The sequence below is a fragment of the Embleya sp. NPDC050493 genome, from assembly GCF_044458105.1.
Classification (GTDB): Bacteria; Actinomycetota; Actinomycetes; order Streptomycetales; family Streptomycetaceae; genus Embleya.
On sequence record NZ_JBITHP010000002.1, the window covers coordinates 1 to 50,985 of the forward strand.

A 50,985-nucleotide genomic window follows, 5' to 3' on the forward strand; every position below is an offset into this window, starting at 1 on the left:
CGGACGCCACACCCGCCGGCGGGTGTGTTTGGCCTCTTGCGCCGGCCGGGCTGAGTGGCCTCATGCGCCGGCCGGGCTGGGTTCGCCTCAAGCGCCGGCGGGGCTGAGTGGCCTCAAACGCCGGCCGGGCTACTTGGCCTCAAACGCCGGCGGGGCTGAGTGGCCTCATGCGCCGGCCGGGCTGGTTCACCTCAAGCGCCGGCGAGGCTGAGTGGCCTCAAGCGCCGGCCGGGCTGGGAGGGGCCGGCCGGCGTTTGGGTTGGGTTGGGCTGAGGGGGTGGGTCAGGGGTGGGGGGTTGGGGGGAGGAGGGAGTGTAGGTGGGGGGTGTCTACCGTCAGGCCCGCTTCTTGTGCTGCTTCGAGGGTGAGGTCCGGGGGGAAGCCGTGTGAGTCGTAGAGGGTGAAGACGGTTTCTGCGGGCAGGTCGGGGTGGCCGCCTTCCAGGCGGCGGCGGATTGCCTTGTCGAGGAGGCGGGTGCCTCGGCGGAGGGTGCGGTCGAAGGATTCCTCCTCGCGGGTGGTCAGGTCCTCGATCAGGGACGCGCCGCGGGTGAGTTCCGGCCATGCGGTGCCCAGGTTCGCGACCACGCTCGCGGTGACCGGCGGCAGGATCGGGCCCTCGATGCCGAGCCGGCGGCCGTGCCGGATCGCCCTTCGGATCAGGCGGCGCAGCACGTACTCGGTGCCGTCCTTGCCCGGTCGGATGCCGTCCGCGAGCAGGAACGCGATCGCCCGCGCGTGGTCGGTGAGGACCTCGAAGGACACCCGATCGGGGTCCTCGCGGTCGACGGGGGAGTAGTTCCGGCCCGCCATTTCCTCGACCGTCGCCAGCGTGGGCCGCAGCAGGTCGGTCGATACGACGCTGTCCACGTCCTGGAGCACGGTCGCGAGCCGGTCCAGGCCCAGGCCCGTGTCGATGCCGGTGCGCGGCAGGTCGCCGAGTACCGGGAAGCCGCCGCCGGGCTCGGTCTCGCCGCGCACGCTGCGCATGAAGACCAGGCTCCACAACTCGACGAAGCGCTCGGAGTCGACCGAGGGTCCGCCGTCGCGTCCGTACGCCGGGCCCCGGTCGTAGGTGACGTCCGAGCACGGGCCGCACGGCCCCGGCACGCCCATGGACCAGAAGTTGTCCGCCGCGCCGAGGCGTTGGATCCGCTCCGAGGGCACGCCGACCGAGCGCCAGATGCGCGCAGTCTCGTCGTCGTCCTCGTAGACGGTGATCCACAACCGGTCGGGGGAGAGGTCGAAGTGCCCGGTGAGCAATTCGTACGCGAACCCGATCGCCTCCGCCTTGAAGTAGTCGCCGAAGGAGAAGTTGCCGAGCATCTCGAAGAAGGTCGAGTGCCGGCGGGTGCGTCCGATGTTGTCGATGTCCACGGTGCGCACGCACTTTTGTACCGAGGTCGCGCGTGGGAAGTCGGGCTCGACGTCGCCCAGGAACCAGGGCTTGAACTGGTTCATGCCCGCGTTGGACACGAGCAGGCTCGGATCGGGTGGCAGCAGCGACCCGGACGGCACGAGGCGGTGTCCGCGCGCGGTGAAGAAGTCGAGGAACGTGGAACGGATCTGTGGCGAGAGCATGGCGAATCGGCCTTTGCGAGAGCAACGGGCGGTGGGAGTACACACACGCCGAGCCGGGCCGAGCGGTCTATCGCGCTCGGTTCGCCGGCCCGACGCCGGTAGCTCGCTGCCCGTTGATCCACATATCTCGACGATAACCGAAGGTCCGCCGGAGGCGAGGCGAATATTGCGCCGCGAACCGGCGCCGCCCGGCTGCCGGCATGGCCTACGGTGACGGTCATGAGCGACCAGCCGAGCAGTGAGGCGTCGTACGGCCGGGGTGCCGATCTGCGGCCGGACATGGCCGATCGGCTGCGCTCCTATTGGGGTTTCTCCGCGCAGCGCGAACGCCAGGCCGCGATCGGGCGGGCCGCGCCGCGCAAGCGGCGGCACGTCGAGGTGCAGTGCGGCAAGTGCGGCTCGACCAAGGTGAGCACCGACATCGTCGGCGACTACGTCTGCGGTTCGTGTGCCGCGCGCTGGCGACCGCCGACCGCCGCCGACGGTCCCACGTGTCCGGAGTGCGGTTCGGGCAAGGTGTCCTCGATGCCGTACGGGGACCGCAAGTGTCGGGACTGCGATCACCAGTGGCGGCCCAGCTGACCTGCGGTTTCGGCGGGAAGCCCTTGTTTTGTAAGGCTGTTGCGGATACCCACGGACGCAAACGATCAACGTGGGAGGCAACGCCATGGCAGGACCAGGACCGGCAGGACGTCTTCAGGACCACGTCGCGGTGATCACCGGCTCCGGGGCGGGCATCGGGCGGGGTATCGCCCGGCGGTTCGCGGCCGAGGGTTGTCGGATCCTGGTCAACGACATCAGGGCCGAGTCGGCGGATCGGGTCGCCGCCGAGATCTCCGACGCGTTCGGCGTCGACACGCTCGCGGTCGTCGCCGACGTCACGGTCAAGGCGGAGGCGGTCGGCCTGGTCGAGGCCGCGCTGGGCCGGTGGGGCCGGCTGGACACGCTGGTGAACAACGCGTGGGGCGGCGGCCGGATCAATCGCCTGGAGAACAAGACCGACGAGATGTTCCAGCACGGTCTGGACATGGCCCTGTGGGCCGGCTGGTGGACGATGCGCGCCGCCTTCGAGCCGATGCGCGACGCGGGCGGCGGCAGCGTGATCAACATCGCCAGCCTGAACGGCGTCAACGCGCACCGGTTCACCGCCGAGTACAACGTCGGCAAGGAGGCGCTGCGGGCGCTGACCCGCTCGGCCGCGCGCGAGTGGGCACCGCATCAGATCCGGGCCAACGTGATCTGTCCCGGCGCGAAGACCGAGGCGTTCGCCGCCTACGCCAAGGCGAACCCGGAGGCCGCCGCGGCAGCCGAGTCGGCCAACCCGATGGGCCGGATGGGCGACCCGGAGACCGACATCGGCGGAGCCGCGCTGTTCCTGGCCAGTGACGACTCGCGCTATGTCACCGGCAACACACTGTTCGTCGGCGGCGGCACGCACATCAACGGCTCGACGTGGGCGCCGACGCCGGAGGAGGACCGGCTGGGTTAGGTCAGGACTCGGGCCGGGGGCCGAGGCCGGGGGCGGGCCTGGGCTCGGGCCGGGACAGGCCAGGGCCGGGACCGGGACAGGCCAGGGCCCGGGTCGGGGCTCGGGTCCGGGTTGTCCGGCGACCCTGCCGAGGTCCGTCGAGGGCCGCGGAGGTCCGCCGCGGATGTCCACCGAGGCCGGCCGGGCGTCGGGGGCGGATGCCGAGGGTGGGTGAATCGGGGCATAGTCGGGTGAAGTTCCGTGATGTGCGCCACCTTTGCGAGTAATCGTCAAACTGACGAGTAATCGTGTTATGCTGACGACATGGACACCGCAACCACGGCCTTGCTGACGGACCACTACGAGCTGACGATGCTCGAAGCCGCACTGCGCAGCGGTGCGGCGCACCGTCGTTCGGTGTTCGAGGTCTTCGCCCGCCGGCTGCCGGACGGTCGCCGCTACGGCGTGACCGCCGGTACCGGGCGGCTGCTCGATGCCATCGAGAACTTCCGCTTCGACGACGAGACGCTGCGCTTCCTCGACGAGGCCGGCGTGGTCGGTCCGGCGACGCTGGACTGGCTGGCCGGCTACCGCTTCACCGGCAACATCTGGGGCTACGCCGAGGGCGAGTGCTGGTTTCCGGGTTCGCCGCTGATAGTGGTGGAGGGCAGCTTCGCCGAGGCGGTGGTCCTGGAGACGCTGATCCTGTCGATCCTCAACCACGACGCCGCGGTCGCCGCCGCCGCGTCCCGGATGACGTCGGCCGCCGCGGGGCGGCCGTGCATCGAGATGGGCTCGCGCCGTACCCACGAGGAGGCCGCGGTGGCCGCGGCGCGGGCCGCGTACATCTGCGGGTTCGCGAGCACCTCGAACCTGCGCGCCGGGCAGCGGTACGGCATCCCGACCCGGGGCACCAGCGCGCACGCGTTCACCCTGCTGCACGACGACGAGCGCGAGGCGTTCACGGCGCAGGTGGCCGCGCTCGGGGCGGACACCACGCTGCTCGTGGACACCTACGACGTGGCGACCGCGGTGCGTACCGCGGTGGAGGTGGCCGGGCACGAACTCGGCGCGGTCCGGCTCGACTCGGGCGACCTGCTCCTGCTCGCCCACCGGGTGCGGGCCCAGCTCGACGAGCTCGGCGCGGTCAAGACCCGGATCGTGGTCACCAGCGACCTCGACGAGTACGCGATCGCCTCGCTGCGTGCTGCTCCCGTGGACGCGTACGGGGTCGGCACCCAGCTGGTCACCGGCTCGGGGCAGCCGACCGCGTCGCTGGTGTACAAGCTGGTCGCGCGGGCGATGAGCGACGAGCCGGACGCGCCGCTGGTGCCGGTGGCCAAGAAGTCGCCGGGCAAGCCGAGCCACGGCGGGCGCAAGAGCGCGGTGCGGCGCTACGACGCGGACGGGGTGGCCGAGGCCGAGGTGCTGCGCCCGTTTCGGGCCGATGCGGAACCCGTGCCGGGCGAGCGGGAGTTGTTGGTGCCGCTGGTCGTGGACGGGGAGATCGTGGGGCGCGAGCCGCTGTCGGCGGCGCGCACGCGGCACGCGCGTTCGCGTGAGGAGCTGCCGCTTTCGGCTACGCAGCTCTCCCGCGGGGAACCGGTACTTCCGACCATCTACGAGTAGACGCGGAGCGGGTCCGTCGGACTCGACGGGCCGGTCACGAGGAGGCACGAAGCGATGACCCGGGCATTGATCGTGGTCGACGTACAGAACGACTTCTGCGAGGGAGGCAGCCTCGCGGTCGCGGGCGGGGCGGCGGTCGCCGAGGCGATCCGGCACCACGTGGCGGCCAACGCGGCCGAGCAGCCGCCGGACCCGGTGCACGCGGAGACACCGGCGTACGCGCACATCGTGGCCACGCGGGATTACCACGTGGATCCCGGGGCGCACTTCTCGGCGACGCCGGACTACGTGGGGACCTGGCCGGTGCACTGTGTGGCCGGCAGCGAGGGGGCGCGGTTCCACCCGGCGTTCGCGTCGGCGGTCGAGTCGGGGCGGGTCGAGGAGGTCTTCTCCAAGGGAGCGCACGAAGCCGCCTACAGCGGGTTCGAGGGGGCGGCTTCGGACGGGACGTCGTTGGCGGACTGGTTGCGCTCGCGCGGGGTCACCCAGGTGGACGTGGTGGGGATCGCGACGGACCACTGCGTGCGGGCCACTGCGCTCGATGCGGTGCGGGAGGGGTTTTCGACGCGGGTGTTGTTGGGGCTGACTGCGGGGGTGGCGGCGGGGACGACCACCGTTGCGCTCGCCGAGCTTCGGTCGGCGGGGGCGGAATTGGTGGGGGAGCCGGCATTGCCCTGAGGGCGGGCGGGCTGGGCTGCTTGGCCTCATGCGGCGGGCGGGCCGGGCTGCTTGGCCTCATGCGCCGGCCGGGCTGTTTGCCCTCAAGCGCCGGGCGGGCTATTTGGCCTCAAGCGCCGGCCGGGCTGAGTGCCCTCAAGCGCCGGGCGGGCTGCTTGGCCTCAAGCGCCGGCCGGGCTATTTGGCCTCAAGCGCCGGCCGGGCTGTTTGCCCTCATGCGCCGGCCGGGCTGTTTGCCCTCAAGCGCCGGGCGGGCTGCTTGGCCTCAAGCGCCGGCCGGGCTGTTTGCCCTCATGCGCCGGGCGGGCTGCTTGGCCTCAAGCGCCGGCCGGGCTGTTTGCCCTCAAGCGCCGGGCGGGCTGCTTGGCCTCAAGCGCCGGCCGGGCTGTTTGCCCTCAAGCGCCGGGCGGGCTATTTGGCCTCAAGCGCCGGCCGGGCTGTTTGCCCTCATGCGCCGGGCGGGCTATTTGGCCTCAAGCGCCGGCCGGGCTGTTTGCCCTCAAGCGCCGGGCGGGCTATTTGGCCTCAAGCGCCGGCCGGGCTATGTGGCCCATGCGCGGGGCGGGTTGGATTTTTGGCGGCGGTGGGTGATGAGTTGGCTCGGGTGGCCTCAAGCGCCGGCCGGGTTGTTTGGTTTCAACGTCGGCCGGGCTGGAAGTGGTCGGTCGGTGTTTGGAGTTGGGGGTCAGGTGGTTGGGCCTACCGTGAGTCTTGTTGCGGTGCCGGTGCGGGTGGGGCCTTCCACGGTGATTTTGGTGCCGGTGTCAGGGACCTTGACTCCGGTGGTGGGGGCTGTGGCGGACCAGTACCGGGTGTTGTCGGTGAAGGTGGGGACGCCGGGGCGGGAGGGGAAGTTGCCCAGGCTGCCCAGGTTGATCGCCGAGGTTTGTTCGTCGGTCGCGGTCAGTGCGGCGTCGGCGGTCTGGAAGCGGGTGGGCAGGGGTTTGCCCTTCGGGTCCAGGAGCGGGGCCGGGTGGATGTCGACCGGCAGGATCAGGCCCTCGCCCGGGTGCCGGGTCACGTCGTTGTCGGTGAACGCGGTGTCCCACAGCCAGATCAGCACGCCCTCGCCGTACGGGAAATGGTTCGCCACCCGTTTGCCCAAGGCGAGTTGGTACGGGCCGGCCACAAGCGCGGTGTCGGCGCCTACGTATTGCCGGTTCTCCACGAGGTACCAGCGTTTCGCGCTGCTGCCGCGCCGCGGCGGCAGCGGGATCAGCAGGGCCTGCGGGTCGCCGATCGACTGGTTCGGGGCGAGGTGGACCACGGTCTTCCTGGTGCGGTCCACGACGCGTACGTCCAGCCAGCCCAGTTGCAGCTTGTCCCACGCGGACAGGGCGCCCGGCAGCGAACCCGCGCCGTCCTCGTCGCCGAGGTAGCCGCCGAGGGCCATCAGCGACCAGAATCCGGGCGGACCGTCCGTCGAGTCGTCCCGGTCGTACAGATCCGGCAGGCCCAGGTTGTGCCCGAACTCGTGTGCGATCACGCCCAATCCGCCGTTCTCCGGCTGGATCGTGTAGTCGCCGACCCAGATCCCGGAGTCCCCGATCGGCGTACCGCCCGACCGGTTCGTCGCCGGTCCGGTGCGGCCGACCTGGTCGGCGTACGCGTACCACCGGTGCGACCATACCGCGCCGCGCCCCTGTTCGCCGCCGCCCTGGGCCTTGTCCACGCCGGCGTGCACGATCTCCACGTTGTCGAGGTAGCCGTCCGGCTCGTCGAAGTCGCCGTCCCCGTCGAAGTCGTCCCGGTCCCACCGATCGAACGAGGCCAACTGCTCGCGAAGCTGCGCGGCGGTCGCCCCCTTGGCCAGTCGGCCGTCGTACCAGACCTTCATCGCGTCCCGGACCAGGTCCCACACGTCCTCGCACACGTTGCGGCCGCACCGGTCGTTGCCGTAGCGCGCCTCGTTGTACGGCACCCGGACCCAGTCGGTGACCTCGCCGTCGAGCGAGTAGCGGCCCGAGGACTGGTGGCGGTAGTACGAGGCCAGCGACGGCGCGGCCGTACCCGGGCCGAAGAACAGGTCCCGATAGTGGTCGCGTTCGTAGCTCGATCGCCACGTCGTCGTGGTGTCCTTGGTCCGGTCCGGTGCCGGGATCGTGCCGTGCCGAGGACCCGGCCGGGTGCCGTACGCCTGCCCGTTCCGCGGGTCGAGGCGATCACCGAACTCGACCAGGATCACGAACACCCGTGCCTCGGCGGGCGGACGGGTCTCCGCGGCGCCCGCCTCGCCCGCCGGCACGGTGCGCGAGGTGAGTCCGGGGTCCTCGGTCATCGCCCGCACCGCCGCCTCGCGCCGCTGCCTGCGCCGCTCGGTGAACGGATGCGACAGGTCGTCGTCGCGTTCGACGAAGGGTCCGGAGTCGGCGGTGTGCCCGGCCGGGGGATCGGCCGGCCGGCCGGGTGCGGCCGGTGCGGCGGTCAGGACGAGCAGCGCACACAGCGCGGCGACGACGGCAGGGGTGACACGCCTGGGGTTCACGTGGACTCTCCGGGTCTCGGGCGGTCCTGGGCCGAAGATCACCGCTTCGACCGGTCGCGAGAAGGTGCCCGGAGCCGGGACCGATAAATCCCGATCGCAATCGAATGGTTACACGGCGCCGGCCGAGCAGTAGCGTGAGAGCGGGGGGCGTGCACAAAGGGGTGCAGGGGAGGTGGTGCGTCGTGGCAAGAGGAGATTTCTTCCGACTCGGCTACGGCGTATTCGTCACGATCGTCTTGACGGTCTCACTATTGGCAGCCTGGGAGCCGCGCACCGTGGCGGGAGCTGCCGTCGCCATGGGCATCGGCGTCGCGCTGGGCACGACGACGGCAGTGCTCGGCATTCGCGCGCGGCATCACCCGTCCCGGGTCACGACCCGCGGATGACGGTGGTCCGGGCGGCCTTGTCGTGCAGACACTGGTGCCACGGCTGATCCCAGAATTGCCACAGCACGTTGACCAGCCAGAAGAGCGTGCCCAGACAGGGCACGATCAGGGGCAACGTGTACACGCCGGCGCGGGTCCATGCCATCGATCCACTGATGGGCCCGCCGTCGGCCACCCGCACCACCCGGATGCCCAACACCCGCTTGCCGAGCGTGCGGCCGAATCGATCCAGCTGGAAGCCGTCGTAGAGGAAGTACAGCAGCGAGAAGATCAGCCCCGAGGTGAACTGCGCGCCGAACGACACGTCGTTGTAGTCGTTGTCGGTGACCGGCCACGAGATCAGGCCCGCGACCACGCCGACGATGATGCTGTCGATGATCCGGGCGAGCAGTCGCCGCAGCGGACCGCCGAGCGTGGGGCCCGCGCCATATCCGCCGGCGGCGCCACCGGGACCGGCGCCGTGGGACGGGTCCCGGCCGTATGGCTGGTCCTGACCGTAGGGGCCGCCCGGACCGTACGGATACTGCCCGGTCGGGTCCTGCCCGTACGGCGGTTGCCCGGATGGATCCCGACCGTACGGCGGCTGTTGCCCGGACGGATCCTGCCCGTACGGGGGTTGGCCGGGCGGTGGTTGCTGTCCGTATGGGTTGCGACCCGAGGGGTCGTCACCGTACGGGCCGGGCGGCGGGGGCGGTGCATTACCTGTCATAAACCTGAGTAAAGCGGACAAAACCTGACGTCAGCGTGACGTGTCCGGCCAACCTGGGCGTGTCGCGTCTGTACGGGTGATGAGTGATACGCGTCGAGCGACGAGTGCCGAGTGCCGAGCCACGAGCGATGGGGGCAGGTGGGGCGGGTGACGGACGGCCGGTGACGAGTGACAGGTGACGAACGGCGGGCACGCGCCAGGTGGGCGGTGGGCGGGTGCGCTCGGGCTCGGTCGGTGCGCGCCCGCCTGCCGGCCCGATGCCGTCAGTCCCGAGCGACGAACGTGCGCGCCGCCTTGTCGTGCAACCCCTGCCGCCAGGGCCGGTCGAACAGTCCCCACAGGGCGCCGAACACCCCGACCACGAATACGCCCGGGACATAGAGCACCAGCCATCGCCGGACCGACTGCCACAGCGACGGGGTGTCGTGGCTGTCCAGGTCGGCGACGCGCAGGCCGAACAGGGTCTTGCCGAGCGAGCGGCCCCACTTCCAGGTGGGCAGCGCCTCGTACAGCAGTGCGGCCACGAGCACGGTGCCGAGCACCACGGCGAGCGCGGTGCCGGTGGTGCCGTCGATCAGCCAGATGGTGGTGTCGCGGCCCTCGTAGCGAGCCCGGTCGATCTTGTCCCGGATGTGCTCGACCGCGTCCGGGACGAGCGGGATGCCGACCGCGACACCGGCTGCGAGCGGCACCAGCGCGTCGGCGACCCGGGCGAGCAGCCGCCGACCCAGGTGCGCCGGCCGACGCTCGTTGCTGCCGAAGATGTCGGCCTGGACCGGCCGGAACGGCCCCGCCTCGCCGGCCGCGCGCTGCGGCGGTACCCCGCCGGCCGAGGGCGCCGCGTCGCGCGCCGGACCGGTGGGGGCGGTGGGACCCGTCGGGCCGGAGCGCGCCGCGCCCGCGTCCGCCGGGCCGGCGGGGCCGGGCGTGGTCGGCGGCGCGTACATGCCCGTCGAGGACATGTCGTACAACCCGCCGACGCGTGCGGACAGCACCTCTCCCCGGATCACCCGGCCGCCCTGCTCGATCGCCTCGGGGGCGCCGGACTGTGCGGCCTGGCCGGGTTGTTGTTCGGCGGCGGGTCGGCCGGGTTCCTCGGCCGGCCGACTGCTGTCCGGCACCCAGGCACCGCCGTCCCAGTAACGGATGTGGCCGGTGATCTCCGGATCCGGGTACCAACCCGGTGCGGGTGCAGAGGACATGGGCGGAATTTTGCCGTACCGGACGGGTGGCGGGTACGCCCCGGGTCATATCCGGGCCCGATCGCTCTCGTCGAGCCGGTTCGCCCGGGCCCAGCCCGGATGGCAGCATGGGACCCATGAGTGTCGCTCCCATCGAGGTCGAGAAGCAGAAGCCCGAAGAGGACGTCCGGGCGGAGACCCCTTGGGTGTGCATCGTCTGGAACGACCCGATCAACTTGATGTCGTACGTGACCTACGTCTTCCAGTCCTACTTCGGCTATCCGAAGAAGAAGGCGGAGAAGCTCATGCACGACGTGCACAACAAGGGCCGGGCCGTGGTTTCGTCGGGGACGCGCGAGGAGATGGAGCGCGACACCACCGCGATGCACGGGTTCGGCCTGTGGGCCACCATCCAGCACGACTAGTGACACCCGCTCGGTTCGCTCGGCCCGGCCGGCCCCTCCGGTTCCCGCCCCACACTCTCCGGGAGTTGCACAGCCTGTGAACGGCCTCTTCATGCGCGGACGCTCGGGTCGGCCTGAGATCGTCCTGGAGGACATGCACGTGCGGGTGCTGGCCGATCTGTGCGGTCAACTGGTGGAGATGGTCTCGCCCGACGACGACGTGACCGATCCGCTGGCCGCCGAGCTGGGTCTGACCGGGCTCGGCTCGACCGACGTGCCGGTCACCCCGGACGACCCCGCGCTGGCTCGGCTGCTGCCCGACGCCTACGCAGAGGACGCCGAGGCCGCGGCCGAGTTCCGGCGCTACACCGAGACCGACCTGCGGCTGCGCAAGCGGGACAACGCGCGGATCGTGCTGGCCGATTTGGCCGAGTTGATCGACCTGACCGAACCGCCGGACGCCGAGGAGTTGCGCGGGCAGGGCGGTGAACACCGCGTCGTGCTCGACTCACAGGGTGTGCAGGGCTGGCTGGGCACGCTCAACGATCTGCGTCTGGTGATCGGCACCCGGCTCGAAGTCACCGAGGACATGGAGGAGTTCGAGGCCAAACTGGCCGACGACGATCCGCGACGCTGGTTGTTCGCGGTCTTTCACTGGCTGGGCGGGTTGCAGGACTCGTTGCTCGGGGCGCTGTAGCCGGTCGGCGGGCCGGGGCGCGCGGCGCCGCGGCCCGGCGCGGGGTCGCGTGGGGTGCGGGGGCACCGGCCGCTCGGTGTGCACAGGTGATCGCGTGTACCCCCGGAAAAGGGGACACGCAGGGATCGATCGGAATTCGGGTTTCCGTCCGTGTTCGTTGGTAATACGGCCTCCGTACCAACGAACGGGAGCGATCATGACGGACACCGAGGCGCCTTCGAGCGCGAGTGCGACCGAACCGAGTGTCGACGCCGAAGGGTACGAACGGGGACTCCACAGCCGCCAGATCCAGATGATCGCGATCGGCGGCGCGATCGGCACCGGGCTCTTCCTGGGTGCGGGCGGTGCGATCGAGAAGGCCGGACCTTCGCTGGTGGCGGCCTATGCGGTGGCCGGCGTACTGATCTTCTTCGTCATGCGCGCGCTGGGCGAACTGCTGATGTATCGCCCGGTGGCGGGGAGTTTCGCCGAGTATGCCCGGGAGTTCTTCGGGCCGTTCGCCGGCTTCGTGACCGGCTGGACGTACTGGGTGATGTGGGTGGTCACCGGGATGGCCGAGATCACCGCGGCGGGCGTCTACGTGCAGTACTGGTGGTCCTGGATCCCGCAGTGGGTCACCGCGCTGGTGGTGCTGCTGGTGTTGTTCGCCGCCAACCTGATCTCGGTCAAGCTGTTCGGCGAGTTCGAGTTCTGGTTCTCGATGATCAAGGTGACCGCGATCATCGGGATGATCCTGGTCGGCATCGGGGTGCTGCTCTTCGGCTTCGGCGAGGCCGGCGACCAGGCGTCCGTGTCGCATCTGTGGTCGGACGGCGGGTTCGCGCCCAACGGTGTCGGCGAGACGTTGCTGGTGCTACAGATCGTGATGTTCGCCTTCCTGGGCGTCGAACTGGTCGGGGTCACCGCCGGCGAGGCGCAGGACCCGGAGAAGGTGTTGCCGCGTGCGATCAACACCATCCCGTTCCGGATCGGGCTGTTCTACATCGGCGCACTGCTGGTCATCCTGTCGCTCGCGCCGTGGACCGATTTCCATGCCAAGGAGAGCCCGTTCGTGCTGGTCTTCGACCGGGTGGGCATTCCGGCGGCGGCCGCGATCATCAACTTCGTGGTGCTCACCGCCGCGCTGTCCTCGTGCAACTCGGGCCTGTACTCGACCGGCCGGATGTTGCGCACCCTCGCGGTCGAGGGGCAGGCGCCGCCGCAGGTGAGCACGCTGAGTCCGCAGCGGGTGCCGGCGATGGCGATCACCGTGTCGGCGATCGTGATGGGCGTCGGCGTACTGATCAACGCGCTGGTGCCGGACAAGGCGTTCATGTACATCACCTCGGTGGCCACCGTGGGTGCGTTGTGGACGTGGGGCATGATCGTCGCCTGCCAGATGCGCTACCGGCGTGCGGTCGACCGGGGGCGGCTGGAGGGGCACGGGTTCCGGATGCCGGGTGCGCCGTACACGGGCTGGGCGGTGCTGGCCTTCCTGGCGATGGTGGTGGTCCTGCTCGGGTTCTCCGCGGACACCAGGATCGCGTTGTACGTGGTGCCGATCTGGGTGGCTTTCCTGGTCGCGGCGTACATCCCGGCGCGACGCGGGAGGCCGATGAAGGTCTGATCGGCGGATGGGCGGATGGATGGAGCGCCGGTGGGCGGCCGGCGTGCGTCGGGCGGTGGGGGCGAGGTGTCGCGCGGCTCCCGGAGGCGCTCAGTACGCTCGGGGCATGCTCACCATCACCGCAGCCCTGCGCGATCGGATCGTCGCCCACGCCCGTGCCGACCACCCCGACGAGGCGTGCGGCGTCGTTGCCGGGCCCGAGGGCACCGACCGCCCCGAGCGGTTCATCCCGATGCTCAACGCCGCGCGGTCGCCCACGTTCTACGAGTTCGACTCGGCCGACCTGTTCAAGCTCTACCGGGAGATGGACGACCGCGACGAGGAGCCCGTGATCGTCTATCACTCGCACACCGCGACCGAGGCGTACCCGTCGCGCACGGACGTGTCGTACGCGTCCGAGCCCAACGCGCACTACGTGCTGGTGTCGACGCGGGACGAGGAGACGTACGAGTTCCGGTCGTACCGGATCGTCGACGGGGTGATCACCGAGGAGGAGGTCAACGTGGTGGACGCCTATTGATCCGGTGGGTCGATCCGCCCGCCCGGTCCGGTCGGCGGCTTTTGCGGGGTCGGCCGGTTCGGGGTGATGTGACCGATATGGTGGGCGTTCGCGGCTGTCCGCGTCTCACCTGTCGGTATGGGCTGTTCCGGCATGCGAGATCACATCGGAGCGGACCGGGGGAATGGCTAGCATGACCATATGCGTTATGCGGGCGTGAATACGACGGAAGCAGTGCCGGGCGGTGCCCCGGGCGCGCTTCTGGTCGCGCGCCTGCACGTCGATCTGTGCCGACTCTCCAGCGCCCTCTGTCGCGCTGCGCGCGTGGGCTGATCCCGCTTTCGGATCGGCTCACCAGGCACCCCAGGCAGCAGGCAAGTCCCGCAGCACCGGCGCATGCGAACGATCCCCCGCCCCACGGCCTCCACGGTTTCCACCGTCTCCGCTGGAGCGTCGGGGTGCGGCCCGCGTCCGGACTGCGTTCTCTCCGTTCGAGTCAACACCAGAGGAGCGCATCCATGGCCATCGAGGTCCGCATCCCGACCATCCTCCGCACCTACACCGACGGCGCCAAGGCCGTACCCGGCTCCGGCGACACGCTCGCCGACCTGCTGGTCGACTTGGAGGCCCGGCACCCGGGCGTACGCGCTCGCCTGGTGGAGGAGAACGGCGAACTGCGCCGCTTCGTCAACGTCTACCTCAACGACGAGGACGTGCGGTTCACCGGCGGGCTCACCACCAAGCTGGACGATGGCGACACGGTCACCATTCTTCCGGCGGTCGCCGGCGGCTCGATCTGATGCGCTACGAATCGTTGCTCGACTCGGTGGGCCGCACCCCGTTGGTCGGCCTGCCGAACCTGTCGCCCTCGCCGACCGTGCGGGTGTGGGCCAAGCTGGAGGACCGCAACCCGACCGGCTCGATCAAGGACCGCCCGGCCCTGCACATGATCGAGGCGGCCGAGCGGGACGGGCTGCTCACCCCCGGCTGCACGATCCTGGAGCCGACCTCGGGCAACACCGGCATCGCACTGGCGATGGCGGCCAAGCTCAAGGGTTACCGGATCGTCTGTGTGATGCCGGAGAACACCTCCGAGGAACGCCGCGAACTGCTGCGCATGTGGGGCGCACGGATCATCGGGTCCCCGGCGGCGGGCGGCTCCAACACGGCGGTACGGGTGGCCAAGGAGCTCGCGGCCGAGAATCCCGACTGGGTGATGCTGTACCAGTACGGCAACCCGGCCAATCCGGACGCGCACTACGCCACGACCGGTCCCGAGCTGCTGGAGGACCTGCCGACGATCACCCACTTCGTGGCCGGTCTGGGTACCACCGGCACGCTGATGGGCGTCGGCCGCTACCTGCGCGAGAAGGTGCCGGGCGTGACCATCGTGGCGGCCGAGCCGCGCTACGACGACGTCGTGTACGGCCTGCGCAACCTCGACGAGGGCTTCGTGCCGGAGTTGTACGACGCCGAGGTGCTGACCACGCGCTACTCGGTCGGCTCCGCCGACGCGGTTCGGCGTACCCGGGAACTGCTGGAGAAGGAAGGCATCTTCGCGGGCATCTCGACCGGCGCCGTGCTGCACGCGGCCCTCGGGATCGCGCGCAAGGCGGTCAAGGCGGGCGAGTCCGCGGACATCGCGTTCGTGATCGCGGACGCGGGATGGAAGTACCTGTCCACCGGGATCTACACGGCCGAGAGCACCGAGGCTGCGGTCGAGGGTCTACAGGGTCAGTTGTGGGCTTGAGTCTCGTCGGACTCGGCCTGCGCGGCTGAGCCGCGAGCGGGTTCCCTCGGTCGCCTCCGCCCGCCTGTCGCACACCGAGCCTCCATCGCCCCCGAGCGCCGTTCTCCCGGCGCCGGGGGCGATCGGTTTCTGCGGTCCCGTGGCGGTTTCGGGCCCCGCGATGCCGCGCGCTCGCGATTCGGCGGGTGGGCGGGCCGGAGTGCCCTCAGCCGGTGGTGTCCTCGGCCGGTGTGTCCTCGGTCGAAGCGTCCTCGATCGGGGTGTGCAGCAGGGCGCGGGCCAGGGCGTGGAGGGCGGCGGCCAGGCGTGCCGCCTCGCCCTGTTCGAGCAGGAGCAGGATCGACCGACTCTGGAGGCCGGCCAGCAGGATGTGTGCCTGGAGTTCGGCGTCCAGGTCGGGGCGCTCGGCGGCGAGCAGATCGGCGATGTGTCCGTGCCAGAAGCCGTAGACGGGGTGCGCGGTGCGCGGGTCCTCGTCCGACTTCGCGGCGACGGTCGTGTCGGCGTGGCCGAGGGCGGCCAACAGGCCCTTGTTGCGGGCGACCACGTCGACGATCGCGTCGAGGAAGGCGAACAGCCGCTCGGCCGCCGGGGCGCCCGGGCCCAGGGGCGGCGGCCCCGAGGAGACGGCCTCGGTCAGGGCGAGCGCACGTTCCGCCATCAGTGCGTGCATCAGGCCCATCCGGCTGCCGAAGCGGTGGAACACCGTGCCCTTGCCGACGCCCGCCGCCGCGGCGACCTGCTCCATCGAGATCTGCTCGGGCCGGTACCGGGCCAGGAGCTCCTCGGTGGCCAGCAGGATCGCGCGCCGATTGCGGGCCGCGTCGGCGCGCTCGGCGCGTTCGGGGCGGTCTTGCGTCATCGCGTTCCTCGTCGAGTCGATGGACAACTGGACCGGCGGTCCAGTACTTTCGAAGACAACTTGACCGAAGGTCCAGTTCTGCTTCGGTCGAGTGTCCCCATGCTCCCAGTCGCTCAGGAGGATCGGATGCGACGAGTCCGCTATCACGAGTACGGCGATCCCGATGTCCTGACCGTGGAGGAGGTCGACCGCCCCGCACCCGGGCCCGGGCAGGTGCTCGTCCGCGTCGAGGAGATCGGCGCCAACTTCGTGGACACCAGGTTTCGGCTCGGGCCGGCCGCCGGGCCGTTGTTCCGGCGCCCGTTGCCCGGCGTGCTCACGGGCGATGTGGTGGGGGTGATCGAGGCCGTCGGTCCGGAGGTGACGCAGTGGCACGTCGGCCGCCGGGTCGCGGGACTGGCGGAGGACGCGTTCGCCGACTTCGTCGTCGCGGACGCCGAATGGCTCGTCGAGGTGCCCGACGGGCTCGATGCCGGCGCTGCGGGTGCGCTGCCGATGGCTGCACCGGTGGCGCTGCGGGCCCTGCGCACCGGGCGACTCGCCGTCGGGGAAACGGTGTTGGTGCATGCCGCGGCGGGCGGTATCGGTCATCTCGCGGTGCAGCTCGCCACATTGCTGGGTGCCGGGACGGTCATCGGCACGGCCGGTTCGGCGGACAAGCTCGCCTTCGTCAAGGAGTACGGCGCCGACTTCGCGATCGACTACACCGACCCCGATTGGCCGGCGCGGGTGCGCGAGGTGGCGCCACAGGGGGTGGACGTCGTGCTCGACTCGGTGGGCGGCGAGATTCTGCGGCGGAGCTTCGACGTGTTGGCTCCGTTGGGGCGGATCGCGGTATACGGCGCGGCGAGTGGCGAGTTGGTCGCCATTCCGGTCACGGACCTGTTCGCGTTGCGGTCGGTGACCGGCTTTTCGCTGCTCGCCTGGCGGGCGGCGAGTCCGGCGGAGGCGCGTCGGGACATGGTCGAGTCGGCCGACCACCTGGGCTCGGGCCGGTTGCGCGTTGCGGTGCACGCGCGGCTGCCGCTCACCGCGGCGGCGGAGGCCCACCGGGTGTTGGACGCGCGGGGGCAGTCGGGGCGGGTGGTGTTGGTGCCGTAGCCGGGTGGGCCGGGGCGGGTCGGGGCGGGCCGCGCTCGGTCGACGAGTGCGAGCGGTGCTCGGTCGATGGGGCGGCCTCGGTGAGTGCCCCCGCCCACACCCTGGGCCGCCGCCCCAACCTTGCGCACCGGCTCACCCCATTGCCCGACGGCAACGCCCGAACGCCGGGATGCCGGGGCGGCCAACCACCCACGCACACTTGGTCGCCCCGACCGCGACGCCGACTCGGAGAGCGGCGGAGTCGCCGGTTCGCGGGTGGCGCGTTTCACGGAGCGGCCGGAGGCCGGCGGCGAAGGCGCCCCGCGCACAGCGCGGTTATATATGACGTCGGTCACCCCCGTGCCCGTTGTGCGCCGGGACGTACCCCTCCACTGCGTACTCTCGGGGAGTGGCATTCGTATCCAACGACGCGCCGATCGGAATCTTCGACTCCAGCTTTGGTGGCCTCACGGTGGCCAGGGCCGTGCTCGACCAGCTTCCGAACGAGCCGATCCGCTATCTCGGCGACACCGCGCGGCAGCCCTACGGGCCGAGGCCGATCGCGGAGGTTCGCCGGTACGCGCTGGAATGCCTGGATCGGCTCGTGGACGAGGGCGTCAAGATCCTCGTCATAGCCTGCAACAGCGCGTCCGCCGCGATGTTGCGGGACGCGCGCGAGCGGTACGGCGTCCCGGTCGTCGAAGTGATCAAGCCGGCCACCCGGCGGGCCGCGGCGGCCACCCGCAACGGGCGGGTCGGGGTGATCTCGACCCAGGCGACCAAGACCTCGATGGCCTACGAGGACGCGTTCGCCGCGGCGCCGCACATTCGGCTCACCACACAGGCCTGCCCGCGCTTCGTCGAGTTCGTCGAGCGCGGGGTGACCGGGGGCGACGAACTGCTCAAGGTCGCCCGGGGTTACCTCGACCCGGTCGTGTCCGAGGGCGTGGACACGTTGATCCTCGGCTGCACGCACTACCCGTTGCTCACCGGCGTCATCTCCTACGTGATGGGGGAGCAGGTCACGCTCATCTCCAGCGCGGAGGAGACCGCCAAGGACGTCTACCGCGCACTCGCGGCCGGCGGCCTGATGCGCGACGTCGGGCGGGCCGCGCCCGACCACCAATTCCTCACCACGGGCGATCCCGCCCAGTTCCGCGACGTAGGTCGCCGGTTCCTCGGCCCCGAACTCGCGCACGTCGACGCGCTCGGAGCCCTCACGTGAAACTCACCGTCGTCGGCTGCTCCGGCAGCTTCCCCGGGCCGGACAGCCCCTGCTCGTGCTACCTCCTGGAAGCCGACGGGGTCCGGATCCTGATCGATCTCGGCAACGGCGCCCTCGGCGCACTGCAACGGCACACCACACTCGCCTCGGTCGACGCGGTGCTGCTCAGCCACCTGCACGCGGACCACTGCCTCGACCTCACCTGTTACTTCGTGGCCCGCAAGTACTGCCCGGCCGGGGAACTGCCCCGGCTGCCGGTGTACGGACCGGCCGACACGCACGAGCGGATCGCGCGGGCGTACGACGTCGAGGGCGCGATCGACAACGGGCGGATGGCCGACGTGTTCGACTTCCGCACGGTGGTCACCGGCACGTTCGAGGTCGGCCCGTTCCGGATCACCGCGGACCGCATGCCGCATCCCGTCGAGTCGTACGCCTACCGGATCGAGGTCGGCGGCCGATCCCTGGTCTACTCCGGGGACACCGGTGTCAGCGACGACCTGGTCCGGATCTCGCACGGCGCCGATCTGTTGCTGTGCGAGGCGTCCTTCGAGTACGGACGGGAGGACCTGCCGCACGTGCACCTGAACGGTCGGCAGGCCGGCGAACATGCCGAACGAGCGGGCGTGGGAAGGCTGTTGCTCACCCACATCCCGCCGTGGACGAGCCGCGGACGCAATCTCGACGACGCCCGCAAGACCTTCTCCGGCGCCGTCGAGCTGGCCCTGCCGGACGCCTCGCACACGGTCTAGGCGCACCGGGCGGCCGGTCCGAAACCCTGCGTGGCACCGCTTAGGCTGGGGCCATGTCACGAGTAGACGGCCGTACCCCCGACCAGCTCCGTCCGGTCACGTTCCAGCGCAAGTGGCTCGACCACGCCGAGGGCTCGGTCCTCGTCGAGTTCGGCCGCACGCGTGTCCTGGTCGCCGCGAGCGTCACCGAAGGTGTGCCGCGCTGGCGCAAGGGCAGCGGAGAGGGCTGGGTCACCGCCGAGTACTCGATGTTGCCGCGCGCCACCCACACGCGCGGCGACCGCGAGTCGGTCAAGGGCCGGATCGGGGGGCGTACGCACGAGATCTCGCGGCTGATCGGTCGTTCGCTGCGCGCGGTGATCGACACCAAGGCGCTCGGCGAGACCACGATCCACCTCGACTGCGACGTGCTCCAGGCCGACGGCGGCACCCGCACCGCGGCGATCACCGGCGCCTACGTCGCGCTCGCCGACGCGGTGACCTGGGCGCGCGAGCGCAAGCTCACCCGCAAGGGCGCCAACCCGCTGATCGGTTCGGTGGCGGCGGTCAGCGTCGGCATCATCGACGGCGTGCCGATGCTCGATCTCCCGTACGAGGAGGACGTCCGGGCCGAGACCGACATGAACATCGTGTGCACCGGCGACGGGCGCTTCGTCGAGGTGCAGGGCACCGCGGAGAAGGAGCCGTTCGACCGCGTGCTGCTGAACAACCTGCTCGACCTCGGCGCGCAGGGTTGCGAGGAACTCACGGTGCTTCAGCAACTCGCCCTGGAGTCCTGAGCCGCACCGGAGTACCCAGTCCCGGGCGCCGCGCACTCGCGCATTGCACACCGAGCCCCGCGCACTCGCGCACCGACGCGAGACGAGCGGGCGCAGGCACGGAAGCATCGGGAGCGTCACAAGCGGCGGAAGCGGGGAAGCAGGCCCCCGGGCCGCTTTCCGGCATATCGCCGCAAGTGGTGGTCACGTGCCGGTTGCGAGTGTCACGTACGCGCAACCGGCACGCATCGGGTGTGCCACCGCCGGCCCGGCGCGGGGCCGGACACCAGTACGGTCGTGGCACCTGGTCATCCCGATCAGCAGAGCCACGACCGGGCCGATCGGCCCATCCCTGACGAGGAGCTCCATGTTCCGCGCCACGTACCGTTCCCGCCGGGTCCTGCGCACCACGATCGCGGCCACTGTCATGGCGGGCGCGTTGTTCGCCACCGCCGCGTGCGAGCAGGCGCAGCAGGCCATCTCGTGTGCCGAACTGGCCACCAACCTCACCAACGACATCGCCGCCCTGGGCAATGTGCTGAACGACCCGGCCGCCGCCCGCAAGGCGCTCGACGACCTCCAGAAGACCTTGGACGACAAGACCGAGGACCTGGACTCCAAGGACGCGAAGAACGCCGCGAACGGCCTCGGCGACGTGATCACCCAGCTCAGCACCAAGGCCGCCAACGGCGGGAACCTGACTGCGAGCGACGTGCAGCCGCTGATCAACGGCGCGAAGAACCTGACCGTCATCTGTGTGAAGTAGCAGGCCCGCGAGGCGGTCCGGATCGCATCCGGCACCGCCTAGGCTTGCCGCATGAGCCGTCTCGTACTCGCCACACGCAACGCCAACAAGGTCGTCGAGCTTCAGCAGATCCTCAAGGATGTCGGGCTCGACGTGGAACTCGTCGGCATGGACGCCTATCCGGAGGTCCCCGACGTGCCCGAGACGGGCCTCACCTTCGCGGCCAACGCCCTGCTCAAGGCGCACGCCATCGCGCAGGCCACGGGACTTCCGGCGATCGCCGACGACTCCGGCCTGTGCGTGGCCGCGCTCAACGGCATGCCCGGAATCTTCTCCGCGCGTTGGGCCGGCACGCACGGCGACGACGCGGCCAACCTGCGGTTGCTGCTCGCGCAGTTGTCCGACATCGGCGACGAACACCGCGCCGCGTGGTTCGCCTGTGCGGCGGCGCTCGCCCTGCCGGACGGCACCGAGCGGGTGGTCGAGGGCCGGTTCGAGGGCACCCTGACCCGCGAACCGCGCGGCTCCGGCGGCTTCGGCTACGACCCGATCCTCCAGGTCGCCGACGACACCCGTACCGCCGCCGAGCTCAGCGCCGCCGAGAAGAACGCGATCAGCCACCGGGGCAAGGCGTTTCGTGCCCTGGCGCCGATCGTCTCCGAGCTGATCGGCTGACCCCCGACCCGCTTCGCGGCGACTGCACGGCCGCCCGCCCCGCATCCCGAACCGCCCTTGGGCTGCCGCGCAACGTATCCGGTCACGGGACGCGCCGCCAAGCCCGTTCGCTGCCGGAAATCGGCAACGTTGGTAGCGTTTCGGCGTCGAGGTGTTCGGCACCGTGGTGGGGCTTCGGGGGGAGCGCGAGTGGACGGCGGCGACGGCATATCGGTCGAGCTCGCGGGCGGGTGGGCCGAGGTGCTCGGGGAGGTCTCCGGGACCGGACGGCTGCTGCGGCGGGCGGAGTTGCACGCACTGGCGGAGGCGGGCGAGCGGGCGGCGGAGGCCGGCCACGATTGGCGCGCGCTGGTCGGGCTGTACCTGCGCGAGACGCGCCGCGCGTGGGGCACGCTGCCGGGCATCGGACGCGCGGCGAGTGTCGGCGAGGCGGCCCGCGGCGGAGAGGCGGTGTTGGCCGCGCTGGACGCGGCGATCGCCGCCCTCGGTGCGGGACATGAGCACGCGCGGCGGTTGGCCGTTCGTCGGGAGGAGGCCGCCCGTCGCGAGTTCGTCGACGACCTGCTGTACGGCCGCAGCGACCCGGGCCGCTTGGCCGAGCGCGCCGAGCGGTTCGGGCTGCGCCTGGCCCGGGCGCACACGGTCGCGGTGGCCGTGGGCGCGAACGACTACGACGAGGTGCATGCGCTGGTCCGTCGGGTCGAGCGGGAGTTGATCGGCCGGTTCGGCGAGCGTGACGTGTTGCTGACCACCAAGGACGGCCGGCTCGTGTGCATCGCGGCGGACAACGAGCAGTCGGTGCTCACCGCGTTCGCCGAGTACGCGACCCGGACCGGCCCCGGCCACGAGGGTGCGCATCGGGTCGCGCTGGGCCGACCGCACGCCGGCGCGAGCGGTGTGGTGTCGTCCTACGAGGAGGCGCTGGGCGCGCTCGACCTGGCCGTGCGGCTGGATCTGCCGGGCACCGTGCTGGACGCCGGCGACCTGCTGGTGTTCCCGGTGCTGATGCGCGACCGGGCGGCGATGGCCGACCTGGTCCGCACCGCGCTCGGTCCGCTGGTGCAAGCGCGCGGCGGCGCGGGCCCGCTCCTGGAGACGATCACCGCGTGTGCGGCGGCCGGGTACGTCAATGCCGAGGCCGCCCGCCGGTTGCGAATCAGCGTGCGCACGCTCTCCTACCGGCTGGAGCGGATCCGGACGCTGACCGGATACGACCCCGGTGACGCGCTCCAGCGCTACACCCTGGAGACCGCCGCCCTGGGCGCCCGGCTCCTGGGCTGGCCGGCCGCCCCGCTGTAACCGCGCGCCGCTCCGTCGTCGGGCCTCAGGGCCTGCTTCGCGTTCGGCATCGGGCCCGAGGCAAGTCCCACCTCGTCATCGGGCTTGCCCCGGGCCCGGTACCGGACGCCAAGCAGGCGCCAACATTGCCGGCATCCGGCAATGCGCGCGCCCTGCGGCCGGTGCCACGATGTCGGCGCACGGCGGGCCGAGGGGGTGGGACGGTGGGGGATTTCGTGCGGGCGGCACTGGCGTTTCCGGCCGTTCTGTTCAGCTTCGCGCTCGTCGTGGTGGCGGCCTATTGGCTGCTGGTGCTGCTCGGCGGTGTCGCCGTGGGTCACGGGGGCCACGGGGGCCACGGGGATGGACGTCATGGCGGGCCCTGGGCCCACGGGGGCCATGACGGCCACGGTGGTCACCCCGGTCATGGGGACCACGACCCACGCGACACCGCCGGCGTACCGATCACCGTGACCGTCTCGTTCGCGATCGCGGTGACCTGGTTCGTATGCCTGGTCGGGACCGCGCTGACCGACCGTTGGTGGCTGCGCGCCGCGGCGCTCCCCGCGGCGCTCGCACTCGGCCTGTTCGCCGGGCGCCTGGTGCGGGCCCTGGGCCGACGCTTCCTGCCACCCGAACGCCCGCTGCTGCGGGCCGACTTCGTCGGCCGAACCTGTCTGATCCGGACCGGCCGGGTGGACCCGGAATTCGGCCAGGCCGAGGTTCGGGCCGAGGACGGCTCGACCGCGATCCTCCAGGTGCGCACGGACGAGAGCGGGTTGGTCTCCGGCGACACCGCGCTGATCTTCGACTACGACGCGGCCGGCGAGTTCTTCCGGGTGACCCGCTTCGACGGTGCCCTGGACCCGGACCGCATCCCGCGCTGATCGGGCCGGTTCCCGGACACCCCCGGCCCCGGCTCGAAATCCGTGCGGGTCCGGCGACCCGCCGACTCGCGCCCACCCCTTGCCGGATGCCGCGCGAAGCGGCGTCGAAACCGCCCGTTCGCCAACCAACGTCCCGTTCTACCAAGGGATTTCACTGATGGATGCCATCACCGTGGGCATCGGCGTGCTCATCGCCGTCGTCCTGCTCGTCGTGCTCGTCGTGCTCCTGGCCGTGACCCGGCTGTACCGCAAGGTGTCGCAGGGCCAGGCCCTGATCATCTCCAAGGCCGACACGGTCGACGTCACCTTCACCGGCGCCGTGGTGCTGCCCGTGCTGCACCGGGCCGAGATCATGGACATCTCGGTGAAGACCATCGAGATCCGCCGCACCGGCCGCGAGGGCCTGATCTGCCGGGACAACATCCGGGCCGACATCCACATCTACTTCTTCGTCCGGGTCAACAAGACCGTCGAGGACGTGATCAAGGTCGCCCAGGCGATCGGCGCCGACCGGGCCAGCGATCGCGCCGCGATCCAGGACTTCTTCGCCGCCAAGTTCGCCGAGGCGCTCAAGACGGTCGGCAAGCAACTCGACTTCGTCGACCTGTACACCAAGCGCGAGGAGTTCCGGGACCGCATCCTCGCGGTGATCGGCACCGACCTCAACGGCTACCACCTCGACGACGCCGCGATCGACTTCCTCGAACAGACCCCGATGAGCCAACTCGACGGCGCGAACATCCTGGATGCCCAGGGCATTCGCAAGATCACCGAGCTGACCGCGATCGAGCACGTGCGCACCAACGAGTACCAGCGCACCGAGGAGAAGGAGATGACCCGGCAGAACGTCGAGGCCCGGGAGACGGTGCTCGAACTCGAACGCCGGCAGGCCGAGGCGGAGATCAAGCAGCGCCGGGAGATCGAGATCAGTCGGGCCCGGGAGGAGGCCGAGACCGCCCGCGTCCAAGCCGAGGAGCGGCTGCGCGCCCAAAGCGCCCACATGAAGATGGAGGAGGCAATCGGGATTCAGAACGAGAACCGCGAGCGTGAGGTGGCCGTCGCGCAGAAGAACCGCGAGCGGGTGATCGCGGTGGAGAACGAGCGGATCGAGAAGGACCGCCTCCTGGAGGTGATCGCCCGGGAGCGGGAGACCCAACTGCGCCGGATCGCCGGCGACAAGGAGGTCGAGGCGGAGAAGCGCGACATCGCCGAGGTGATCCGCGAGCGGATCGCGGTCGAGCGCACCGTCGCCGCGCAGGAGGAGGAGATCAAGAAGCTGCGGCTGGTCGAGGAGGCCGAGCGCGAGCGCCAGGCGTTGGTCATCCACGCCGAGGCCGAGGCGCAGGAGCGGCTGGTCAAGGACATCAAGGCGGCCGAGGCCGCCGAACAGGCGGCCGGACACCGCGCGGCCGAGCAGCTCACCCTGGCCGAGGCCCGGCGCAAGGCCGCCGAACTGGACACGCAGGCCGCGATCCGCGGCGCCGAGGGCAAGCGCGCCGAGGCGGCGGCGGTCGGCCTGGCCGAGGCCGAGGTGCAGGAGCGGATGGCCGAGGCGGTGGCCAAGCTGGGCCACGCCGAGGCGGAGGTCACCCGCAGGAAGGCGCTCGCGAGCGCCGAGGGGTTGCGTGAGCGGCTCAAGGGTGAGGCCGAGGGCCTGACCGAGAAGGCCGCCGCGATGGCAGCCCTGGACGAGTCCAGCCGGATGCACGAGGAATACCGGCTGCGGCTGGAGGCGGAGAAGGAGATCCGGCTGGCCGGCCTGGAGGTGAACCGGCAGATCGCCGAGGCCCAGGCGACGGTGCTGGCGACCGGCTTGGAGAACGCCAGGATCGACATCGTCGGCGGGGACAGCATGTTCTTCGACCGGATCATGGGCGCGATGGCGGCCGGGAAGAGCGTGGACGCGTTCGTCGACCGGTCCGAGACGGCCCGCACGATGGCCGGCGCCTGGCTGGACCCGAACGGCTCCACCTTCGTCGGCGACCTCGGCGCGATGGTCACCGGCCTGGGCGCGGGCGGCATGCGCGACCTCACCCTGGCCGGCGCGCTCGCCGCGCTGATCGCCGGCGGCGGACCGCAGACCACCGTGCTCGAGGGCCTGCTCGAGTCGGTGCGGGCCGGCGGGCTCGGCGACACCCGACTCGCCGATCTGGTCCCCGCGCAGCTCAACGGCGCCGGCAAGTAGTCGACGGCGTCCCGAACCAGAGGCAACGGCAGAGGAGTTGAGCCGAACGTGAGCAGTCCGGCCCCGGGCGTGGGCGGCCCCGAGACCGAGTCCGGGACGTACGAGGTCCTGCGCGATCGGCTCCTGGCCGCGGCCCGCGAGCTGGGCGCGCGGGCCGCGGCACTGAACGAGCGCCGGGTGCACACCTACGGCGGCGACACGCTCGACCTGACCGACACCCACCGGGTGCACAGCGAACGCGCCGCCTCGGCCCGCGACATCGTCCAGGTCGGCGGGCTGCTCCTGGTCGGATATCAGGGCGGCGGCGCTTCGGGCGAACCGGTCCGCCCCGCCGACGTGTTCGCGCTGCATCGGCGCACCTCCGACGGCTTCGCGCCGGCGCCGACGGACGCGGTGCCGGGGCTGCTCGACGATGCCCGCTTCCGGCAGGACTTCACCGAACTCTTCCGCTACTTCCGCGACACCCGGCTGCTGCAACTGCGCGACACCGGCACACACCTGCTCGCGGTCTTCCGGATCGGCGAACGCCGCACCGACATCCGAGTGTTGCGCTGGCGGCTGGGCCCCGACGGCAGCCCGACCTACCTGGACGCGCAGGGTGAGCGCGAGCACGTCTTCCCGCCGGCGCACGACTTCGCCTGGACCGCGAGCACCCGCGCCGACCACGTGCCGGGCCGGCATCCGCACATCGCGATCGCGGACACGCTGTACGTGAGCACCCTCGACGGCCGGCTCACCGTCAAGCTGGTCGACGACACCGGGACCGCCGAAGGTGTGTATGCCGAACCGGTCGAGGACCCGCTGCAATCACCGGCCGACGCGGACGTCGAGTACGCCCGGGTCGGGCCGCTGCTGCTGGTGCGGGTGCGCCCGTACCACGAGGACGCGTGGCGACACCTGGTGCACAACACCCGCACCGGCGAGGTGGTGCGCCTGGACGGCATCGGGGCCGCCTGCCGGCGACTTCCCGACGAGCAGGGCATCGTCTTCCCCGGCGGCTACTACCTGAGCACGGGGATCGCGCGCACGTTCGACATCGACACCACCGACCTGGAGTTCGAGTCGACGGTGCGCTCGCCCAACGGCGAGGACGTGCTGTACGTGTTCCATGCCCGCGCCGAGGGCCGTACCGTGCTGCTGTCCTACAACGTGATCCGCGAGGAGGCCGCCGCCCCGATCGTCGGACACGGCCGGGCGTTCTTCGCCGACGGCACGATGGCGGTGCTGCGCCCCGCGGGCGACGAGCCCGGCCGGGTGCACCCGCTCCAGATGTGGCGCACGCCGTACGTCTCCGACGCGTACGCGGCGGCCCGACCCGCCGGCACCGGCCCACTGGCCCGGATCGGCAACCCCGAGCTGGTACGCGGCATCGCCGACTGCCTCTCGATTGCCGCGATGGCCGAGGAGATGGCGCCGACCACGGCGGTGTTCGCCGCGATCGCCGCGGCCGCGGCCCGGGTCGAGGACACCCACCACTGGCTCGCCGACCCCGAACTCGGGCGACTCGACGAACCGTTGACCGCCGTGCGAAGTACCGCGGGCGATGTGGTCGAGGAGTTCCGTCGGGTGCTCGACCTGCGCCGGATCGCCGCCGACGCGGTCGAGCAGGCCGCCGCGAGCACCACCACGCTGATCCGGCGCGTACGCGGGGAACACCCGGCCGGCGCCGCGGCATGCGTGCGACAACTCACCGAACTCCGGCGCGCCCAGGGCCGCCTGGCCACCCTGCGGGAGATCCGCTACGCGGACACCGCCGCCCTGGACGACCTCGACGCCACAGTGGTCGAGGAACTCGCCGCGACCGGGCGGCGTGTGGTCGCCTTCCTGGCCGACGACGACGCGTTCGCCGACACCCACCGCACCGTCGACGAACTGGCCGCCGCAGCCGCCGGGGCGAGCACCGTGGCCGAATCGGCGGCGCCGGCCGAGCGGATCGAGGAACAGGCCGACGGGCTGCGGATCGTCACCGAGGTGATCGGCACGCTGGAGGGCACCGACACCGGCGTGCGCACCGCGATCCTGACCCGGATCGGCGAGGTGCTCGGCGGGATCAACCGGGCCCGCGCGACCCTGGCGGCTCGCCGGCGCGAGCTGCTCGAAGCCGAACAACGCGCCGAGTTCGCCGCCGAGATCGCCCTCCTGGAGCAGACCGTGGTCGGCGCGCTGGCCGCGGCCGTCGATCCCGAGGAATGCGACGAACAACTCGGCCGGCTGCTCGCCCGGATCGAGAACCTGGAGGCCCGATTCGGCACCTTCGACGAGCACCTGGCCAGGATCGACACCGAACGCGAGCGCATCCACGACGCGTTCTCCGCGCGCAAGCAGGCCCGATTGGACGAGCGCGCCCGGCACGGTGCCCGGTTGATCGACTCGGCGCAGCGGATCCTGACCACGATCGGCCGCCGCGTCGCCGGTCTGGCGAGCACGGACGAGATCAACACCTGGTTCGCCTCCGACGCGCTGGTCGGCAAGGTCCGCTCGACCGCCGAGGAACTGCGCCGACTCGGCGATCCGGTCCGGGCCGGCGAGTTGGAGGGTCGGCTCAAGGCCGCCCGCCAGGAGGCCGCCCGGGCCCTGCGCGACCGGGCCGAACTCTACGACGCGGCGGGCACCGTACGGCTGGGCCGGCACCGGTTCGCGGTGAACGAGCGGCCGATGGAGCCGACCCTGGTTCCGGAGGCGGACGGCCTGGCCTTCGCGATCACCGGCACCGACTACCGGGCACCGCTGCGCGAGCCGCTGCCCGCCGCATACCGGGCCTTTCGGGACCAGCCGCTCGGCTCCGAGTCACCGCAGGTCTACCGGGCCGAATACCTGGCGGCGGTGGTACTGGCCGAGCTCGACCTCCCACCGTCGGCCACCCCGTCGGCGGAGGACCTGCTCGCCCACGTGCGCCGGATCGCGCTGCCCCGGCACGGTGAGGGCTACGACCGCGGAGTGCACGACCACGACGCGGCGGCACTGCTGGCAGCCGTACTGCGGTTGCGCGCCGGCGCCGGGCTGCTGCGGTTCACGCCGGACGTGCGGGCGGCGGCCCAGCTCTTCTGGGCCTACGGCGCGGACCCGGATGCCCGGGGGCCGTGGACCACCCGGGCACAATCGCTGGCCCGGGCCCGGGAGACGTTCGGCCCGGTGCCGGCCGTCCGCGAGCTGGCCGCCGAACTCGGCGATCGAGCAGGCGAGTTCCTGGCCGCTACGCTCGGCACGCTGCCCGCGTCCGGTGATGCGATCGGCGCCTACCTCGTCGAGGAACTCGCGTCCGGCGGACCTCGCTTCGCCACCGGCGCCGGGGCCCGGACCCTGCTCGCCGACTTCCGCGCCGCGCTCGGGGGCGAGGGCTCACCCGCCGCCAAGGACTTCGCCGAGGATCTGCGCGCCCTCGGCGACGACCTCGCCGCCCGCCACCAACTCGTCTCCGGGTGGCTCGGCGGCTACGCCGACCGGCTCGACGGCGGGCCGTCCGCGGACCTGCCCGAGGCGATCGCGATCGAGGTGTGCGGCCGGGCGGTGGACCGAAACCTGGTGGACGCGCCGCTCGCGACCACCGTGACCGGTCTGCTCGGCGCCCACCCGCGCCTGGCCCGCGGCGGAACGCTGGACCTGCGACTGGACGAATTCCTGTCGCGCACCGACGAGTTCCGCCGGGTACGGGTGCCCGCATATCGGGCCTACCAGCGCACCCGCGCGCAGTTGCTCGCCGCCGAGCGGGCGCGGTTGCGGCTGGATGCGCACATGCCGCGCGTGTTGCCGACCTTCGTCCGCAACCGGCTGATCGACGACGTCTACCTGCCGCTGATCGGCGACAATCTGGCCAGGCAACTGGGTGCCGTCGGCGACGGACGACGTACCGACAGCCAGGGCCTGCTGCTCCTGCTGTCGCCGCCCGGCTACGGCAAGACCACGCTGCTGGAGTACGTCGCGGCCCGCCTGGGCCTGGCGTTCGTCCGGATCGACGGCCCCGCCCTGGGGCAGGGCACCACGTCCCTGGACCCGGCCGCCGCACCGGACGCCGCCGCACGCCGCGAGATCGAGAAGATCGGCTTCGCGCTGGAGTTGGGCAACAACGTGCTGCTGCACCTGGACGACATCCAGCACGTCTCGCCCGAACTCCTGCAGAAGTTCGTCTCGCTGTGCGACGCGCAACGCCGGATCGAGGGCGTCCGCGCGGGCGAGGCGCGCAGCTACGACCTGCGCGGCAAGCGGTTCGCGGTGTGCATGGCGGGCAACCCGTACACCGAGTCCGGGGCCCGCTTCCGGGTCCCGGACATGCTCGCCAACCGGGCCGACGTGTGGAACCTCGGCGACGTGCTCGGCGGCAGGCAGGACCTGTTCGCGCTGAGCCACATCGAGAACGCGCTGACCGCCAACCCGGTCCTGGCCCCGCTCGCCGGTCGCGAGCGCGGCGATCTGGAACTGCTGGTCCGGCTCGCCCGCGGGGACGGTGCCGCGCGCCCGGAGCGACTCGCCCACGCCTACGATCCGGCCGAGCTCGATCGCGTCGTGGCCGTGCTGCGCCGGCTGCTGCACGTGTGCGAGACGGTCCTGGCGGTCAACCGGGCCTACATCGCCTCGGCGGCGCAGTCCGAGGCGGCCCGCACCGAACCGCCGTTCCGGCTGCAGGGCTCCTACCGGGACACCAACAGGCTCGCCGAGCGGCTCCTGCCGGTGTCGGACGAGGCCGAGATCGAGACGCTGCTGGACGACCACTACGCGGCGGAGGCCCAGACGCTGACCACCGACGCGGAGGCGAACCTGCTCAAGCTGGCCGAACTGCGCGGCCGGCTGACGCCCGCCGAGGAAGTGCGCTGGGCACGGGTGAAGCGGGCCTACCTGGCGGGCCGGGGTTGAGCCGGCACCGAATCCGGCGCCGGCTCCGGGATCCACGCCGGGGTGAGGACGCCGTGCCGCGTCCAGCCCAGCGTGGTGTACAGCGCGTACCCGTCCGGGCTTGCCACCAGGACCCCGGTGTGGGCGCCTCGCGCGGCGGCGGCGTCCCCGAGGGCGGTCATCACCACGCTGCCCAGACCCCGACGGCGGTGTGCGGCATCGGTGCCGATCCGGTCCGCCACCGCGGTCTCTCCGGTCACCGCCATCCGACCGTGGGCGGCGACGGTGCCGTCGGCCGCGCGCAGCCGGACCAGGACCACCGCGCCCGCCGGCTCGACCTCGAGCGTGTAGCCGCTCGGCACACTCGCCGCCGCCCGCCGCAGCGGCCCGGTCATCGGGTATTCCGGCTCGCCCACGGTCCACGCGGGGGTCAGGAGGGGCCGCAGCCGCTCGGCCGGGGCGAGCACCTTGATCCAGGTCCCGGGAGCGGTTCGGGTCCGGGCGAGCTCGGCCGCCCGTTCGACGTCGAAGAGCACGTACCGCACCCGATGGCCCGGCAGGCCCACGTGCAATCGGAAGCCGCCGGCCACCTCGATCGGCGGCGGCACCTCCCGGGCGGGCGCCCAGCCGGTGACCCAGGCTCGGATCAGTTCGGCGGCGGAGAACGGAAGGTGTTCGCGGACGACGGTGGTCACTGCTTCCCCCGGTGGATCGACGACTCGACCCGGAAAGCTTATTGCAAGGTGTTCGCAATAAGCCGCTGACGCTTCGTCACACAACGGTAAGCAGCGGATTCCCCCGCGCGGGCCGCACCGGCGTCACGATGGACACACCTGTTCGGGGCGCGGTTCCGGGCGCGGTTCCGCGAGCCGTTCCGGGAACTGCTCCCGAATCCCTTCCGAGTCCCTTCCCCGAGTCGTTCTTCGAGTCGTTTCCGAGCGTGAGGTGGCGTTGTGCGGCGTTCTGGTCGGTCCGGTGCCGCGTTGATCGGTGTGGTCTCGGCCGCGGTGGCGCTCGGGGTGACCGAGGCGGTGGCGGCGTTCGTACGGCCGGAGGCCACCCCGTTCGTGACGATCAGCGGAGCGGTCACCGATCGTGCGCCGCAGGGGCCGCGCGAGTGGGCGATCCGCACCTTCGGGACCGGTGACAAGGCGTTCCTGCTGACCGTGATCGCCGTGCTGCTCGCGCTGTTCGCCGCCGGGCTGGGCGTGCTCGCCGCCCGCCGGCTCGGCCACGGGATCGCCGGGGTGCTCGCGCTCGGCGCCTTCGGCGCATGGACCGCGATCGACCGGCCCTCGTTCGAAGCCGCCGACCTGGCCCCGGTGTCGGTGGGCACGTTGTTCGGAGTGTTGACGCTGGTCCTGCTGACCCGCCCCGACCTGGTCGACCGCCGCCCGCTCGCCCGCCCGTTGCCGGGCGCGCCCGAGGACGACGTGCGCGAACCGGCTCCGGACACCTCGCGCCGCACGGTGCTCCTGGTCGGCGCCTCCGCCGTCGCCGCGGTGGCCGGTTTCGGCGGCCGGATGCTCCAGCACGCCCGGTTCAACGCGGAGAAGTCCCGTGCCGCGGTCGCGGGGAACCTCCCCACGCCGATCAGTGCCGCCGCCCCGGCCGGCCCCGGACCGGTCGAACCCGGCCTGACCCCGTACCTGACCCCGAGCGCCGACTTCTACCGGATCGATACCGCGTTCACCGTGCCGCAGTTGCGGGCCGAGGACTGGGAGTTGCGGATCCACGGCCTGGTCGATCGGGAAATCCGGCTGGACTACCGGCAGTTGCGGGAGCGCATCGCGATCGAGCGGGACATCACGCTGGCCTGCGTGTCCAACGACGTCGGCGGCGACCTGATCGGCAACGCCCGCTGGCTGGGCACCCCGCTGGCCGACCTGCTGCGCGAGGCCGGTATCCGCCCCGGCGCCGACCAGCTCGTCTCCCGATCGCCGGACGGGATGACCATCGGCACGCCGCTGCGCGAGGTGCTGGACGGGCGCGACGCGATGCTGGCGTACGCGATGAACGGCGAACCGCTGCCGATCAAACACGGCTTCCCGGTCCGGATGGTGGTGCCGGGCCTGTACGGATACGTGTCCGCGTGCAAGTGGATCGTGGACCTGGAGGTGACCCGGTTCGACGCGTTCAGCGCCTACTGGGTCAGGCTCGGCTGGGCCCGGCAGGCCCCGATCAAGACCCAGTCGCGCCTGGACACGCCCAGGGACGCGAGCACCGTCGAGGCCGGCCCGGTCCCGATCGCCGGCGTCGCCTGGGCCCAGCACCGGGGCATCGCCGCGGTCGAGATCCAGGTCGACGACGGCCCGTGGCAGCCGGCCGAGCTCGCGCCGCAGACCACCACCGACACGTGGCGGCAGTACCGCCTGCTGTGGAATGCCACACCGGGCCGGCACACCCTGCGGGTCCGGGCCACGGACGGCACCGGAGCGGTGCAGACCGCCGCGAACGCGGACGTGATCCCGGACGGCGCCACCGGCCACCACCACATCGAGGTCACCGTGCGCTGAGTCCCGGCGGCGGGATCACTCCTCGATCAGCCCCCACGCCTGCGCGATCAACTCGTACGAGCGGATCCGCGCGTCGTGCCCGTACACGTTGCTGATCACCATCAGCTCGTCCACCTGCGTACGCTCGCGCAACTCCCGCATGCCGGCCCGCACCTCGGCCCGGTCGCCGCTGATGTGTTGGCGCCGGTAGTTCGCCACGAACTCCCGCTCGGCGGGCGTCCACGGATAGGCCTCGGCCTCCTCCGGCGAGGGCATCCGGCCCGGGTTGCCGCTGCGCAGCCGCAACATGGACAACGCCTGGGACAGCGCGAGCCGCTCCGCCTGCTCGTGCGTGTCGGCCGCGATCACCCCGGCCGCGATCATCGAGTACGGCTCCTTGAGCGACGCGGACGGCTGGAACGATTCGCGGTACAGCTCCAGCGCGGGCACCGTGTGCTGCCCGCTGAAGTGGTGCGCGAACGCGAACGGCAGGCCCAGGATCCCGGCCAGCTGGGCGCTGTAGCCGCTGGACCCGAGCAGCCACACCGGCGCCTCGGCGGTCGCGAACTCGCCGCCCGCCTCGATTCCGGACGCCGGACCGGGCACCGCGTGCATCCGCGAGTAGGGGTGGTCCTGGGCGAACGACCCGGTGACGAATCCGATCAGCTCGCCGAGCGCCTGCGGGAACTCCTCGACCGACTCGGCGCCGCCGCCGCGACGCAGCGCGCGCATGGTGACCTGGTCGGTGCCCGGAGCCCGGCCGATGCCGATGTCGATCCGCCCGGGGTGCAGTGCCTGGAGCGTGCCGAACTGCTCGGCGACCACCAGCGGGGCGTGGTTGGGCAACATCACGCCGCCCGAGCCCAGTCGCAGGGTGGAGGTGTGCGCTGCCAGGTGGGCGAGCAGCACCGGCGGCGACGAGCTGGCGATGCCGGGCATGTTGTGGTGCTCCGCCACCCAGAACCGATGGAAGCCCCATTGTTCGGCCCGCTTGGCCAACTCGGTGCTCGTGCGCAGCGCCTCGGTCGCCGAATACCCGGTTCCCACCGGCGCCACGTCCAGTACCGACAGCTTCACAGCGTCCACTCCGCGTCCCTCTTCCTCGCCCGTTTCCCGCCCGCCCGATCGGCGCACCCGTGCTCGTGCCGGTGCTCCGCGTTCGCACTGAGGTGCAACCGCAGGACATCCCGCGCTGTTCCGTCGGGTAGGCGTGCAGGGGATCACATTCGGGCATAAGGGACAGCTGTCGCACCCGGGCTCGATCGCCGGCGCGGCTCGGCCGGTCCGGCCCCGCTCACACGCTGCCGGCCTGCCACACCGCGCCCGAGCCGGCCGGCACCAGACCGAGCCCCTGGAGGCCCTTGACCTGCTCGCCCAGCCCGAGTGCCGAGCCGTTGCGGGCGAGCAGCACCACCCCGGAACCGCTGGCCTGCGGCTTCCACAACTGGTTCTCGGCGCGCCCGCAGTCGTCCTGATACGCCCGCGACTCCCGGCCGCCGGACACCTCCAGGCACTTGTGCGAGAGCACCGACTCCAGCCGGACGAAGCCGCCGCCCGCGTCGCGCACCACCCACTGCTGATTCGCCTTGCCCGCTCCCGCCGGGTAGGCGATCACCGCCGCCCGGTCCCGGTTGGTGGCGCCGCTCACGTCCATCGCCCGACCGTCCCCGAGGGTCAGCACATAGCGGGTGCCCACGGCCAGGGCCGGCTTGGCCGACGGGCTCTTGGACGGCGACGCGGACGCCGAGGTGGGCGGGGCGGTGGTCGGCGGCGCAGCGACCTGTGCCGCGACCGGCGCGGATGGAGCGGGGGATGCGCTGCTCGATCCGGGCGACGTCGCCGCCGCGGCGGACTTGTCACCGCCACCGCCGCCGAACACCCCGACCAGGCCGCCGCCCAGGAAACCCACCAGCGCGACCGCGCACAGCGCCGCTATCCAGATCCGACGTCGCGGCATCTGTCCCTCTCCTCTTGGCCGGCTCTTCGTGCGGATCGGGTCATCCTGGCAGAAGAGTTCACCCGCGGGAGGGAGTCATCCGACCCGAACGGGCCCTCCGGGCCCGCGATCCGCGGGCGCGGACGAAGCCGCCGGGTGGTGAACGGCTCACCACCCGGCGTTGTCGGCGATACGGAGATCTCTCGGCGGTCGGCCCGGTGTCGGTGGTCCGAGGTCAGAGGTAGAGGCCGGTGGCCTCGCCGGAGACCTCGATGCGTTCGGCGGCGACCGCGTGCAGATCGCGCTCGCGGAGCAGGACGTACGGAACACCGCGCACCTCGACCTCGGCACGCTCCTCGGGGTCGTACAGGACACGATCGCCCGGTTCGACGGTGCGGACGTTCTGGCCGACCGCGACCACCTCGGCCCATGCCAGCCGCTTGCCGACCTGCGCGGTCGCGGGGATGAGGATGCCACCGCCGGAACGGCGCTCACCCTCCGCCGCGTCCTGGCGGACCAGGACACGGTCGTGCAGCATGCGGATGGGCAGCTTCTCGCCGAGGTCGTGGGCGTTGTTACTCGAAGACTGGGACCTGTCGGAACTCACGCTTCGACAAGCTACCCGCCCGACGCCGAACATGCGTCACCGGGAGGTGTATGTCCCGATCCGATTCCGCCCCGGCCGGGCCCGGCGAGGTCGGCCCGGCGTCGGCGCGGCGGGCCTCAGCGCTTTTTGCCGCTCTTTCGGGCCTTGACCTTCTTGTCGCCGTTGCCCTTGGTCTTCACCACTACGACCAGCAGAATCAGCCCCGCCACCCCACCGGCCAGCGGCAGGATCCGCTCCTTGCGCGGAGCGCCCGTGTCGCTGTCGATGAACTGCGCCCGGACCTTGTCCATGGCGCGAGCCGCGACATTGGCCGGCTTCACCCGGTCGACGATCTCGTCCAGCGTCACCGCCAGATTCGCCCGGGCCGCCTCGATGTCCCGTTCGATCTGCTGCGGCGAGCGCCGGTCCGGCTGGTCGCCGTTCGTGTGCTTGTCGACGGCCTTCCCATCCTTGTGTCCGGCGTTCGCAACGTCGGCCCTGTGCGCACCGTTCACCGACTCCACCCGACTCCGCTCAGCGTGTGCCGTCACCGGACGGCCCAACGCCGCCCGGCCTTGCCGCTCCAACTCCGCCGGAGACAGTTCCCGCCCGTGGTCGCTCACAACCCGTCCTCTCCGGCCCCTGCGCTCGTGTGTTCCCCAAGTCTGTCAGGTACATCCCCGCACCCGCGTCAACCGGGTGCCGTGGCGCCGGCGGGCGGGGTCGACGCGGTTCGGGCCGGGACCGACGACGGGTCGAATCCGTACGGCAGCTCCAGTCGGTGGGCGGCCATCAGGTCACGATCCAGGAGCAGGTCGCGGGTGCCCCCGTCGGCGACCACGACGCCGCCGGCCAGCACCAGCGCACGCGGACACAGCTCCAACGCGTAGGGCAGGTCGTGGGTCACCATCAGCACGGTGACATCGAGCGAACGGAGTACCTCGGCCAGCTCGCGCCGGCTCGCCGGGTCCAGGTTCGAGGACGGCTCGTCCAGGACCAGGATCTCCGGCTCCATCGCGAGCACCGTGGCCACCGCGACCCGGCGGCGCTGGCCGTAGCTGAGGTGGTGCGGCGGGCGATCGGCGAAGCCGGCCATGCCCACCCGGGCCAGGGCGTGCTGTACGCGCTCCTCCAGCGCGGCGCCGCGCAGGCCCAGGTTGGCCGGGCCGAACGCGACATCCTCGCGGACCGTGGGCATGAACAGCTGGTCGTCCGGATCCTGGAAGACGATGCCGACCCGGCGGCGGATCTCGCGCAGGTGCTCCTTGGTCACCGGCAGGCCGGCCACCTCGACGGTGCCGGCGCCGGCGGTCAGGATGCCGTTGAGGTGCAGCACCAGGGTGGTCTTGCCGGCGCCGTTGGGACCGAGCAGCGCGACCCGTTCGCCGCGGGCGATGCTCAGGTCGACGCCGTACAGGGCCTGATGGCCGTCGGGGTAGGCGTAGGCGAGGCCGCGGACGGCCAGCGAGGGGGTGGCGTCGCCGGTCGCTTCACTCACGTGGGTACTCCGTTCCTGGGGTCTTCGCGGTCCCTGGGCTCTGCGCGCCTTCACAGGATGAGTGCACCCGCCCACAACACGAGCGCCGCCCCCGGCAGCGCCGCGGCGGCGGCCCACTGGCTGGCGGTGGCCCGGGTGTCCAGGACGACCGGCATGGTCCCGGTGTAGCCCCGGCTGAGCATCGCCAGGTGCACCCGCTCGCCGCGCTCGTAGGAGCGGATGAACAGCGCCCCGGCGGACTTGGCCACCGTGGGGGCCTGCCGCAGGTCGCGCGCGACGAAGCCGCGCGACTCGCGGGCGATGCGCATCCGGCCCATCTCGGCGGTGATCACCCCGCCGTAGCGCAGCATGAACGACATGATCTGGACCAGCAGCGGCGGCATCCGCAACTTCTGCAGGCCCAGCAGCAGGGCGCGCAGTTCGGTGGTGGCCGCGAGCAGGACGCCCGCGACCACGCCGAGGGTGCCCTTGGCCATGATGTTCCAGGCGCCGAGCAGGCCGTCCCGGCTGACCGACAGGCCCAGCACCTCGACGCTCGGCCCGTTCGCGACGAACGGCAGCAGCAGCGCGAAGCCCACGAACGGCAGCTCGACGAGCATGCGCCGCAGCAGGAAGCCGGCCGGCACCCGGGCGAGCGCGGCGACCGAGGCGAGCAGCACGGCGTACCCGCCGAACGCCCAGTAGGCCTCGCGCGGCGTGGACACGGTGGCCACCACGAAGCCGACCAGCGCGAGCAGTTTGCAGTGCGGCGGCAGCCGGTGGACCGGCGAGTCGCCGGGCCGATACAGCCGATGCCCGGGTCCGGCCGACACGATCAGACGCCGGTTCCCGCGCCGGAGCCGGCGGTGCGGGCGCCGGCGCGGTCGGCGCCGGTGGAGCGCCCGCGGACCAACCAGAACACGCCGGTGCCCACCAGCAGGGTCGCGCCCACGCCGATCACCCCGGCCAGGCCGCCGGAGAGCCGCTCGTCGTGCACACCCTTGACGCTGTAGTCGGCCAGCGGGCCGTCCTTGAACTGATGGTCCTGTTCCTTGGCGTCGATGCCCTTGTCGGCGGACACCTTCTCCAGGCCGTCCGGGCTCCGGCTCGCGTAATAGCTCACGAAGCCGGCCAGGACCAGGGCGAGCAGGACGCCCGCGATCAGCAGCGTGCGGGTACGGACGCGGGTCATCGGGATCCCCCTGCCGAGTGCAGTTCGAGCGGACGCGCGAGGCCGCGCGCACCGTGGACGAGGTCGGGCCGGACCGCCAGCACGCTGGAGACGGTGGCCGCGGTGATGAGCGCCTCGCCGATGCCGATCAGGACGTGCACGCCGATCATCGCGCCGGCCACCTTGCCGATCGACACGTCGGTGGTCCCGCCGATCGCGTAGAAGCCGGTGAACACGCAGGCCGCCGCGGGGACGGAGACGAGCGCGCCGACGAACGCGGCGATCGGCACGGAGGAGTGCCGCGCGGGCAGCAGGCCCAGTACCAGGCGGAACAGCCCGTAGCCGACCACGACGGTCACGATGCCCATGATGGTGATGTTCAGGCCGAGTGCGGTCAGGCCGCCGTCGGCGAAGAACAGGCCCTGCATCAGCAGCACCACCGCCACGCACAACATGCCGGTGTACGGGCCGACCAGGATGGCAGCGAGGGTGCCGCCCAGGAGATGGCCGCTGGTGCCGCCGGCGACCGGGAAGTTGAGCATCTGGACGGCGAAGACGAAGGCCGCGACCAGGCCGGCCAGCGGCGCGGTGCGCTCGTCCAGTTCCCGACGCGCGCCGCGCAGTCCGACGGCGATCCCGGCGACGGCGACGACTGCGGCTCCCGCCGATACGGGGCCGTCGATGAACCCGTTGGGTATGTGCATGTGGCCCCTCCCGAAATGCCGGATTCGGCTGTCGGATTTTATGGCTTGTCGCCGCAATTGCAAAAGGCTTGCAATTGGGTGACGGTGGCAACAGTGGTGCGCCCGCATCGTTCTTTGCCCGACGTTGACGAACGGGGCGCCCCCCGGGGTGCGCGATCACGCCGACGGGCCGGGGACCCGAATCGGTCGGAGCACAGCGCTAAGGTCTGTCTTCCGTCCCGCGTCGTGGTGCTCGGCGTGGGATCGAAGCAGGCCCTAGCGTTGCGGCGTACGTTGCCGAGCGATCCGAGGAGTTCTTCGTGAGCGACCGCCTCCAGGCGGGCGACACCGCCCCCGCCTTCACCCTGTCCGACGCCGACGGCAAGGACGTCTCGCTGTCCGACTACGCGGGCCGCAAGGTCATCGTGTACTTCTACCCGGCCGCATTGACCCCGGGCTGCACCAAGCAGGCGTGCGACTTCACCGACAACCTGGCGCTGCTCGCGGGCGCGGGCTACGACGTGCTCGGCATCTCGCCGGACAAGCCGGAGAAGCTCGGCAAGTTCCGGGAGAAGGAGAACCTCACGGTGACGCTGCTCGCCGACCCGGACAAGAGCACGCTCCAGGCGTACGGCGCGTTCGGCGAGAAGACCATGTACGGCAAGACCGTCAAGGGCGTGATCCGCTCGACGTTCGTCGTCGACGAGAGCGGCAAGGTCGAGCGGGCGCTGTACAACGTGCGCGCGACCGGCCACGTGGCCAAGCTGATCAAGGATCTCAAGCTCGACGCGGCCTGAGCCCGACTCGGCCCGCTCGGAGTCCCCTTGCCCTGATTCGCCCGATCATCGGGCGGGTCGGGGCTTTTTATGCGGTAAAGCCTGTGTCGTGCCCGTCCCGGCGCGATCTCCTGCCCCAACCTGGGACGCGAGGACCATCCGGGACAAAGGAGACAGGTGCGCGAGGAAGACATCACGGTCGTCGATGCCAAGACCGTGGACACCGCGGTCAGGGCGACCATGCTCGGCAATGCCATGGAGTGGTACGACTTCGGCATCTACGCCTACATGGCGGTGACGATCGGCAAGGTGTTCTTCCCGTCCGGCAACGACGCCGCACAGACGTTGTCCTCGTTCGCCACGTTCGCCGCCGCGTTCCTGGTCCGGCCGCTCGGCGGGTTCTTCTTCGGGCCGCTCGGCGACCGGATCGGGCGCAAGAGGGTGCTCGCGATCACGATGCTGATGATGGCGAGCGGCACGCTGTGCATCGGGCTGATTCCCGGCTATGCCACGATCGGCCTCGCCGCGCCGGGCCTGCTGATCCTGTTCCGCATGCTTCAGGGCTTCTCGGCGGGTGGCGAGTACGGCGGTGCGAGCACGTTCATCGCCGAGTACGCCCCGGACAAGCGGCGCGGTTTCTACGGCAGCTTCCTGGAGTTCGGCACGCTGATCGGCTACATCCTGGCGGCGAGCCTGGTCACGCTGCTGACCGCGGTGCTCAGCGATCACGAGATGCGGACGTGGGGGTGGCGCATCCCGTTCCTGGTGGCCGGCCCGATCGGGGTGATCGGGCTGTACCTGCGGCTGCGGCTGGAGGAGTCGCCGGCGTTCGCGAAGGTGATGCAGAAGTCGGCGGGAGCGAAGGCGGACGAAGCGGAGAATGCGCACGGGCACGAGACCGTGCGCGAGTTCAAGCGGATCTTCCTGGGTCAACGGCGGGCGATGGTCGTCTGTATCGCGCTGGTCGCGGCGTACAACGTCAACGACTACATGCTGCTGTCGTACATGCCGACCTATCTCTCCGACACGCTCGGCTACAACGAGACGCACGGCCTGCTGCAGATCGTCGTGGTGATGATCGTGCTGCTGGCGGTGATCCACCCGCTCGGCGCTCTGACCGACCGGATCGGTCGCAAGCCGGTGATCATCACCGGCTGCGTCGGCTTCATCGTGCTGCCGCTGCCGTGCTTCGTGCTGATCAAGCAGGGCGACCTGGTGCCGATCTTCATCGGCCTGCTGATCCTGGGCCTGGTCCTGGTCTGCTTCCTGGCCACCATGTCCGCCGCGTTGCCCGCCCTGTTCCCGACCGAGATCCGCTCCGGGGCGCTGTCCGTCTCGTTCAACATCTCGGTCTCGCTGTTCGGCGGCACCACCCCGTTCGTGGCCGAGGCGCTGGTCGACGGGACGGGCAACGACTACATGCCGGCGCTCTACATGATGCTCGCGGCGGCCGTGGGCCTGGTCGCCGCGCTCGCGATGACCGAGACCGCCCGCAAGCCGCTGATGGGCTCGCCTCCCGCGGTGGAGACGATCGAGGAGGCCCGGGAACTGGTGGCCGCGCAGCGGTGATCCCGGGCAGGGCTCAGGCGGTGTGCACGATCTCGCCGCCGACCGCGACCACGTCGCAGACCGTGCCGGGGATCTCGGACGGGGCGATGGTCATGATGTCCCGGGAGAGCACGACGAAGTCGGCGAGCTTGCCGACGGTGAGCGAACCGCGCTCGTGCTCCAGGAAGTTCGCGTAGGCCGAACCCATCGTGTAGCCGTGCACGGTGGTCTCGACGTCGAGCGTCTCGGTCGGGATCCAGGACGGGCCGCCGGCCAGCGGCGCCCGGGTGAGCGCGGTGTACACGCCGACCATCGGGTCCATCTCGGCCACGTTCCAGTCGCTGGACAGCGCCAACACCGCGCCGGCGGCATGCAGGCTGCGCATCGGCCACGCCTTGTGCCAGCGCTCCTCGCCGACGTTCTCCGCCCAGTCCTGACCGGGCCCGGCGATCTCCGGCGCACAGTGCCGCGGCTGCATGCACGCGACCACGCCCAACTCGGCGAAGCGCGACACGTCCGCCGGGTCCAGGCACTCCACGTGCACGACCTGGTGCCGCGCGTCCCGCGCGCCGTTGACCGCACGGGCGTGCTCGACCGCGTCCAGGACGGTGCGGATGCCCCGGTCGCCGGTGGCGTGCACGAAGCACTGGAAGCCGCGTCCGTCCAGCTCGGCCAACAGGTCGGCGAACTCCTCCGCCGGGTAGAACGTCTCGCCTCGGTGGTGCGCACAACCTCGGTACGGCTCCAGGAGCGCGGCCGTGCGCGGTTCGACCACGTCGTCGATGTACAGCTTGAGCGGGCCCACCCGCAGCCGGTCGTCCGCGTACGTGCGCGCGGCCTCGGCGAACTCGTCCAGATCCGCCGCGGTGGTGCCGCGCGGGTGGAACAGCGCCGCGACGATGCGCGAGCGCAGCCGGCCCTCCTGCCGGGCGCGGGTGTACAGGGCCAGGTCGTCGAGCGAGTTCTGCGGCTCGACCACGGTGGTGATGCCGAACCGGATCGCGTCGTCCAGGCTCTTGGCCAATCGGCCGTACTGCCGGTCGGCCGACGCCCACGGCAGGCCCAGGTCGCGCAGTGCGCGGTGCCCGTCCCGGGAGAGGCCGCGGACCGCGAAGTCCTTGATGAAGCCGGTCGGCTCGCCGGTCTCGGCATCCTTGTCCACCCGGCCGAACGGCAGGATGTCGCTGTCCCGGGTGATGCCGAGCCGCTTGATCGCGGCGCTGTTGAGCCACGCGGTGTGCACGTCGTAGCTGAGTACGAAGGCCGGCACCGCGCCCGTGACCGGGTCCAGGTCGCTCGCGCGCGGCATCCGGCCGTCCGGGATCGCCGAGTAGTCGAACGCCTCCGCCTCGATCCACTCGGCGTCCGGGTTGGCCGCCAGCCAGGCGCCGATCCGCTCGTGGATGCCCGCCAGCGTGCGCACGCCCGCCAACTGCACGCACGCGTCGTCCGAGCCGAGCCGTACGTGGTTGTGCGCGTCGATGAAGCCGGGCAACACGCGCCGCCCGGCACCGTCGAGCACGGTGGTGTCCGGGCCGATCCAGTCCGCGGCGTCGGCGTCCGCGCCCACCCACGCGATCCGGCCCGCCCGGACGGCGAGTGCCTCGGCCTCGGGCAGGTCGGGGTCGACGGTGTGGATGCGGGCGTTGCGCAGGACCAGATCGGCGGTGCGGGACACGGTGACTCCAGGGGTGGTGCGGAAACGTGGTGCGGGGGTGGGCCGGGGGCCCTGGGGTGATCGGTGGTGTGGGTCAGTGCTCGGCGAACTGCGGTTCGCGGCGGGCGAGCAGCCAGTACAGGACGCCCGAGACGACCGCGCCGAGCAGGGTGAAGTCGCCGTCGAAGGTCTCCACCAGCGCGCCGGTCCACAACGCGGACTCGGCGGTCAGGCATGCGAAGACGATGCCGGCGCCGAGCGCGATCATCCCGGCGGGATGGAAGCCGTTGCGGTACCAGTAGGCGCCGCCGCGCATGTCGTGCAGGCCGTCGGCGTCGTAGCGGCAGCGGCGCATCAGCGTGTCCGCGATGAACACCCCGCCCCACGGCGCGAACACCACCACGAGCACGGACAGGAAGCTGGTCAGGTTGTCGGTGAAGTTGCCGTTGAACAGCGCCCACAACGAGCCGACCAGGATGAACGCGGTGCTGACCAGGATGCCCTTGGAGCGCGACCAGGGGATGCCGAGCACCTGGAGGTTCAGGCTGGAGGAGTACAGGGTCAGGATCGAGTTGGTGATCGAGCCGCCCACCACGAGCAGCAGGAACAGCGCCTCGAACCAGTCCGGCACCAGGTCGGCGACCCCGGCCACCGGGTCGGTCATGTCCGCCTGGGTGGCCGCGGCCACGCCGACCACGCCGAGCAGCACCGAGGAGAGCATCCCGCCGGCCGCGCCCCACAGGGTGATCGAGCGCAGCGAGGTGTCCCGGGGCAGGTAGCGGGTGTAGTCCGAGGGCATCGGCAGGTAGGAGATCGGGCCGGCGACCAGGACGAGCACGGCGAGCGAGATCGCGTGGAAGGTGTTCGAGGTCTCCGGCGCCGCTCCGGTCTCCAGGCCGGGGACCACGAACAGGATCAGCAGGCCGAAGCCGATGCCCAGTACGTAGGCCATCCAGCGTTCGGCGGCCTGCACGGTGGCGTGCCCCCACATCGCGATGGCGAAGGTGAGCGAGAGGGTGATCGCGAGCGCGACCACCCGGGCGAGGTCGCCGCCGGCCCAGCCGAGCTTGGCGAACAGTCCTTCGAGGGCGAAGGTGCCGACGACGGTGTTGAGAATCGTGTAGCCGATTCCGACGACCCAGTTGAGCAGGCCGGCCGGGAAGTTCCCGTGTACGCCGAACGCGGCGCGCGAGATCACCAGGGTCGCGGTGCCGGTGCGGACACCCGCGAAGCCGAGCGCGCCGACGGCGAAGAACGACAGGCCGGTGACCACGACCACGGCGATGGCGGCCCAGAAGGACAGGCCGAACATCACCGCGAGGGTGCCGTTGATGACGAACGTGAACGACAGGTTCGAGCCGAACCAGAGCCAGAAGACGTCCTTGGCGCTGCCGTGCCGTTCGTCGTCCGGGATCGGGTCGATGCCGTGGGTCTCCACCTGGAAGAGCTCGTCGGAGGCGACCCCCGTACCGAAGCCGGGCGGGGTGACGCTCGGGCCGGCGCTCGCGGTGTCGCCTGTGGAGTCCGTGCGGGGCAGGGTCACCGGACCTCCTCTTCGTGGTGTGCGGCTCGGCTTCGAGGACGTGAGACCGGACCGGAAGCTTGAATGGCATTCAAGGACTTTGAACGCCACTCAAGGTGCGCTGTGGGTGGGGAGGGTGTCAAGAGTTCGTGGCGAAGCCCACCAGAATTTGACTGTCGTTCAAGGTGTCCGTCACCGGCGGGATAGGGTCGAGCCCTTGCGCGAGCGGGTCGGCCGCGCGGTCGAAAGGCGGGTGTCGGTGGTGGCCACGAGGCGGAGCGACGGTCGGATCGCCCAGGACCGGATGCTCGAGGAGGCCATCGCGGCGATCGCCGAGCACGGCTTGGCCAAGCTGACGATGTCCGGCCTCGCGGAGCGCCTGGGCACCAGCGGCGGGCACATCCTGTACTACTTCGGCAGCAAGGATCAGCTGCTGCTGGCCGCGCTGCGCTGGAGCGAGGACCGGCTGGGCGAGGAGCGCGCCCGACTGCTCGCGCGCCGGGTCGCGGCGGACCGCAAGCTGGACCTGTTCCTGGACCTGTATCTGCCGGTCGGCCCGCGCGATCCGCGCTGGATGTTGTGGTTGGAGCTCTGGGCCAGGACGGCCGGCAACGCGGAACTACGGGTGGCGCAGGACGAGATCGACCTCGGCTGGCAGGCCGACCTGGTCACGATCCTGGTCCGGGGCGCGGACCGGGACGTATTGCTGATCGACGACCCGGAAGCGGTCGCGTCGGAGTTGCTCGCGCTGCTGGAGGGGTTGAGTACGCGCACGGTGCTCGGGCTCGGCGGGACGACTCGGGAGAGCGCGTTGGCGATGGCGCGGCGGGCGACCGGGCGGCTGATTCGCTGAGCGGTGCGCGTCGGGGGGCGCCCGGGTGTCGGCGCCGGTGTCGGCGGCGGTACCGGCTCGGCAGGCGGCGCGGGCTTGGCCGGATGGTTGGTCGCGGGGGGATATGTGCCGGCCGCTCGATGCGGCGGGCACTAGCATGAAGCGTGGTCGACCTCGGGGCGTTGTCGCGCAGGTCGGTCGCGCGCGGCCGTGGCGCAATTGGTTGACGCAGCAGGTTTAGGTCCTGCCGTCCGAGAGGATATGAGGGTTCGAGTCCCTTCGGCCGCACAAGTGGTGATTTTCCGGTGGTTTTCGGCCGGTCTTGTGCTGGCGGCCCCGACCCCGCGCACGCTAGCTTGCGGCATGTCGTCCCTGGGGAGGCGCCATGCACTGCGAGTACTGTCCGAAGGTTTCCGGCGGCCGGGTGCAGACGCCCCCCGCGGAGATGATCGTGCCGAAGATCGCCGGTGACTGGGTGGGGTGGGTGCGGGTCGCCGAGGGGCGGGTCGAGACGTTCGGGCGGGCGGTGCCGGCCAAGCCCGACGCGGAGTGCGTGATGAGCTTCGGCCGGCGGATCTTCGAGGGCTCGCCCAAGCGCGGGCTGCACGCCGAGATGGATTGCCTCCAGCAGGCCCGGATGCTCGGACTGCCTTTGGCGACAGGCGAGTTCGCCGACCCCGGAGCCGCTCTCGGGAGCGCTTGTTGTCTGTTGTGCGCCACCGGGCTGGCCGCGGTCGGCATCCGGCGGGTGCCGGCTGTGGACCCCGATCCGAACGCGTGCATGAACTGGCATGCCCCGGCGTTCCTGTTCGAGGATCCGCTGCTGTGTGTGGGGCTGATGGGCGATCGGGCGGCGCATCTGTGGTTGCGGCACCTGACACCGCCGGTGCGCCGGCAGTTGCGCGGGTCGTTGACGGGCGCGATGACCCGGCTGCTGGCGGGGCGGTGGGAGTGAGGCGGGGCGGATCGGGCTTGGCGGGCCGAGCCGGGCCGGAGTGAGCCGGCCCGGCAGGGACCGAGCTGTGGTCCCTGCCGGACGGCGGACGGCAGACGGCGGGAAGCGGCCGGTGGAGGGTGGCGGGTGGCCGATGACCTGTGGTCCTCGGGCCGGGGCCCTCGGTCAGACCGCGTGTTCCGTACGGTCGCCGGACCACTCGGTGTGGAAGGAACCCTCGCGGTCCACTCGGCGGTAGGTGTGCGCGCCGAAGAAGTCCCGCTGGCCCTGGATCAGGGCGGCCGGCAGCCGCGGCGAGCGCAGGCCGTCGTAATAGGACAACGCGGCGGCGAAGCCGGGGGTGGGAATGCCCAGTTCGGCGGCGGTGGCCACCACCCGACGCCAGGCGTCCTGGGCGCCGCCGATCGCGTTCCGGAAGTAGTCGGCGGTCAGCAACGAGTCGGGCTTGCGGTCGGCGTCGTACGCCTCCCGGATCCGGTTCAGGAAGCGGGCGCGGATGATGCAGCCGCCGCGCCAGATCTCGGCGACCGTACCCGGGTCGATCGACCAGTCGTATTCGGCACTGCCGGCCTCGATCTGGTGGATGCCCTGCGCGTAGGCCACGATCTTGGACGCGTACAGCGCCTGCTCGACGTCGTCGGCGAAGCGGTCCGCGTCCTCCCCCTCGAGCGTGTTGCGGGTCGGTCCGGGCAGACCCTGCGCCGCCGCGCGCAGTTCGGCGTGGCCGGACAGGGACCGGGCGAACACCGCCTCGGCGATGCCGCTGACCGGAACCCCCAGGTCGAGGGCGGTCTGCACGGTCCAGCGGCCGGTGCCCTTCTGCTCGGCCCGGTCCTGGACCACGTCGACGAACGGCCTGCCACCGGCCGCGTCGGTGTGTGCGAGCACCTCGGCGGTGATCTCGATCAGGTAGGACTCCAGCCGGCCGGTGTTCCAGGTCTTGAACACCTCGGCGATCTGCGCGGGTTGCATCCCCAGCGCGCGATCGAGCAGGTCGTACGCCTCGGCGATCAGCTGCATGTCCGCGTACTCGATGCCGTTGTGCACCATCTTGACGAAGTGACCGGCACCGTCCGGGCCCATGTGCGCGCAACACGGCACGCCGTCCACCTTCGCGGCGATGTCCTCCAGGATCGGGCCGAGCGCGGCGTAGGACTCCGGGGAGCCGCCGGGCATGATGCTCGGGCCGAGCAGGGCGCCCTCCTCGCCGCCGGAGATCCCGGTGCCGACGAAGTGGATGCCGCGCTCGCGCAGCGCGGCCTCGCGGCGGCGGGTGTCGGCGAAGTGCGCGTTGCCGCCGTCAATGATCATGTCGCCGGGTTCGAGAAGCGCGGCGAACTCGTCGATCACCGCGTCGGTGGGCGCCCCGGCCTTGACCATGATCACCAGCCGCCGCGGCGGCTCCAGTAGCGCCACGAACTCCTCGGCCGTATCGGCGGGTAGGAAGGTGCCCTCGCCACCGAATTCCTCGACCAGCGCACGGGTCTTGGCCGAGGTGCGATTGTGCACGGCGACGGTGTGGCCGTGCCGGGCAAAGTTGCGGGCCAGGTTGCGCCCCATCACGGCCAGTCCGGTGACACCGATCCGAGCTCGCTCCGCCATCTTCGTCAACTCCTGCTGTCTGTCCGGGCATCCGGAGAGGAGGGACCGGGGCGACCGTCGAGACGGCGAATCCGATCCATGACCGACCTGTGCGATCACTGCGACAACATCGTCCGCGCCCGGCGTTAATCCCCCGCTCGCAACACGCCGGCCGTGCCCGGACGCCCCCGTGGCCGGCAGCATCGCCGGATGCGCCGGAATCCGAATGTCGTGCTCTCCGTGGTGGCCGCCGCCTACGGGTTGTCCTCGATGGGGGACCAGATGGCGATGGTCGTGTTGACCCTGCGATTACACGATCAGGGGCGGTCCGGGGCGGTGATCTCGGCGCTGGTGATCGCGAGTGTGCTGCCGCTCGTGGTGGTCGGGCCGTTGGCGGGCCCGTTGCTCGACCGGGTCGAGAGCGGTCGGCTGGTCGTGGCGGTGACCGGGTTCCAGGCGGTGGTCGCGCTCGGGTTGGCGCTCACCACGGACGTGGTGGCCACCATCGTGCTTCTGGTGCTGCTGGGTGCGGGCCTTGCGGTGGTTTCGCCGACCCTGCAACTGCTCGTACCGGAGATCGTGGGCGATGCGGACACGACACGAGGGTTCGCGCGCTTGGAGACGTTTCGTTCGGTCGGCAATGTCGCGGGGCCGGCTCTGGCCGGGCTGTTGGTTGCCGGGGTCGGTCATCGGGCCGTTCTGCTGGGCAACGCGGGGTCTTTCGCGGTGGTGGCAGGAGTGTTCCTCGTACTGCGGATCCGCCGGGAGCCGGCGGCCGGCGACGCCCGACTCGGGTGGCTCGGCCAGGTGCGGCAAGGGGTGGACGTGCTCGGGGGCGATCGGTTGCTGCGAGTGGCGATTCCGGCGTTGGCCACCGCAGTCGTGTTCACCGCAATGATGAATGTGGCGCGGGTCTTCTACATCCGGGACGACCTGGGCGCCTCGGATGCCGGGTACGGCTGGCTGGTCACCGCACACACCCTCGGGATGCTCCTCGCCGCGGCGTTCCTGGCCACGCGCGTTCCGTTGACCTGGCAACCCCGGGTCCTGGCCGGGGCCGGGGCGATGATGGGCGCCGCCCTGTTCGTGAGCTCGACCGTGCCCGTATTCGCCTTCGCCTTCGCCGCGTTCGTCATCACGGGCGTGGCCAACGCGCTACAGAACCTCGCCATCCGCAACCTGATCCATGCCCGTGTCCCACGCGAGACGCGAGGCCGCGCTTTCGCCTCCTCCAGCGCGGCCCTCAACGGTGCGAACCTGACCGGCACGGCACTCGCGGGCCCGGTCGCAACCTCACTCGGCGGGGCCGGTGCACTCCAACTGGCGGGCGCAGGAACCTTGTTGGCGTCACTGGCCGCGGCACCCACCCTCCTGCGCCACCGCCTGATCGACCCGACGGCACACCCGATCTCACCGACCACCCGAACCACGAACCCGACGGGCGATTGAGTCGGGTCCCCGGGCGGGGCCGATCGGGCTGCTCCGGCGGGGAAATCCGGTTGTCGGGGGATTGCCGGCACCGGTACCCATGTGGCCATGAAGTCATCGATTCGCCGTACCCGGCACGCGCTGCCGCGGGGTGAGGCCGAGGTCTGGGCGCCGGTCTCCGTGCGGTACGGGATACCGCCGTACGGCTGCAAGTACCTGTACACCGCCGGTGTGCTGCGCGAATTCATCGCGTCGGCGGGACTGTTGGTGAGCCACGGGCAGTATCTCGCCGCCGCGTCGTTGTCGCTGAACGGTGCCGAACTCGTCGGGCGGTGTGTGTCGGAGCGCACCGAGCAGGGCGTCACGCAGCGGTTGCGCAACGGGCTGAACCATCTGGAGAACCTGGAGAGAGCCGAGGAGGGTGAGGCCATCCCCGAGGCGGATGCGCTGGTCAAGCTGCGCGGTTTCACGGCTCACCCCACCCTCGAACCGCCCGCCGGGTCGGAACTGCAGTTCTCCCACGCCACGTTCGAGTACCTCCTCGACCGTTTGGCGCTCGCCGCCGACCGCCTGTGGACGGACGCCGACGCGAGCATCGTTCGGAAGTTCTCCGGCGCGAAGATCGCCCCGATGCGTACGGACGGGAAGAACCTCTACGTCGAGGCTCTGCTCGCGCACCTCGACGCGGGCCACACGCCGGGCACGCGGATCCCGTACGAGGAGAGTTGGCGGGCGCACTCCGCAACGGTGGTCGGCCGCTGACGTATCGGCCCTCCGAGGCCGTCGCGCGATGACCGAAACGCGACATCGGTCGGCCCGTCAGCCGGGCTCGGGGCGCGCCACGGCGCGGGCCAGGCGGAGTACGCCCGCGCGGATCCGTTCCGGGCCCAGGTCCGGGAGCAGGGCGGTGACGTGTTCGGCCGCCAGGGATGCCAGGAGCGCGTGTGCCGCGTGGTCCGGGTCCGGCGTCGTCGCGTCGTCCAGCAGGATCGTCACATGGCGGTGCCAGAAGCGGTAGGCGCCGATGCGGTGGCGGGCGCCGGGAGAGGACGTCTCCGACATGCGGATCAGGTCCAGGTGCTCCAGTAGGTAGTCGAAATAGGCGTCGACGAATGCGGTGAGGCGTTCGTCCGCCGGTGCTCCCGGGCCCAGGGGTGGTGGGCCGTGCAGGATCGCCTCTTGCAGTGCGCGCTCTCGGGTGTCGAGAAGCGCCGTGGCCAGGCCCGATTTGTCGCCGAAGCGGCGGAAGAGGGTGCCCTTGCCGACGCCGGCTGCCGCCGCCACCTGGTCCATCGATACCGCCGCCACCCCGTGTTCGGCGAACAGCCTTGCGGCGGCGTCGAGTACCGCCGCGCGATTGCGGGCCGCGTCGGCGCGCTCCCTGGGGGGTGGGGTGCGGAGCAGGTCCAGATGGATTGCGGAACCGGACTGCGGTCCGTTAATGTCGTCGTGAGCCACAACCGGACTATAGTCCGATTCTCGCCACGATGGAGGCACCACCATGACCGCACTGATCACCCGGGACGAACTGCGCGCCGAGATCGCCGCCGGCACCGTCACCGTCGTCGACGCGCTCGGCGGCGAGTACTGGGCCAAGCAGCACCTGCCCGGCGCGCTCGCCCTGGTCCGGGGCGAGGTGGACACGCTCGCCCCGACCCTGCTGCCCGATCGCGACGCGGCGATCGTCACGTACTGCTCCAACCCCGCCTGCCCGAACAGCGGCCAGGTCGCCGACCGCCTCACCCACCTGGGCTACAGCAACGTCCGCAAGTACGCCGAGGGCATCGAGGACTGGACCGCCGCCGGCCTCCCGACCGAATCCGCCTGACCGGCGACCCCGGCCGACCCACGGACCCGACCGGCGACTCCCGCCGGTACGCGGAAGGGCGCCCCCCCCCCCCCCCACGGGGCCCGACACCCACCGCGCGGTGGGGGGCACCACCACCGGCGGGCCGAGAGAGACACAGACGCCCCCCCCCCCCCGGAGCGAC

46 protein-coding genes, 1 tRNA gene and 1 pseudogene are annotated in these 50,985 nt (G+C 71.4%); 31 read left to right on the forward strand and 17 right to left on the reverse strand.

The features are described from left to right. Positions 1-282 precede the first annotated feature (282 nt). Positions 283-1,581, reverse strand: a complete 1,299-nt coding sequence (alaS, locus tag ACIBM5_RS03340) for an alanine--tRNA ligase (RefSeq protein ID WP_396005119.1) — start codon at positions 1,579-1,581, stop codon at positions 283-285. A gap of 219 nt (positions 1,582-1,800) precedes the next feature. Here alaS and ACIBM5_RS03345 point away from each other — a divergent pair, with 219 nt between their 5' ends. The 4 genes from ACIBM5_RS03345 to ACIBM5_RS03360 all read left to right on the forward strand — a co-directional run bounded on the left by ACIBM5_RS03345 (position 1,801) and on the right by ACIBM5_RS03360 (position 5,356). Next, positions 1,801-2,163, forward strand: a complete 363-nt coding sequence (locus ACIBM5_RS03345) for a hypothetical protein (protein ID WP_396005120.1) — start codon at positions 1,801-1,803, stop codon at positions 2,161-2,163. An 85-nt stretch (positions 2,164-2,248) separates the two neighbouring features. Further along, positions 2,249-3,070 (forward strand): SDR family NAD(P)-dependent oxidoreductase, encoded by an 822-nt coding sequence (locus tag ACIBM5_RS03350; RefSeq protein WP_391588990.1) that lies wholly within the window; start codon positions 2,249-2,251, stop codon positions 3,068-3,070. A 303-nt stretch (positions 3,071-3,373) separates the two neighbouring features. Continuing rightward, positions 3,374-4,678, forward strand: coding sequence for a nicotinate phosphoribosyltransferase (locus ACIBM5_RS03355; protein ID WP_396005121.1), 1,305 nt, complete (start codon positions 3,374-3,376; stop codon positions 4,676-4,678). A gap of 54 nt (positions 4,679-4,732) precedes the next feature. After that, a complete protein-coding gene (locus tag ACIBM5_RS03360) occupies positions 4,733-5,356 on the forward strand; it encodes an isochorismatase family protein (RefSeq protein ID WP_391588988.1) in 624 nt (207 codons plus the stop codon). A gap of 685 nt (positions 5,357-6,041) precedes the next feature. On the opposite strand, the gene ACIBM5_RS03365 is transcribed toward ACIBM5_RS03360, so the two are convergent. After that, a complete protein-coding gene (locus ACIBM5_RS03365; RefSeq protein ID WP_396005122.1) occupies positions 6,042-7,841 on the reverse strand; it encodes an immune inhibitor A domain-containing protein in 1,800 nt (599 codons plus the stop codon). 182 nt (positions 7,842-8,023) lie between these two features. Here ACIBM5_RS03365 and ACIBM5_RS03370 point away from each other — a divergent pair, with 182 nt between their 5' ends. After that, positions 8,024-8,227 carry a hypothetical protein gene (locus ACIBM5_RS03370; RefSeq protein ID WP_158696122.1) on the forward strand — a complete coding sequence of 68 codons (204 nt, stop codon included), beginning with the start codon at positions 8,024-8,026 and terminating at the stop codon, positions 8,225-8,227. Here the strand turns inward: ACIBM5_RS03370 and ACIBM5_RS03375 are convergent. Further along, positions 8,211-8,936, reverse strand: a complete 726-nt coding sequence (locus tag ACIBM5_RS03375) for an RDD family protein (RefSeq protein WP_396005123.1) — start codon at positions 8,934-8,936, stop codon at positions 8,211-8,213. The genes ACIBM5_RS03370 and ACIBM5_RS03375 overlap by 17 nt on opposite strands. 263 nt (positions 8,937-9,199) lie before the next feature. Then, the gene (locus ACIBM5_RS03380; protein ID WP_396005124.1) at positions 9,200-10,138 is read right to left on the reverse strand and encodes an RDD family protein; all 939 of its coding nucleotides are present in this window, start codon (positions 10,136-10,138) and stop codon (positions 9,200-9,202) included. A 116-nt stretch (positions 10,139-10,254) separates the two neighbouring features. On the opposite strand from ACIBM5_RS03380, the gene clpS reads away from it, so the two are divergent. From clpS to ACIBM5_RS03415, 7 genes are all read left to right on the forward strand, one after another. Beyond that, positions 10,255-10,542: an ATP-dependent Clp protease adapter ClpS gene (gene clpS / locus ACIBM5_RS03385; RefSeq protein WP_396005125.1), complete on the forward strand. Its 288-nt coding sequence runs from the start codon at positions 10,255-10,257 to the stop codon at positions 10,540-10,542. A gap of 76 nt (positions 10,543-10,618) precedes the next feature. Continuing rightward, the gene (locus ACIBM5_RS03390) at positions 10,619-11,218 is read left to right on the forward strand and encodes a DUF2017 domain-containing protein (RefSeq protein WP_391588983.1); all 600 of its coding nucleotides are present in this window, start codon (positions 10,619-10,621) and stop codon (positions 11,216-11,218) included. A 196-nt stretch (positions 11,219-11,414) separates the two neighbouring features. Further along, positions 11,415-12,824: an amino acid permease gene (locus ACIBM5_RS03395; RefSeq protein WP_396005126.1), complete on the forward strand. Its 1,410-nt coding sequence runs from the start codon at positions 11,415-11,417 to the stop codon at positions 12,822-12,824. Between the two features lie 106 nt (positions 12,825-12,930). Next, complete coding sequence (locus ACIBM5_RS03400; RefSeq protein WP_391588981.1) at positions 12,931-13,344, forward strand: Mov34/MPN/PAD-1 family protein; 414 nt, start codon at positions 12,931-12,933, stop codon at positions 13,342-13,344. A gap of 213 nt (positions 13,345-13,557) precedes the next feature. Further along, positions 13,558-13,656 (forward strand): putative leader peptide, encoded by a 99-nt coding sequence (locus ACIBM5_RS03405; protein ID WP_321170724.1) that lies wholly within the window; start codon positions 13,558-13,560, stop codon positions 13,654-13,656. A 185-nt stretch (positions 13,657-13,841) separates the two neighbouring features. Next, entirely contained in the window at positions 13,842-14,123 is a 282-nt protein-coding gene (locus ACIBM5_RS03410) for a ubiquitin-like small modifier protein 1 (protein WP_020553365.1), read from the forward strand. Continuing rightward, positions 14,123-15,073, forward strand: a complete 951-nt coding sequence (locus ACIBM5_RS03415; protein ID WP_396005127.1) for a PLP-dependent cysteine synthase family protein — start codon at positions 14,123-14,125, stop codon at positions 15,071-15,073. Before ACIBM5_RS03410 ends, ACIBM5_RS03415 begins: the two co-directional genes overlap by 1 nt. Before the next feature lie 205 nt (positions 15,074-15,278). Here the strand turns inward: ACIBM5_RS03415 and ACIBM5_RS03420 are convergent, their stop codons facing one another. Next, positions 15,279-15,935, reverse strand: coding sequence for a TetR/AcrR family transcriptional regulator (locus ACIBM5_RS03420; protein WP_396005128.1), 657 nt, complete (start codon positions 15,933-15,935; stop codon positions 15,279-15,281). A 126-nt stretch (positions 15,936-16,061) separates the two neighbouring features. Here ACIBM5_RS03420 and ACIBM5_RS03425 point away from each other — a divergent pair, with 126 nt between their 5' ends. The 10 genes from ACIBM5_RS03425 to ACIBM5_RS03470 all read left to right on the forward strand — a co-directional run bounded on the left by ACIBM5_RS03425 (position 16,062) and on the right by ACIBM5_RS03470 (position 30,368). Then, a complete protein-coding gene (locus ACIBM5_RS03425; protein WP_396005129.1) occupies positions 16,062-17,036 on the forward strand; it encodes a zinc-binding alcohol dehydrogenase family protein in 975 nt (324 codons plus the stop codon). A gap of 388 nt (positions 17,037-17,424) precedes the next feature. Further along, positions 17,425-18,240, forward strand: a complete 816-nt coding sequence (murI, locus tag ACIBM5_RS03430; RefSeq protein WP_396005130.1) for a glutamate racemase — start codon at positions 17,425-17,427, stop codon at positions 18,238-18,240. Beyond that, positions 18,237-18,992 carry an MBL fold metallo-hydrolase gene (locus ACIBM5_RS03435; protein ID WP_396005131.1) on the forward strand — a complete coding sequence of 252 codons (756 nt, stop codon included), beginning with the start codon at positions 18,237-18,239 and terminating at the stop codon, positions 18,990-18,992. Before murI ends, ACIBM5_RS03435 begins: the two co-directional genes overlap by 4 nt. A gap of 53 nt (positions 18,993-19,045) precedes the next feature. Continuing rightward, positions 19,046-19,771, forward strand: coding sequence for a ribonuclease PH (gene rph, locus ACIBM5_RS03440; RefSeq protein WP_396005132.1), 726 nt, complete (start codon positions 19,046-19,048; stop codon positions 19,769-19,771). Positions 19,772-20,117: 346 nt separating this feature from the next. Next, positions 20,118-20,516 carry a hypothetical protein gene (locus ACIBM5_RS03445; RefSeq protein WP_391588976.1) on the forward strand — a complete coding sequence of 133 codons (399 nt, stop codon included), beginning with the start codon at positions 20,118-20,120 and terminating at the stop codon, positions 20,514-20,516. A gap of 51 nt (positions 20,517-20,567) precedes the next feature. After that, a complete protein-coding gene (gene rdgB / locus ACIBM5_RS03450; RefSeq protein ID WP_391588975.1) occupies positions 20,568-21,170 on the forward strand; it encodes an RdgB/HAM1 family non-canonical purine NTP pyrophosphatase in 603 nt (200 codons plus the stop codon). A 189-nt stretch (positions 21,171-21,359) separates the two neighbouring features. Then, positions 21,360-22,469: a PucR family transcriptional regulator gene (locus ACIBM5_RS03455; protein WP_396005133.1), complete on the forward strand. Its 1,110-nt coding sequence runs from the start codon at positions 21,360-21,362 to the stop codon at positions 22,467-22,469. A 203-nt stretch (positions 22,470-22,672) separates the two neighbouring features. Continuing rightward, positions 22,673-23,335: a hypothetical protein gene (locus ACIBM5_RS03460; RefSeq protein WP_396005134.1), complete on the forward strand. Its 663-nt coding sequence runs from the start codon at positions 22,673-22,675 to the stop codon at positions 23,333-23,335. Positions 23,336-23,492: 157 nt separating this feature from the next. Further along, the gene (locus ACIBM5_RS03465) at positions 23,493-25,520 is read left to right on the forward strand and encodes a flotillin family protein (RefSeq protein WP_396005135.1); all 2,028 of its coding nucleotides are present in this window, start codon (positions 23,493-23,495) and stop codon (positions 25,518-25,520) included. A 48-nt stretch (positions 25,521-25,568) separates the two neighbouring features. After that, positions 25,569-30,368, forward strand: coding sequence for a DNA repair ATPase (locus ACIBM5_RS03470; protein ID WP_396005136.1), 4,800 nt, complete (start codon positions 25,569-25,571; stop codon positions 30,366-30,368). Here the strand turns inward: ACIBM5_RS03470 and ACIBM5_RS03475 are convergent. Next, complete coding sequence (locus ACIBM5_RS03475) at positions 30,347-31,042, reverse strand: GNAT family N-acetyltransferase (RefSeq protein WP_396005137.1); 696 nt, start codon at positions 31,040-31,042, stop codon at positions 30,347-30,349. The genes ACIBM5_RS03470 and ACIBM5_RS03475 overlap by 22 nt on opposite strands. A 258-nt stretch (positions 31,043-31,300) precedes the next feature. On the opposite strand from ACIBM5_RS03475, the gene ACIBM5_RS03480 reads away from it, so the two are divergent. Then, complete coding sequence (locus tag ACIBM5_RS03480; protein WP_396005138.1) at positions 31,301-32,863, forward strand: molybdopterin-dependent oxidoreductase; 1,563 nt, start codon at positions 31,301-31,303, stop codon at positions 32,861-32,863. Positions 32,864-32,878: 15 nt separating this feature from the next. Here the strand turns inward: ACIBM5_RS03480 and ACIBM5_RS03485 are convergent, their stop codons facing one another. The 7 genes and pseudogenes from ACIBM5_RS03485 to ACIBM5_RS03515 all read right to left on the reverse strand — a co-directional run bounded on the left by ACIBM5_RS03485 (position 32,879) and on the right by ACIBM5_RS03515 (position 38,716). Beyond that, positions 32,879-33,919 (reverse strand): LLM class flavin-dependent oxidoreductase, encoded by a 1,041-nt coding sequence (locus tag ACIBM5_RS03485; protein WP_396005725.1) that lies wholly within the window; start codon positions 33,917-33,919, stop codon positions 32,879-32,881. A 217-nt stretch (positions 33,920-34,136) separates the two neighbouring features. Further along, positions 34,137-34,799, reverse strand: a complete 663-nt coding sequence (locus tag ACIBM5_RS03490; protein ID WP_396005139.1) for an RICIN domain-containing protein — start codon at positions 34,797-34,799, stop codon at positions 34,137-34,139. Between the two features lie 214 nt (positions 34,800-35,013). Continuing rightward, positions 35,014-35,316 (reverse strand): co-chaperone GroES, encoded by a 303-nt coding sequence (locus tag ACIBM5_RS03495; RefSeq protein ID WP_052173837.1) that lies wholly within the window; start codon positions 35,314-35,316, stop codon positions 35,014-35,016. 185 nt (positions 35,317-35,501) lie between these two features. Next, positions 35,502-35,888, reverse strand: coding sequence for a DUF3618 domain-containing protein (locus ACIBM5_RS03500; RefSeq protein ID WP_396005140.1), 387 nt, complete (start codon positions 35,886-35,888; stop codon positions 35,502-35,504). Between the two features lie 167 nt (positions 35,889-36,055). Then, complete coding sequence (locus ACIBM5_RS03505) at positions 36,056-36,862, reverse strand: energy-coupling factor ABC transporter ATP-binding protein (protein WP_396005141.1); 807 nt, start codon at positions 36,860-36,862, stop codon at positions 36,056-36,058. A 50-nt stretch (positions 36,863-36,912) separates the two neighbouring features. After that, complete coding sequence (cbiQ, locus tag ACIBM5_RS03510; protein WP_396005142.1) at positions 36,913-37,674, reverse strand: cobalt ECF transporter T component CbiQ; 762 nt, start codon at positions 37,672-37,674, stop codon at positions 36,913-36,915. Positions 37,675-37,676: 2 nt separating this feature from the next. After that, positions 37,677-38,716 (reverse strand): annotated as a pseudogene (locus ACIBM5_RS03515) (energy-coupling factor ABC transporter permease). Positions 38,717-39,015: 299 nt separating this feature from the next. On the opposite strand from ACIBM5_RS03515, the gene bcp reads away from it, so the two are divergent. Together bcp and proP are read left to right on the forward strand one after the other, a co-directional pair. Then, positions 39,016-39,492 (forward strand): thioredoxin-dependent thiol peroxidase, encoded by a 477-nt coding sequence (bcp, locus tag ACIBM5_RS03520; protein ID WP_391588963.1) that lies wholly within the window; start codon positions 39,016-39,018, stop codon positions 39,490-39,492. A 105-nt stretch (positions 39,493-39,597) separates the two neighbouring features. Continuing rightward, entirely contained in the window at positions 39,598-41,040 is a 1,443-nt protein-coding gene (gene proP / locus ACIBM5_RS03525) for a glycine betaine/L-proline transporter ProP (RefSeq protein ID WP_396005726.1), read from the forward strand. Positions 41,041-41,053: 13 nt separating this feature from the next. On the opposite strand, the gene ACIBM5_RS03530 is transcribed toward proP, so the two are convergent. Together ACIBM5_RS03530 and ACIBM5_RS03535 are read right to left on the reverse strand one after the other, a co-directional pair. Further along, positions 41,054-42,697, reverse strand: coding sequence for an amidohydrolase (locus ACIBM5_RS03530; protein ID WP_396005143.1), 1,644 nt, complete (start codon positions 42,695-42,697; stop codon positions 41,054-41,056). A gap of 73 nt (positions 42,698-42,770) precedes the next feature. Then, positions 42,771-44,219 carry a purine-cytosine permease family protein gene (locus ACIBM5_RS03535; protein ID WP_396005144.1) on the reverse strand — a complete coding sequence of 483 codons (1,449 nt, stop codon included), beginning with the start codon at positions 44,217-44,219 and terminating at the stop codon, positions 42,771-42,773. A gap of 196 nt (positions 44,220-44,415) precedes the next feature. Between ACIBM5_RS03535 and ACIBM5_RS03540 the strand changes: the two genes are divergently transcribed. The 3 genes from ACIBM5_RS03540 (at position 44,416) to ACIBM5_RS03550 (ending at position 45,985) form a co-directional block, all read left to right on the forward strand. Continuing rightward, the gene (locus tag ACIBM5_RS03540; RefSeq protein ID WP_391588959.1) at positions 44,416-45,051 is read left to right on the forward strand and encodes a TetR/AcrR family transcriptional regulator; all 636 of its coding nucleotides are present in this window, start codon (positions 44,416-44,418) and stop codon (positions 45,049-45,051) included. Positions 45,052-45,234: 183 nt separating this feature from the next. Continuing rightward, positions 45,235-45,318: transfer RNA gene (locus tag ACIBM5_RS03545), tRNA-Leu, on the forward strand. Positions 45,319-45,454: 136 nt separating this feature from the next. Next, entirely contained in the window at positions 45,455-45,985 is a 531-nt protein-coding gene (locus ACIBM5_RS03550) for a hypothetical protein (RefSeq protein WP_396005145.1), read from the forward strand. A gap of 165 nt (positions 45,986-46,150) precedes the next feature. On the opposite strand, the gene gndA is transcribed toward ACIBM5_RS03550, so the two are convergent. Then, the gene (gene gndA / locus ACIBM5_RS03555) at positions 46,151-47,587 is read right to left on the reverse strand and encodes an NADP-dependent phosphogluconate dehydrogenase (RefSeq protein WP_396005147.1); all 1,437 of its coding nucleotides are present in this window, start codon (positions 47,585-47,587) and stop codon (positions 46,151-46,153) included. A 189-nt stretch (positions 47,588-47,776) separates the two neighbouring features. Between gndA and ACIBM5_RS03560 the strand changes: the two genes are divergently transcribed. Together ACIBM5_RS03560 and ACIBM5_RS03565 are read left to right on the forward strand one after the other, a co-directional pair. Beyond that, positions 47,777-49,015 carry an MFS transporter gene (locus tag ACIBM5_RS03560; protein WP_396005148.1) on the forward strand — a complete coding sequence of 413 codons (1,239 nt, stop codon included), beginning with the start codon at positions 47,777-47,779 and terminating at the stop codon, positions 49,013-49,015. An 87-nt stretch (positions 49,016-49,102) separates the two neighbouring features. Beyond that, a complete protein-coding gene (locus ACIBM5_RS03565; protein ID WP_396005149.1) occupies positions 49,103-49,756 on the forward strand; it encodes a hypothetical protein in 654 nt (217 codons plus the stop codon). Positions 49,757-49,813: 57 nt separating this feature from the next. Here ACIBM5_RS03565 and ACIBM5_RS03570 read toward each other — a convergent pair whose 3' ends face one another. Continuing rightward, complete coding sequence (locus tag ACIBM5_RS03570) at positions 49,814-50,452, reverse strand: TetR/AcrR family transcriptional regulator (protein ID WP_396005150.1); 639 nt, start codon at positions 50,450-50,452, stop codon at positions 49,814-49,816. A gap of 43 nt (positions 50,453-50,495) precedes the next feature. On the opposite strand from ACIBM5_RS03570, the gene ACIBM5_RS03575 reads away from it, so the two are divergent. Further along, positions 50,496-50,822, forward strand: a complete 327-nt coding sequence (locus tag ACIBM5_RS03575) for a rhodanese-like domain-containing protein (RefSeq protein WP_396005151.1) — start codon at positions 50,496-50,498, stop codon at positions 50,820-50,822. Positions 50,823-50,985 lie beyond the last annotated feature (163 nt).

Bases quoted from the DNA above. Each gene is read 5' to 3' on its own strand.
- ACIBM5_RS03560 (WP_396005148.1), top strand. From the start codon at position 47,777: ATGCGCCGGAATCCGAATGTCGTGCTCTCCGTGGTGGCCGCCGCCTAC.
- ACIBM5_RS03565 (WP_396005149.1), top strand. From the start codon at position 49,103: ATGAAGTCATCGATTCGCCGTACCCGGCACGCGCTGCCGCGGGGTGAG.
- ACIBM5_RS03350 (WP_391588990.1), top strand. From the start codon at position 2,249: ATGGCAGGACCAGGACCGGCAGGACGTCTTCAGGACCACGTCGCGGTG.
- alaS (WP_396005119.1), bottom strand. From the start codon at position 1,581: ATGCTCTCGCCACAGATCCGTTCCACGTTCCTCGACTTCTTCACCGCG.
- ACIBM5_RS03465 (WP_396005135.1), top strand. From the start codon at position 23,493: ATGGATGCCATCACCGTGGGCATCGGCGTGCTCATCGCCGTCGTCCTG.
- gndA (WP_396005147.1), bottom strand. From the start codon at position 47,587: ATGGCGGAGCGAGCTCGGATCGGTGTCACCGGACTGGCCGTGATGGGG.
- ACIBM5_RS03345 (WP_396005120.1), top strand. From the start codon at position 1,801: ATGAGCGACCAGCCGAGCAGTGAGGCGTCGTACGGCCGGGGTGCCGAT.
- ACIBM5_RS03410 (WP_020553365.1), top strand. From the start codon at position 13,842: ATGGCCATCGAGGTCCGCATCCCGACCATCCTCCGCACCTACACCGAC.
- ACIBM5_RS03375 (WP_396005123.1), bottom strand. From the start codon at position 8,936: ATGACAGGTAATGCACCGCCCCCGCCGCCCGGCCCGTACGGTGACGAC.
- ACIBM5_RS03575 (WP_396005151.1), top strand. From the start codon at position 50,496: ATGACCGCACTGATCACCCGGGACGAACTGCGCGCCGAGATCGCCGCC.
- rdgB (WP_391588975.1), top strand. From the start codon at position 20,568: ATGAGCCGTCTCGTACTCGCCACACGCAACGCCAACAAGGTCGTCGAG.
- ACIBM5_RS03415 (WP_396005127.1), top strand. From the start codon at position 14,123: ATGCGCTACGAATCGTTGCTCGACTCGGTGGGCCGCACCCCGTTGGTC.
- ACIBM5_RS03490 (WP_396005139.1), bottom strand. From the start codon at position 34,799: ATGCCGCGACGTCGGATCTGGATAGCGGCGCTGTGCGCGGTCGCGCTG.
- rph (WP_396005132.1), top strand. From the start codon at position 19,046: ATGTCACGAGTAGACGGCCGTACCCCCGACCAGCTCCGTCCGGTCACG.
- ACIBM5_RS03380 (WP_396005124.1), bottom strand. From the start codon at position 10,138: ATGTCCTCTGCACCCGCACCGGGTTGGTACCCGGATCCGGAGATCACC.
- ACIBM5_RS03395 (WP_396005126.1), top strand. From the start codon at position 11,415: ATGACGGACACCGAGGCGCCTTCGAGCGCGAGTGCGACCGAACCGAGT.
- ACIBM5_RS03400 (WP_391588981.1), top strand. From the start codon at position 12,931: ATGCTCACCATCACCGCAGCCCTGCGCGATCGGATCGTCGCCCACGCC.
- ACIBM5_RS03495 (WP_052173837.1), bottom strand. From the start codon at position 35,316: ATGCTGCACGACCGTGTCCTGGTCCGCCAGGACGCGGCGGAGGGTGAG.
- ACIBM5_RS03445 (WP_391588976.1), top strand. From the start codon at position 20,118: ATGTTCCGCGCCACGTACCGTTCCCGCCGGGTCCTGCGCACCACGATC.
- ACIBM5_RS03360 (WP_391588988.1), top strand. From the start codon at position 4,733: ATGACCCGGGCATTGATCGTGGTCGACGTACAGAACGACTTCTGCGAG.
- ACIBM5_RS03425 (WP_396005129.1), top strand. From the start codon at position 16,062: ATGCGACGAGTCCGCTATCACGAGTACGGCGATCCCGATGTCCTGACC.
- ACIBM5_RS03355 (WP_396005121.1), top strand. From the start codon at position 3,374: ATGGACACCGCAACCACGGCCTTGCTGACGGACCACTACGAGCTGACG.
- ACIBM5_RS03420 (WP_396005128.1), bottom strand. From the start codon at position 15,935: ATGACGCAAGACCGCCCCGAACGCGCCGAGCGCGCCGACGCGGCCCGC.
- clpS (WP_396005125.1), top strand. From the start codon at position 10,255: ATGAGTGTCGCTCCCATCGAGGTCGAGAAGCAGAAGCCCGAAGAGGAC.